49 protein-coding genes and 1 pseudogene (2 of these 50 running past the window's edge) are annotated in these 57,671 nt (G+C 52.0%); 6 read left to right on the top strand and 44 right to left on the bottom strand.

Features of this window, described 5'->3' with window-relative positions:
- The 4 genes from pknB to KI362_RS02505 form a co-directional block, all read right to left on the bottom strand.
- Window positions 1-1,290, bottom strand: partial view of a Stk1 family PASTA domain-containing Ser/Thr kinase gene (gene pknB, locus KI362_RS02520; protein WP_301624589.1) — the 5' portion only. Its footprint begins 774 nt before the window's first position; 1,290 of the gene's 2,064 nt are visible here — the first part of the coding sequence; it begins with the start codon at window positions 1,288-1,290; its stop codon lies off the left edge, out of view.
- Window positions 1,287-2,060 (bottom strand): Stp1/IreP family PP2C-type Ser/Thr phosphatase, encoded by a 774-nt coding sequence (locus KI362_RS02515; RefSeq protein ID WP_044479174.1) that lies wholly within the window; start codon window positions 2,058-2,060, stop codon window positions 1,287-1,289. Before KI362_RS02515 ends, pknB begins: the two co-directional genes overlap by 4 nt.
- Before the next feature lie 6 nt (window positions 2,061-2,066).
- Window positions 2,067-3,113 (bottom strand): 23S rRNA (adenine(2503)-C(2))-methyltransferase RlmN, encoded by a 1,047-nt coding sequence (gene rlmN, locus KI362_RS02510; RefSeq protein ID WP_044479175.1) that lies wholly within the window; start codon window positions 3,111-3,113, stop codon window positions 2,067-2,069.
- A gap of 114 nt (window positions 3,114-3,227) precedes the next feature.
- A complete protein-coding gene (locus KI362_RS02505; RefSeq protein WP_301624586.1) occupies window positions 3,228-4,211 on the bottom strand; it encodes an AraC family transcriptional regulator in 984 nt (327 codons plus the stop codon).
- 184 nt (window positions 4,212-4,395) lie between these two features.
- Between KI362_RS02505 and KI362_RS02500 the strand changes: the two genes are divergently transcribed.
- On the top strand, window positions 4,396-5,127 hold the full coding sequence (locus tag KI362_RS02500) for an SDR family oxidoreductase (RefSeq protein WP_301624584.1): 732 nt from the start codon (window positions 4,396-4,398) through the stop codon (window positions 5,125-5,127).
- A 140-nt stretch (window positions 5,128-5,267) separates the two neighbouring features.
- Here KI362_RS02500 and KI362_RS02495 read toward each other — a convergent pair whose 3' ends face one another.
- The 13 genes from KI362_RS02495 to KI362_RS02435 all read right to left on the bottom strand — a co-directional run bounded on the left by KI362_RS02495 (window position 5,268) and on the right by KI362_RS02435 (window position 23,333).
- Window positions 5,268-6,287 carry a carbohydrate kinase family protein gene (locus KI362_RS02495; protein ID WP_301624583.1) on the bottom strand — a complete coding sequence of 340 codons (1,020 nt, stop codon included), beginning with the start codon at window positions 6,285-6,287 and terminating at the stop codon, window positions 5,268-5,270.
- Entirely contained in the window at window positions 6,242-7,726 is a 1,485-nt protein-coding gene (locus KI362_RS02490) for a glycoside hydrolase family 32 protein (RefSeq protein ID WP_301624582.1), read from the bottom strand. Before KI362_RS02490 ends, KI362_RS02495 begins: the two co-directional genes overlap by 46 nt.
- A 36-nt stretch (window positions 7,727-7,762) precedes the next feature.
- Window positions 7,763-9,235 carry a glycoside hydrolase family 32 protein gene (locus tag KI362_RS02485; RefSeq protein ID WP_301624581.1) on the bottom strand — a complete coding sequence of 491 codons (1,473 nt, stop codon included), beginning with the start codon at window positions 9,233-9,235 and terminating at the stop codon, window positions 7,763-7,765.
- Window positions 9,236-9,258: 23 nt separating this feature from the next.
- Complete coding sequence (locus tag KI362_RS02480; protein ID WP_301624580.1) at window positions 9,259-10,818, bottom strand: glycoside hydrolase family 32 protein; 1,560 nt, start codon at window positions 10,816-10,818, stop codon at window positions 9,259-9,261.
- Between the two features lie 109 nt (window positions 10,819-10,927).
- Window positions 10,928-12,280 (bottom strand): ABC transporter substrate-binding protein, encoded by a 1,353-nt coding sequence (locus tag KI362_RS02475; protein ID WP_301624579.1) that lies wholly within the window; start codon window positions 12,278-12,280, stop codon window positions 10,928-10,930.
- Between the two features lie 129 nt (window positions 12,281-12,409).
- Entirely contained in the window at window positions 12,410-13,369 is a 960-nt protein-coding gene (locus tag KI362_RS02470; RefSeq protein ID WP_301624578.1) for a carbohydrate ABC transporter permease, read from the bottom strand.
- A gap of 21 nt (window positions 13,370-13,390) precedes the next feature.
- Window positions 13,391-14,293, bottom strand: a complete 903-nt coding sequence (locus tag KI362_RS02465; RefSeq protein WP_301624577.1) for a carbohydrate ABC transporter permease — start codon at window positions 14,291-14,293, stop codon at window positions 13,391-13,393.
- Window positions 14,290-16,557 (bottom strand): DUF5696 domain-containing protein, encoded by a 2,268-nt coding sequence (locus KI362_RS02460; RefSeq protein WP_301624575.1) that lies wholly within the window; start codon window positions 16,555-16,557, stop codon window positions 14,290-14,292. The genes KI362_RS02465 and KI362_RS02460 overlap by 4 nt, the downstream gene beginning before the upstream one ends.
- A 30-nt stretch (window positions 16,558-16,587) precedes the next feature.
- Window positions 16,588-17,217, bottom strand: a complete 630-nt coding sequence (locus KI362_RS02455; protein WP_301624573.1) for a Yip1 family protein — start codon at window positions 17,215-17,217, stop codon at window positions 16,588-16,590.
- Window positions 17,214-18,686, bottom strand: coding sequence for an NHL repeat-containing protein (locus KI362_RS02450; RefSeq protein WP_301624572.1), 1,473 nt, complete (start codon window positions 18,684-18,686; stop codon window positions 17,214-17,216). The genes KI362_RS02455 and KI362_RS02450 overlap by 4 nt, the downstream gene beginning before the upstream one ends.
- A gap of 11 nt (window positions 18,687-18,697) precedes the next feature.
- Entirely contained in the window at window positions 18,698-19,567 is an 870-nt protein-coding gene (locus tag KI362_RS02445) for a carbohydrate ABC transporter permease (protein WP_301624570.1), read from the bottom strand.
- A gap of 17 nt (window positions 19,568-19,584) precedes the next feature.
- Entirely contained in the window at window positions 19,585-20,484 is a 900-nt protein-coding gene (locus tag KI362_RS02440) for a carbohydrate ABC transporter permease (protein WP_301624569.1), read from the bottom strand.
- Window positions 20,481-23,333 carry an extracellular solute-binding protein gene (locus KI362_RS02435; protein ID WP_301624567.1) on the bottom strand — a complete coding sequence of 951 codons (2,853 nt, stop codon included), beginning with the start codon at window positions 23,331-23,333 and terminating at the stop codon, window positions 20,481-20,483. The genes KI362_RS02440 and KI362_RS02435 overlap by 4 nt, the downstream gene beginning before the upstream one ends.
- Before the next feature lie 438 nt (window positions 23,334-23,771).
- Between KI362_RS02435 and KI362_RS02430 the strand changes: the two genes are divergently transcribed.
- Window positions 23,772-24,788, top strand: a complete 1,017-nt coding sequence (locus KI362_RS02430; RefSeq protein WP_301624565.1) for a LacI family DNA-binding transcriptional regulator — start codon at window positions 23,772-23,774, stop codon at window positions 24,786-24,788.
- On the opposite strand, the pseudogene KI362_RS02425 reads toward KI362_RS02430, so the two are convergent.
- From KI362_RS02425 to KI362_RS02355, 15 genes and pseudogenes are all read right to left on the bottom strand, one after another.
- A pseudogene (locus KI362_RS02425) lies at window positions 24,784-25,007 on the bottom strand (16S rRNA (cytosine(967)-C(5))-methyltransferase RsmB); the annotation flags it as partial. The gene KI362_RS02430 and the pseudogene KI362_RS02425 overlap by 5 nt on opposite strands.
- Window positions 25,008-25,109: 102 nt before the next feature.
- Window positions 25,110-25,781 (bottom strand): DUF1048 domain-containing protein, encoded by a 672-nt coding sequence (locus KI362_RS02420; protein WP_301624564.1) that lies wholly within the window; start codon window positions 25,779-25,781, stop codon window positions 25,110-25,112.
- Window positions 25,768-26,085, bottom strand: a complete 318-nt coding sequence (locus KI362_RS02415; protein WP_212941142.1) for a PadR family transcriptional regulator — start codon at window positions 26,083-26,085, stop codon at window positions 25,768-25,770. Before KI362_RS02415 ends, KI362_RS02420 begins: the two co-directional genes overlap by 14 nt.
- 288 nt (window positions 26,086-26,373) lie before the next feature.
- A complete protein-coding gene (gene rsmB / locus KI362_RS02410) occupies window positions 26,374-27,768 on the bottom strand; it encodes a 16S rRNA (cytosine(967)-C(5))-methyltransferase RsmB (protein ID WP_301624654.1) in 1,395 nt (464 codons plus the stop codon).
- A complete protein-coding gene (gene fmt, locus KI362_RS02405; protein ID WP_301624653.1) occupies window positions 27,765-28,715 on the bottom strand; it encodes a methionyl-tRNA formyltransferase in 951 nt (316 codons plus the stop codon). The genes rsmB and fmt overlap by 4 nt, the downstream gene beginning before the upstream one ends.
- 32 nt (window positions 28,716-28,747) lie before the next feature.
- On the bottom strand, window positions 28,748-29,245 hold the full coding sequence (gene def / locus KI362_RS02400) for a peptide deformylase (RefSeq protein ID WP_301624561.1): 498 nt from the start codon (window positions 29,243-29,245) through the stop codon (window positions 28,748-28,750).
- A gap of 246 nt (window positions 29,246-29,491) precedes the next feature.
- Window positions 29,492-32,041: a primosomal protein N' gene (priA, locus tag KI362_RS02395; RefSeq protein WP_301624559.1), complete on the bottom strand. Its 2,550-nt coding sequence runs from the start codon at window positions 32,039-32,041 to the stop codon at window positions 29,492-29,494.
- A complete protein-coding gene (gene coaBC, locus KI362_RS02390; RefSeq protein ID WP_301624557.1) occupies window positions 32,038-33,258 on the bottom strand; it encodes a bifunctional phosphopantothenoylcysteine decarboxylase/phosphopantothenate--cysteine ligase CoaBC in 1,221 nt (406 codons plus the stop codon). The genes priA and coaBC overlap by 4 nt, the downstream gene beginning before the upstream one ends.
- A 122-nt stretch (window positions 33,259-33,380) precedes the next feature.
- A complete protein-coding gene (gene rpoZ, locus KI362_RS02385; protein ID WP_044479179.1) occupies window positions 33,381-33,602 on the bottom strand; it encodes a DNA-directed RNA polymerase subunit omega in 222 nt (73 codons plus the stop codon).
- Window positions 33,603-33,633: 31 nt separating this feature from the next.
- Window positions 33,634-34,230 carry a guanylate kinase gene (gmk, locus tag KI362_RS02380; protein ID WP_044479180.1) on the bottom strand — a complete coding sequence of 199 codons (597 nt, stop codon included), beginning with the start codon at window positions 34,228-34,230 and terminating at the stop codon, window positions 33,634-33,636.
- A gap of 13 nt (window positions 34,231-34,243) precedes the next feature.
- Window positions 34,244-34,504 carry an extracellular matrix/biofilm regulator RemA gene (gene remA / locus KI362_RS02375; protein ID WP_044479181.1) on the bottom strand — a complete coding sequence of 87 codons (261 nt, stop codon included), beginning with the start codon at window positions 34,502-34,504 and terminating at the stop codon, window positions 34,244-34,246.
- 50 nt (window positions 34,505-34,554) lie between these two features.
- The gene (locus KI362_RS02370) at window positions 34,555-35,442 is read right to left on the bottom strand and encodes a YicC/YloC family endoribonuclease (RefSeq protein WP_044479182.1); all 888 of its coding nucleotides are present in this window, start codon (window positions 35,440-35,442) and stop codon (window positions 34,555-34,557) included.
- 35 nt (window positions 35,443-35,477) lie between these two features.
- The gene (locus KI362_RS02365) at window positions 35,478-37,394 is read right to left on the bottom strand and encodes a bifunctional homocysteine S-methyltransferase/methylenetetrahydrofolate reductase (protein ID WP_301624556.1); all 1,917 of its coding nucleotides are present in this window, start codon (window positions 37,392-37,394) and stop codon (window positions 35,478-35,480) included.
- 593 nt (window positions 37,395-37,987) lie between these two features.
- The gene (dapF, locus tag KI362_RS02360; RefSeq protein WP_301624555.1) at window positions 37,988-38,821 is read right to left on the bottom strand and encodes a diaminopimelate epimerase; all 834 of its coding nucleotides are present in this window, start codon (window positions 38,819-38,821) and stop codon (window positions 37,988-37,990) included.
- 103 nt (window positions 38,822-38,924) lie between these two features.
- Window positions 38,925-41,723 (bottom strand): calcium-translocating P-type ATPase, SERCA-type, encoded by a 2,799-nt coding sequence (locus KI362_RS02355; RefSeq protein WP_301624553.1) that lies wholly within the window; start codon window positions 41,721-41,723, stop codon window positions 38,925-38,927.
- Window positions 41,724-43,233: 1,510 nt separating this feature from the next.
- Between KI362_RS02355 and KI362_RS02350 the strand changes: the two genes are divergently transcribed.
- On the top strand, window positions 43,234-45,003 hold the full coding sequence (locus tag KI362_RS02350) for an Rqc2 family fibronectin-binding protein (RefSeq protein WP_301624552.1): 1,770 nt from the start codon (window positions 43,234-43,236) through the stop codon (window positions 45,001-45,003).
- 31 nt (window positions 45,004-45,034) lie between these two features.
- Here the strand turns inward: KI362_RS02350 and KI362_RS02345 are convergent, their stop codons facing one another.
- The 8 genes from KI362_RS02345 to KI362_RS02310 all read right to left on the bottom strand — a co-directional run bounded on the left by KI362_RS02345 (window position 45,035) and on the right by KI362_RS02310 (window position 53,167).
- Window positions 45,035-45,898 carry a PHP domain-containing protein gene (locus KI362_RS02345; RefSeq protein WP_301624551.1) on the bottom strand — a complete coding sequence of 288 codons (864 nt, stop codon included), beginning with the start codon at window positions 45,896-45,898 and terminating at the stop codon, window positions 45,035-45,037.
- A 47-nt stretch (window positions 45,899-45,945) separates the two neighbouring features.
- Window positions 45,946-46,851, bottom strand: coding sequence for a selenium metabolism-associated LysR family transcriptional regulator (locus tag KI362_RS02340; RefSeq protein WP_301624550.1), 906 nt, complete (start codon window positions 46,849-46,851; stop codon window positions 45,946-45,948).
- A gap of 121 nt (window positions 46,852-46,972) precedes the next feature.
- Window positions 46,973-47,404, bottom strand: coding sequence for a hypothetical protein (locus KI362_RS02335; protein WP_044479190.1), 432 nt, complete (start codon window positions 47,402-47,404; stop codon window positions 46,973-46,975).
- Between the two features lie 179 nt (window positions 47,405-47,583).
- Window positions 47,584-47,847, bottom strand: coding sequence for a YlbG family protein (locus tag KI362_RS02330; RefSeq protein ID WP_044479191.1), 264 nt, complete (start codon window positions 47,845-47,847; stop codon window positions 47,584-47,586).
- A gap of 39 nt (window positions 47,848-47,886) precedes the next feature.
- A complete protein-coding gene (locus KI362_RS02325) occupies window positions 47,887-48,327 on the bottom strand; it encodes a YlbF family regulator (RefSeq protein WP_044479999.1) in 441 nt (146 codons plus the stop codon).
- A gap of 116 nt (window positions 48,328-48,443) precedes the next feature.
- The gene (locus KI362_RS02320; protein ID WP_301624547.1) at window positions 48,444-50,141 is read right to left on the bottom strand and encodes a helicase-associated domain-containing protein; all 1,698 of its coding nucleotides are present in this window, start codon (window positions 50,139-50,141) and stop codon (window positions 48,444-48,446) included.
- Window positions 50,092-51,834, bottom strand: coding sequence for a DNA repair helicase XPB (locus KI362_RS02315; RefSeq protein ID WP_301624545.1), 1,743 nt, complete (start codon window positions 51,832-51,834; stop codon window positions 50,092-50,094). Before KI362_RS02315 ends, KI362_RS02320 begins: the two co-directional genes overlap by 50 nt.
- A 160-nt stretch (window positions 51,835-51,994) precedes the next feature.
- On the bottom strand, window positions 51,995-53,167 hold the full coding sequence (locus KI362_RS02310) for an amidohydrolase (protein ID WP_301624544.1): 1,173 nt from the start codon (window positions 53,165-53,167) through the stop codon (window positions 51,995-51,997).
- A 209-nt stretch (window positions 53,168-53,376) separates the two neighbouring features.
- Between KI362_RS02310 and KI362_RS02305 the strand changes: the two genes are divergently transcribed.
- Both KI362_RS02305 and ftsW read left to right on the top strand, forming a co-directional pair.
- Window positions 53,377-53,718 (top strand): YugN family protein, encoded by a 342-nt coding sequence (locus tag KI362_RS02305; protein WP_044479194.1) that lies wholly within the window; start codon window positions 53,377-53,379, stop codon window positions 53,716-53,718.
- 10 nt (window positions 53,719-53,728) lie between these two features.
- Window positions 53,729-54,985: a putative lipid II flippase FtsW gene (gene ftsW / locus KI362_RS02300; protein WP_301624543.1), complete on the top strand. Its 1,257-nt coding sequence runs from the start codon at window positions 53,729-53,731 to the stop codon at window positions 54,983-54,985.
- An 85-nt stretch (window positions 54,986-55,070) separates the two neighbouring features.
- Here the strand turns inward: ftsW and KI362_RS02295 are convergent, their stop codons facing one another.
- The gene (locus KI362_RS02295; protein ID WP_044479196.1) at window positions 55,071-55,433 is read right to left on the bottom strand and encodes an Asp23/Gls24 family envelope stress response protein; all 363 of its coding nucleotides are present in this window, start codon (window positions 55,431-55,433) and stop codon (window positions 55,071-55,073) included.
- Window positions 55,434-55,589: 156 nt separating this feature from the next.
- On the opposite strand from KI362_RS02295, the gene cax reads away from it, so the two are divergent.
- Complete coding sequence (cax, locus tag KI362_RS02290; protein WP_044479197.1) at window positions 55,590-56,660, top strand: calcium/proton exchanger; 1,071 nt, start codon at window positions 55,590-55,592, stop codon at window positions 56,658-56,660.
- Window positions 56,661-56,722: 62 nt separating this feature from the next.
- Here cax and KI362_RS02285 read toward each other — a convergent pair whose 3' ends face one another.
- The 3 genes from KI362_RS02285 to KI362_RS02275 all read right to left on the bottom strand — a co-directional run.
- Window positions 56,723-57,010, bottom strand: coding sequence for a YlaN family protein (locus tag KI362_RS02285; RefSeq protein WP_044479198.1), 288 nt, complete (start codon window positions 57,008-57,010; stop codon window positions 56,723-56,725).
- A gap of 148 nt (window positions 57,011-57,158) precedes the next feature.
- Entirely contained in the window at window positions 57,159-57,404 is a 246-nt protein-coding gene (locus tag KI362_RS02280) for an HPr family phosphocarrier protein (RefSeq protein WP_044480002.1), read from the bottom strand.
- A 77-nt stretch (window positions 57,405-57,481) separates the two neighbouring features.
- Window positions 57,482-57,671, bottom strand: partial view of an aminopeptidase gene (locus tag KI362_RS02275; protein ID WP_301624541.1) — the 3' portion only. The gene runs 929 nt beyond the window's last position; the window shows 190 of its 1,119 coding nt (coding positions 930-1,119); its start codon lies off the right edge, out of view — the gene reads right to left on this strand; its stop codon occupies window positions 57,482-57,484.

The raw sequence follows: 57,671 nt of genomic DNA, 5'->3' as shown, positions 1-57,671 counted from the left end.
CTCCAGCGGCTTAGCTATACCCACCTTCAGATCGATCAATGAGCCCTTTTTCACCTTGATGCCTTCCGGCTTGCTCTGCTCGAATACGATGCCTTCCTCGACACCCTCTTTATACACTCTGTCAATCGTGCCGATCTCAATGCCGGCCTCCGACAGCTTCAACGTGGCTTCCTGTTCACTGAGATTCACCACATTAGGGACCGGCACCTCAGGTACAGTGACCATTTTATTGACGTAAAGCGCCACACCCAGCATGGCGAGCAGCACAACGACTGTCAAGCTGATCCACAGAACGGCTCTGCTTTTGCCCGAGGATTTCTTGGGAGATCTGTACTCATCCGCTGACTGGGAATCCCGCGACAGCTTGGAGGCTCCGCCCATAGCTTTGCCTGTCGGCTTAATGGCGGGAATAATTCGAGTGCTGTCGGCATCCTCTTCATCGGAGAAGTACAGCTTGGATTCCGTTCGCCGCTCCGGCAAGAGACTGGTCTCCAGGTCACGAAGCATTTCCTTGGCGGATTGGTAGCGCTCGGCCGGATTTTTGCGCATGGATTTCAGAATAATATTTTCCACGCTCTGCGGGATCATCGGATTGACCAGCCTCGGCTCCTCGAACTGCTCCTGCAGATGCTTCAAGGCTACGCTGATCGGACTTTCTCCGAGAAAAGGCAGCTGCCCGGTCAGCATTTGATAGAGAACAATGCCGAGCGAATACAGGTCGGACTTTTCACCGGTAGCTACCCCCTTGGCATGCTCCGGAGAGAAATAATGCACCGATCCGACCACAGAGCCTGTCTGTGTAATCGTGGCAGAGGTCACCGCTCTGGCAATGCCGAAGTCGGTCACCTTCACCCGGCCATTGCGGCCGATCAGAATATTATGCGGCTTAATGTCCCGGTGAATAATCTGGTTATGATGGGCATGATCCAGCGCATCTGCAATTTGGGAAGCAATTCGTACGGACTCTTCCACCTGCAGCGGTGCGCGTTCTTTTATAATTTCATTAAGATTTTGGCCTTCTACGTACTCCATCACGATATAATGGACGTCTTCCTCCTGCCCTACATCGTAGACACTGACAATGTTCGGATGTGACAATGATGCAGCTGACTGCGCTTCACGGCGGAAACGGCGGATAAACTCCTCGTCATTCACAAATTGCTGACGCAATACTTTTATGGCAACGTAACGGTTCAGCAGAATGTCCTGCGCCTTATAGACCAGGGCCATTCCGCCTCCGCCGATACGCTCGATAATTTGGTAGCGACCGCCCAACTCGTGTCCGATCATGAATTCCACTCCTCTCCGCTTGACAATTCCTCGGCACATTGCTCCAGAAGCGCAACGGTAATGTTGTCATCGCCCCCGGCATCCAAAGCAAACTGCAATAGTCTGCCTGCCCGCTCATCGAGGCTGAGATCGTCAGCCTGCAGCGTGAGAATCATCTGGTCAAGCGTTACATAGTTGCTGAGCCCGTCACTGCAGAGCAGCAGCATTTCCCCTTGCTCCAGGGAAACAAAGTGCAGATCAGCCTCCACCTTGGGATCTGTTCCGACCGCCCGGGTCACCACATTGCGGTGCGGATGGACGCTCGCCTGCTCCTCGCTGATCTGCTTCGTCTTGAGCAGCTCGTTAACCAGCGAATGATCCTCGGTCAGCTGTACCATTTTGCCGCTGCGGTACTTATATACCCGGCTGTCTCCAATATGTCCGATAATGCCGTCCTTCTCGTTCAGCAGCACCGCTACAACCGTCGTTCCCATGTTATGATACTCGTCGCTCTCCGATGCCTTCTGATAGACTACATCATTCGCATGCAGAATGGCTTGCTTCAGTTGCTCGGCCAGCTCTTCGACTTCCAGCCCTGGAGGGAGCGGCTGCAATTGGCTCACAATGGTCTCCACCGTCAGCTTGCTGGCCAGATCGCCAGCCTGGTGTCCTCCCATTCCATCTGCGACAATGGCCAGGGTGTAACCCTGCTCCAGAGAGGATACCCAGGAACTGTCCTCGTTGACCGAACGGACATGTCCCACATCGCTTACATACACAGTTCTAATCACACTTGATCACCTCGCACCAGACTCCATGTGCTTCGCCCGCAATTGACCGCAGGCTGCCGCAATATCATGGCCTTGCTCACGGCGGATCGTAACATTAATTCCTTTCTCCGCCAATATCCGCTGGAACTGAAAAATGTCATTTCTGGATGTTCTGACGTATTTGCGTTCAGGAACATGGTTGACCGGAATCAGATTGACATGGCAGAGCATGTTCTTCAGAACCTGCGCCAGCTCCTCCGCATGCTCGGGGCGATCATTCACACCGCCAATCAAAGCATACTCGAAGGACACTCTGCGTCCGGTCTTGGCTATATAGTAACGGAGAGATTCCATTACATCGTCAAAAGGAAATCTCCGATTGACCGGCATCAGCTTGGACCGCAGCGCATCGTTAGGCGCATGAATCGAAATCGCGAGATTGATCTGAGTGTCCTCGTCGGCAAACTTGTAAATGTTCGGGACAATCCCGCTCGTTGATACAGTAATATGCCGTTGTCCGATATTCAAGCCCTTTTCATGGATCATTATCCGCAAAAATTTCATAGTCTCTTCGTAATTTTCAAACGGCTCGCCGGTTCCCATGATTACGATACTGCTGACCCGCTCTCCACGGGGATCCAATATTTTCTGTGCCTGAACCACTTGGGCAACAATCTCTCCCGCGGTCAGATTCCGTTTAAGCCCTCCAAGTGTCGAGGCACAGAACGTACAGCCGACCTTGCAGCCGACCTGGGTCGTCACACAGATGCTATTGCCGTAATTATGCTTCATAATAACGGTCTCGATCGCATGATCATCATGCAGGCCGAACAAGAATTTGACCGTGCCGTCCTTCGACTCATATTTCGTAATCTCATTCAGCGTGACGAAGGCGAATTGCTCGTCCAGCTGCTCGCGCAGCCGCTTGGACAGGTTCGTCATCTCTTCGAACGAGTTCACCCGCTTCACATACAGCCAGTCAAAAATCTGCCCTCCGCGAAAGGCCGGCTCCCCTTGCTCTACGGCCCATTCCTGAAGTTCCTCCAGGCTGTAGTCATATATAAAAGGTTTCATTTATTCACACACCATTTCATAAAAATTGAGTTCAACTAGTACAAATAGCCACTCATTCTTTCTATTTTAACATAAATAGCTATACTACTAAAGCATGTCTGGGTCAAGGCAGTTCTAACTCCCGTTTCCCCCGCTTGCAGATGTTGAAGCTGATCCGCTCGCAGCCTGCAGCGACTCTCTCAATTGCTGGACGTCCAGCATAGGCGGCTTGCCGAACATGCGAGCGTACTCGCGGCTGAATTGCGACGGACTCTCGTAGCCCACCCGGAAGGCGGCATCCGCCACCTGGGTTCCCTCCGCCAGCATTAAACGTCTGGCTTCGTGCAAGCGAACCGATTTCTGATATTGCAGCGGACTAAATGCGGTAACCTGCTTAAAATGTTTGTGAAATGCAGATACGCTCATATTTACCGACTTAGCTAACTGTTCTACGGTCAACATGCGGTCGTATTGCCGGTTTATAATGCGGATTGCTTGAGCGATATTGTAAGCATGGCTGCCATGGATACCAAACTGTTCAAGGCTGCCTGATGGCTGATCCTGAACGATACGATACAGAATTTCACGTATAATCAACGGCTCCAGTACAGGAATATCGCCGGGTGTATCCAGCAGACCTACCAGCCGGACGACGGCATTCAGCAACGCCGAAGAGGTTTGTTGCACCGAGAGTCCCCGATGGCTTTCCACTCGGGAAGCCTCCTCGCGAGCGGAACGGAGCGAAGCCGCTTGCATGGCAATCTCCACAATCATCTCGGGCTTAAAGCACAGCTTCAACCCTAAATACGGAACCGAGGGCGACGCTTCAACAATACTGCTTGCTACAGGCAACTGTACAGAGGTAAGGAAGTACGCCGAGGAATCATACCGATAGATTTGACCCGCGAGTGTGGACAGCTTGGCTCCTTGCGCCACAATACAAACCGAGGGCTTGTAGACCGACTCAAAGGGGGCCGACGGCTGCACTGCGTGCATTAGTGACAAGGAAGAAATCGCCGTCTGATACGTTCCAGCAGCCGGAGCATGGCGGTACAACAGATGTGTTAACTGCTGTAACGCTTCCGTTCTGGATTGTGCTTCATCCGCTATCTGTTTCATCAAGGGGCTCCTTTGCTACCGTATTTATTCGTTGTTTTATTATAGAAGTGTGAAAGAGGATTAGGCAAGAACGGAAGATGAATGAGCTAACAGGCAGCCCTTCGCTCTGGATATAATCATCTCACAAGGGCCCGGAAGGCATATCTAAGCTTGGCCTTAATTATCGAAGCGGAGGAGAAGGACTATGCATGGAAAAGTAGCTATCATCACCGGGGCCTCACGGGGCATCGGGAGACAAACAGCCATTCAACTCGCCCAGGCGGGGGCGAAGGTCGTGATCAATTATTCAACCCGGCAGGAAGAGGCGGAAGAAGTGGTGAAAGGCATCGTAAAAAGCGGCGGCGAAGCCCTGGCCATTCAGGCTGACCTCAGTCAAGTTAATCAGGTGGAGGCATTATTCGCAGAGACCATAAGCCGGTTCGGCCGCGTGGACATTCTGGTTAATAACGGCGGGATCATGAACAACTACCCTCTTGAGGAGGTTACGGAAGAGCTTTTCGACCGCCATTTCTCTATTAATGTAAAAGGAACCTATTTTGCTTGCCAGCAAGCTATGAAGCATATGGCGCCGGGCGGAGCTATCGTGAATTTCTCCACCTCTGTATCCGGTGCGATGCTGCCAACTTACAGCGTCTACGCGGCCACCAAAGGAGCCGTCGAGCAACTGACACGGCAACTGGCGAAGGAGTTCGGACCGCGGAATATTACAATTAACTGTATCGCCCCAGGTCAAGTAGCTACGGAGCTGTTCCTGACCGGAAAATCTCCGGAGCAAATCGAAGCCTTTACGCGGATGAACGCCTTTGGCCGACTGGGTGAGCCCGAAGATATCGCCAGCGCTATCGAACTGCTTGTCAGCGACAAGGCCCGCTGGATCACAGGGCAGACCTTGAGAGTCAACGGCGGGTTCAATTAAGGGGAATTGTCACGGAGTAGAAGACTAGGCATGCCGGGTGGGCACTAACATAAACAGGGAGATCCAGCAGGTCAGTTCTCACAGACTGCTGGATCTCCCTTTTACATAACAGTATTTATTGAAATTTCTCTATCCGCCTTTTACAGAGGTTCATTGCGGGAGGACTTCAAGGCCAATACCTCTTCCAGCGAAGGCATCGCCGGAATTCCGCCCTTGCGGGTAGTAGCCAAAGCCCCAACCGCATTGGCAAAACGAAGCAATTCCTCAATCTCCTCTTGCTTGCAGGAACTGAGAGCGAGGCCCTTGCTCAGCACCGTATAGATAGCGCCGGCCATAAAGCCATCCCCTGCCCCGGTCGTGTCGACGACCTTCACCGGAAATCCGCTGACGGCTGCCGTAACGGAGCCGCAGCGGCAGTAACTGCCTTGCCCCCCGAGGGTGACCAGCAGCAAGGATACTCCATAACGTTCCGCCAGCATCCGGCTGCCCTGGTCCAAATCCTCGGTCCCCGTCAGAAACTCCAGCTCCTCTTTCGACACTTTGACGATGTCACTGTACTTCATGCCCTCAAGGATCCATTCTCTTGCTTCATCGGCGCTGTTCCAAAGTGCCGGCCGCAGGTTGGGATCATAAGAGACCACGATGCCTTGTTCTTTGGCATAACGCACCGCGCTTAGCGTCGCCGATCTGGAAGGTTCCGCACTCATGGACACCGATCCGAAATGGAACACCTTCGACCTGGCGATCATATCCAGCGGCACCTCATACGGCTCAAGCAATTGATCTGCTCCCGGGTTGCGATAAAAGCTGAAGGAGCGGTCTCCCTGGTGATCCAGATGCACGAAGGCAAGGGTAGTACGGGCTTTTTCCGTTCTTGCCAATCCCGAAATACCGATTCCGCCTCCATTCAGTATCTCTGCCAATTCCCTGCCGAATGCATCGTCGCCTACCTTGCCGATAAATTCGGTCGAACTCCCCAGCTTGGCCAGCGCTGCCAATACATTGGCCGGGGCCCCGCCGGGATTGCGCTCGTAGAGAGGCTGGTCGAATTCTGACATCCCGTAAGGCGTAAAGTCAATCAGTAATTCTCCAATCGAGACGATATCCGCCATAGCTATGCTTCCCCTTCCTTCCCGTTCCAGATCGAGGACAGGGTCCATACATCCAGAGATTCAAGCACCGCATCCCCGGCTCGGGAGAACAGCCTGATCCCGGTACTGCCGGCATCCGGGTATATCCGGTTGGTCATCGTCTTAATGCCGTCGTTAACAAACAGCTCCAATGACGTGCGATCTATATAGAGATGAAGTTTGATGCGTCCGTCTCCGAGCGGAGATATCTGCATATCGCTGATCCCCCCATCTCCCGCACCCGCATGATTGCGGTCCATAATCAGCTTTTCGCTGGAGGGCTGATAAGCAATTTCCGCATATTCCCGGCCATCCTCCGAGCATCTCACCTGGAACCCGAAGGACGCTTCCTCCGATGCACCCGGCGATACTCGAAAAACAGCTTCAATCTCAAGCGAATCCCCCTGAAGCCCAGGGTAGCTGACAGCCTCGCCGCTTCGGAGCACTGTTTCTCCAATATGACGATGGCCCGAGCGCAGCTGCCTCAATTCCTCCACCGGAAGAAAACGGAGAGTTCCATCCTCCGCAACCTTCAATTCGCGCGGCAGGGCAAAAGCTCCCATCCAGCCGTCTTCCTGCTCCGGCATCTTCGCTCCCCAGATATTCATCCAGGCGAACATAATTCTGCGGCCGCGATCGTCAACCATCGTCTGAGGCGCATAGAAATCAAAGCCATAATCAACCCGCTCCGCTACCCGGCGGGTAAACGCCGCCTGCTCGGGGTCAAAGCGGCCGGTCCAATACATCGTCTTCGTCTTGCCCATATTCATCGGCGAGAAGATCAGCACATGGTCCTCCGGATGATCTCCGAGCGGGAACAGATCCGGACATTCCCACATATCGCCCATCGTTCCGTCACTCTCTGCCGCCGGGCCGAGATAATCCCATTGCATGAGATCAGGCGAACGGAACAGCAGGGCCTTCCCGATCCCGTTTTCACCGGAGCCGATCACAGCGTGCCAATGTTCACCATGCTTCCACACTTTCGGATCGCGAAAGCCGAAGCAATCGGCGATCGGCGACGCTGCAATGACCGGATTAGCGCCTTCCTTCGTGAAACAAAGCCCGTCCGTGCTCCGGGCAATACACTGCACTTCGGCCGGTGTATTGCCGTCCACATGTCCGGTATACATCAGCACAAGGGCTCCGTCGTCCTCTACCGCGCTTCCCGACCAGCATCCCGAGGCTCCGCCGCCTTCCCAGCTGTCATAAGCTTCCGACGGTTCAAGCGCAATCGGCAAGTGTTCCCAATGGACAAGGTCCTTGGATTTCGCATGACCCCAGTGCATGGCTCCCTGAATCGGAGCGTAGGGGTAATGCTGGTAGAATACGTGATACTCTCCTTGATAATAGACTACGCCGTTCGGGTCATTCATCCATCCCGATGGCGGCATCAGATGGTAATTCAGTCTGTAACGCTGATCGCTCACGACAGCAGCAGATTCCTTCAGTTGTATATTATTGCTCACCAGTATGTCACCATCCTATGATTCCAATGAAATATATTAATCTTTATTCCAGATTGATTGAAGCGGAAAGATTTCCAGCCTTGAAAATACAGCCTTGCCGCCTGTTGCAAACAGCTCCACGCCTGTGCTTTCCGGGTCAGGATAGATCAAGCTTGTAAACACATGTTCTCCGTCCTCTATGAACCATTCCACAAGACATTGATCAACGAAGCCTCTCATCTTCAGCGTACGCTTCTCCATATTACAATGCGCTTCAAAGCGTTTGGCAAAGTTCGCCTTCCCGCCGGACCGGTCTGCAATGCCGCTGAAGCCCGAATTAGTCCGGTCCAGATACAGTATTGATTCCGAAGGTATGCAACCTATTTCCGTGTATTGTCTCTCCCGCGGAGAGGAACATAGGCGAAGACCGAAGCTTGCGGCTTCCTCCCAGGAGATCTCCAACGAAAATTCATAGGAATTGGAGACAGGCAGATCCAGATCCAGCTTCTGCACACCGTCTTCAAGAACAATCGGTTCAAACGTGCGCGGCGTTAATCGAAGCGACTTCAATTCCTCGATCGGGTCCTGCACAAGTACAAGCCTCCCTTGACGACCGCGGCGTAAGGAAATGCTGCGCGGAATGGACATCCCGCCTTTCCAAGGGGCGGTCGGCGAAGAGAAGGGATATTTCCAGTTGGAGGTCCATCCCAGCCAGACCTGTCTCCCCTGGGATTCGGGGAGATCTGAATAAGAAACGGCCGCATAATAATCCTGCCCATAGTCCGTCCATTGGCTCTGTCCCCGCTCTGCTTCATCCACCGTAAAGCGATGCCCATCGAACTCTCCGACAAAATATTGGGCGCTTGACCCATCCGTCACCTCATTGTCGCCGATACTGACATGAAGCACCCATTTGACGGCACCCTCTTCATCCTCTACCTGCAGTCTGAACAGGTCGGGACATTCCCATACCGCGGCATGGGAGCCCATCCCTTCGCCGAACTCGCTTTCAAACAGCCAGCTTTTCAAATCGGCCGAACTGTAGAAATAAATACGGCGGTCAACGGATACAGCCATAATCCAGCGTTTTGTTTCTTCGTGCCATAATACTTTGGGATCGCGAAAATCTTTCAGTCCGGGGTTCGGAATGACCGGATTCCCGACGTATTTGGTCCAGCTCCGTCCGCGGTCGGCACTATACGCAATGCTTTGCGACTGAAGCCCGTCTTTGAAGTGGGTAAATATCGCAACCAGTCCGGGTTCTCCGTCAAAAAATCCGCTGCTGTCCTGCCAATCGACCACGGCGCTTCCGGACCAGATGTCGCCCAGTTCGTCGGTATCGAGCGCAAGCGGCAGATGCTCCCAATGAACGAGATCCCTGCTGACCGCGTGCCCCCAACGGCCGGTGAATTGATAGAACTGGTGATATTCACCGTCAAAATAGACCATGCCATTCGGATCGCTCATCGGGCCTTCCGGAGGCGTTAAGTGAAACTGCGGGCGATACTTTTCTCGGTACAGTGGTGTCAATCCGATCCCTCCATTGTTCTTGTTCATGATTCCGGAAGGAACAATTTCAATTGTTCCAGAGTCGTTGTTCCTCCGCCGCTATACCAGCCCCAGGAATGTCCCGGCATCTTATAGATGCGTGCCGTCAATGACACACCGTTGATATAGAAGGAACAAGCATCATTTTCGATAATTATTGTAAAAGTGTACGGCTTTCCCGCCTCCAGGACTGCGGGGACTTGCAGATCGGGCTTCAGGGAGCGGAGTTCCTTGCCCGGCGCCGCATCATAACGGAGGCGCCGCTCGCTTGGCTCCAGCCGGATGCCGTAGGCACGTTCGGCCTCTTCGCCTACGCCGACAACGAAACCGGTATAGGATACATCACTGTCAAAGGTCACGGTGCCCGTGATTTTAGCGGTGGCCGGCAATTGATCGAATACGATGCCTGACATGCCGCCCTGAGCGTTGATCGTCATGTTCTCCGACTCGCCGCTTGCTTCGCCCAGGACAAGCTTTTGCCGGATCGCCGTTTCTTTGGAGAACAGGGTTTCAACTTCATCTGGGGCCTTTACGGACAACGTACCGTCAGGATGCTGAACAATTTGATGTACCGCCATATTGCCTGCCCAGTCCCATTTCATATAATCCTTCTCGTTCTGACGGGTCGGCACCCAGCCGAACAGATAGCGGCGGTCGCCGATCGCTCCTGTCTTGGCGGCATAAAAGCCTTTGCCGTCGAACATATCCTGTTCCGGCTTAATCCAGGGACCATCCAGCGATTTGCTCATTCGGTAATGGGTAGCGCCCATGTCGCTAAACTCTGAAAATACCATGTACCAGGTGTCACCCATCTTGAACAGATCCGCACACTCTAGCATGAAGTATTTGTCGGTATCCTCCACCTTCAGCGGCTCCCCGACCTCCCAATGGCTCAAATCCTTGGAAGTAAACAGAGCCAGTACACCGCCGGCCACCCCTTCTTTTCTCGCGCTGACGAGCATCCAGTACTCCTGCTTCTCTTCGTTGAAGATTACGAACGGATCGCGGAAGTCGTGACGCTCATAGCCTTCCGGCGCATAGAACGTATCCTCAGGAATTTTTGTCCAGCTCTTCAAGTCCTTGCTCACAGCATGCATGACCGCTTCCTTCGGTTTGTCTTCATCCGGGAACATCCAGTTATGACCGGTATAAAAGAAATGGTACATATCCCCAACCTGAATCGCACTGCCGGTACCGATCGCCAGGTCTTGCTTGCCGATCTCGGAGAACGGAATTACCTCTCCGTGATACGTGTAATCCGTCAGATTGCTCGTGGTCACGTGAAAGATGGGATGGAACCCCGGAGCTCCGTCCCGCCAATCCTGCAAATAGAACAACTCAATCCGATCACCGTTATTGAACGGCATTACGTCCCCAACCCATCCTTCGGGCGGTTTCCAGAACAGGCGGTCAGGGGTCCGGGTAACGGGCTGTTCCTGAACGATATCAGCTGTTGTCGGCGGTGTGTTATTCGCCTGATTCTCTTGCATGGAACTCTCCTCGCCGGAACTGCTGCATCCCGAAATGATCGTCATCATCAAACAGAGCGGAAACCACAGCTTCATGGCTTTGCGTGAGATAATTATGCCGCTCTCTCCTCTCCTAAATAACCCGATCCTGCATAAACCGCAGGATCGGGCCTGCTAATAAATAGAAATCAGTGCTGCGTCATAATTACTGGGTCAGCGTAATCTTGATGCCTTCCTCCATAATTCCCTTAGCCGTCGCCGCAAAAGTACCTACTGGAGTTCCTTCCTTGATACCGGTCAAGACCGCTGCGTTAGCGTCCCAATACTGCTCAACGCCGATCGGAGCAAACAGGATTTTACTGCCGAGGTAGTTCATCATGTCTACTTTCTCCTGCCCATAAAGCTTCACATTGTTCTCCATCGACTTGTTGAGCTCGTTTCGGGACATCATTTTAATCAATTCGGCACCGCCTTGCGGATTTTTGGAGACAACCGGAATAGACCAGCCGCCAAGTCCGCCCGGGCCCGCGTCCTTTTCTCCCTTAGGACCGGTAGGAACCGGAACGAAGTCGATTTCATAGTCGCTCTTGAATACGTTGTATCCGCCGAAGCCGTACTCTGCGCTCATCGCCAGCTTGCCGTTCTTGAACTCGGCATTGAAATAATCGCCTTCCTTGCTGCTGTCAATGAACTTATCCTTCAGCAGGGCATCCTGTGTGAACTGCATTGCTTCCTTCACATTCTCCGAATCATAGTTCGTCGTAATCGTACCATCTGGATTATAGGAGAGCAGCGTCCTTCCGTTCGAGCCCACCATCAAGGCATACCCGGCATCCCACCAGCCGAAGCCGTATTGATCGACTTGACCGTCGCTGTCCGTATCCTGAGTCAGTTCCATTGCAACTTCGCGGAACGTATCCCATGTCCAGTTGCCTTCCGCATAGTATTCCGAAGGCGTCTTGACCCCGTTATCGTCGAACATCGTCTTGTTATAGAAAATTACGATGGGGGTAGAAGTAGAACCGACCGCATAGGGCTTGCCGCCGAATGAAAATGCATTGGTTACGGCCTTGTTCCACATTTCATCGCTCAGGTCAATATATTGGTCGATTGGCTGCACAATATTTTTCAATGGATATACCGGGAAGTTCTGGTCGTTTGCTTGAGCGACATCTACCTGGTCTCCCGCGTTCACCATCGAGATCAAAGTCGACTTTTGGTCACCCCAGGGCACTGCAATCACATTCACCTTGCCGCCGAACTTGGCTTCGAACTCGGGAACAGTCTCCCAAAGCACATCATAGGCATCGGGATTTCCTGCTTTCGTCTCTTCATACTGCTCTTTGGACGTATGGTAGAGAATCGTAATGTTAGGGTTATCCAGCTTGGTTTCTTCCTGGACCGCCTCATTGGCGGACGCGTTGTTCCCGCTCTCATTTACAGCTTGATTTGCGGTGTTGCCTGCATTGCCGTTACCGCCGGAGCAGCCGGAGATCAGGGCGATCGTCGTCATCGCCGTGAGCAGCGTGGTCCAGAACGATTTTGTTCTCTTTTTCATGAATCATAGTCCTCCCTGGAATTTAATAGTTTCGGTCTTGCATAACTCCCTTTTATGCCCGATATGAAGCCCAAGCTCAACTGTTCCGGCATCACCACCTTTACGCTGCAGGTTTCGATATAGAAGCTGCTATTTGATCCCCACATGCTCGATCGACTCCGTGAAATAGCGCTGTGTCAGCAGATACAGGATCAGGAGCGGCAGGATCGACAACAGCGCTCCGGCCTGAATCCGTGTGACTACGGCCAATGGATCACTAATCGTCTGCACGTTGACCACGGCCTGCAAATCTACACGCAGCGAGGAAAGCGCAATGGCGAAATTCTTCTTCATGTTGCCCAGGAACAGGTTCGACATATAGTATTCGTTCCAATGCCACACGAAGGAGAACAGGAATACCGTGATGATCGAATTTTTGGCGTTCGGGAACATGACCCGAAAAAAGGTTTTGAACGGTCCTGCACCATCGATGTAAGCCGCATCCTCAAGCTCCGCAGGCATCCCCTTGAAAAATTGCCGGAAGATAAAGATATACAGGCCGGAACGCAGACCCAGCGCGAATAGCGAAGGCAGGTAAAAGGATGCATAGTTGCCCACCAGACTGATATGGTCTGGACCGCCGGTAATGGCAGAGACTACGTTCATCAGACCAAAGGCATCAAAGTACTTCATATCGGCGTACATCGGCAAAATAATCGTCTGCACGGGCACGACCAGCGTCAAAATGACGAGGACGAACAGCACATTTGAACCGAAAAATTTAAATCTTGCAAACCCGTAGGCGACAAAAGCACAGGATAATACGTCCAGAATGCCGCAGCCCAGGCCGATCAGCATGCTGTTCTTGAACGCCCCCCAGAAATCCATCACCCGGAGCGCATCAAGGAAATTATCAAGAGTAAAAGTCTTTGGAATCCAGATCACACTCGGATCAAGCGCATCGGCCGGTGCCCGTAAGGCCATGCTGAGCATGTATAGCAGCGGATAGAGCAGTTGATAGCCCAAGGTAGCAAATACGACAAACCGCAGAATCGAGATCAGCGTTGCCTTTGTCTTCTTGGAGAATTTGTTGCGAATGATTTCACTCATACTGTGTCTCCCCTTTCCGGATCAATCCTGCATGTAGACAATTCGCTTCTTCAGGAACAGGAATACGAGACCGAGCAAGACTGCGATTGCCAAGCAATACAGCCAGGCCATCGCACTGCTGTAGCCGAAGCGAACCTGGGAAAACGCTGCATTATAGATCATCAGAATGACGCTGTTTCCGTAGTCCGTAAACGAATCGATGATCGTGTAGACGATATTCAGCAGCATCATCGGCGTCAGCATTGGAAGCGTGATCTTCCAGAACTGCTCCCATTTACGCGCGCCTTCCAGCGAGGAGGCTTCATACAGGTAATCCGGTATGGCGTGGAGTCCGGCCAGGAACAGCAGGACCTGAACCCCCGAGCGCCAAGTCAAATCAAATATTCTGGCAATTACATTGTTAAAAATGTCTATCAACTGCTGGCCGAAGCCAAGCTCAGTCAAAATCCCGTTAAGGCCGCCGCCGGAGAATAAGTAGACGCTCTCTACGCCTCCGCGCATGCCTTGAGAGAACACATCCTCCTTCAAAATCTGCATCAATACGCCCGAGGCGATGATTACCGGAAGGAAGGAGATCGCCCGCATTAGCCCTCTGCCGCGAAATTTATTCTTGAGCAGTACGGCAACGAACAGGCTGTACACAAGAATTAGAGGCACGCTGTAAATCATGTTCACTAGCGAGTTTACGCCTTCCCGGATAAAGGACGGATCTTTAAATAGGGCATATTTGAAATTTTCGAGTCCGATATAAGTCCCTTTTAGTCCTTGTGGCGTCATCTCCAGATTTTGAAACGAATATATCATGGAAACGAGCATCGGCCTGGCAAAAAACAGAATGAAGCCCAATATCCAAGGAAGTACGAACAAAAAACCGTACAGCTGCTTCTTGCGTTCATATGGAATCGTCTTAAATCTTCGGATCATGACCGTTCCTCCTGTTCAACCAGCCAGCTCTTGGCCTGGACAAGCTTACCGCCGGCCTGGACAGGTTCATCGTTATAATTCACGATAATCTTCGTTCCCCCGTCATAAGTCGTACGGAACACCCCTTCGTCCAGCTTCTCATGCTCCATGATGGCTTTGCCGGCTACTTGGTCAAGCGCTTCGTTAATAACGCCGTATTGACGGGAAAGCTCCTCGGACCACAAGCCGAATTCGGCGCTGTACAACGAATCAAGCGGCGTCCCCTCAAGCAATTCCCCGTCGCTCGCGATGAGTCGGTAAGCCGGGTACGTTCCCGTCTCGATCAGCTTCAGCAAGTAGCTGCTGGGATCACCGGACAGGTTGATTGGCTCGCTGAATGCCGGGATCAATCCGCTGATCGCGATGCTGTAGAACGGAACGCTCTCATCCTCGACATCGAATCCGCTGGTATACAATGGAACATCACTGATCGCCTCGGCATAAGGGAAGGTATAGGCGCTGGCGTGATCGAACATCAAACCGCCGACATGGCTCTGTGCCTGCTCCAAGCTGTCTTCCCAGATTTGACCGGTTTCATTTTTGGACAGGGAGCCCTTTCGGAAATCCGAATAGACCATGCTGCCAATGCCCTGAACAGCGATTCCCTGCAAATCGTTCTCGGCGGCCATTTTCGTGAACCGGCCCAGTGCTTCAAGCACCGTTTCGGGCTTCAGAAGATACCAAGGCTTGCGTTCCGGGTTTTTCGCCCCGTCACTGAGGCGGTAATCATATTGAAGCACCGGCGCCCGGCTGATCCCCTTGGTCACATCAGAAAACTTATTGAACCCGTTTCCGCCCTTGAAGAAATGCACCGGATCCATGGCGGGATAGAATGCCACATCGGCATCCTTCAAATCCCGGATCATTTCCCGCCAGCCTCTGGTTCCGCCCAGATTGGACTCCGGCTTGACCTTTGTCGGAACCTTGCCGAGCAGACCGTCGGCCATCCAGCCTTCGTAGCGAATGAACAGGTTCGTCACGCCCTTCTCCTGCAGTTCTGAGGCAGCCTCCGTTACATCCTTGTACGAGGTTAGCGTCTCGACGCTGTTATAAGGAATTCCCAGGAAGGTCTTCCGTTTCTTGATCCCGCCTATAAAATCAATCAATAATGGGACATGCTCCGAAGATACCGCCTTTTCTAGCCCCATACCTTGCTCCTCCATGAGATATTGACGGTAACGATGAGCCATGCCGGCATAATCCGCATCCTCCCCATACAGGAAGTAGTACTTTACCTCGTAGGGAATATTGCCGATCAGCGTCTCCGAGGTTCTCAGCACCTGCTTTTCATTGAGCGTGCCTTCCATGATCAAGTTCGTCTCGGATTCCATCACATTCAGATAACTGTATATATTGTTGTACTGGTTGCTCTTTCCGCCGACCTCGGCTGCGATCCCGGCCTGATAAGCGCCTTGGTGAATCACGGCGAGAAAGGCATTGTCATTGCTTTTCAATCCGTAGACCGGCAGCTTGATATCCTGCTTCACGGCAGTCTGCCCTGTAACCGTCAGAGCCTGGTCTCCGCCGAATACCCTCTCGTTGTAAGACTTATAATGACTCTTGCGATTATTCAGATGAATCAGCGCGCCGCTCCCGTCGGGAATGAACATATATCCTTCATCCTCCGGACCGCCGGCACCGAAGAAAGGCAGCAGGCTGATATTCACCAACCGGAACTTATCTTCCTGGAGAATGCCCTCTGTCAGGATCGTTGCGGAAAAGGCATCCTCCTGAATCGAATAACGCACCGGAATCGTGATTCCCGCTTTCGGAAATTGAAAGGTGACATCTATTCCGTCTTTTCCCTTGCTCCATTCAAAGGTTTTGTCTTTGATGCTTCCGGTATAATTGTTCAATTGGAACGGTTTGGACTGAGGATCGACATAATCCAGCAGGAGCTGGGACTGCAGATCCATCTTTTTGCTCCCCTTGGCCACTGGGTCCTCCTCGCGGCCTTCCGGATTGCTCTGCCAGATCCCGCCGCTCTTCAGCTCCGTGACTATTATTTCTGCGGTTTCCGGATTGAAGTCGAGCGCAAGATATTCGTTTTCGGCAACGCGTTCAAATCCGGCCTTCACTTCTCCGCTTAATGTCTTGGCTCCGTCCTTGCTGTGATCAGGAGCCTCGCTCTCCAGCCCGGCTGCAGGTTCGCCATAGATCGGCGCGACCGAAGTCATTACGACGATCAAGGCCAAAATCGCTCCCACCCAAGCATATTTCTTCATGCATGTTCCTCCTTTCTCTGCGTGATCCGTCTACAAGCGGAACAACAATTCGTTATAAATGGTGTAAAAAAATACGTATAGTTGATGAAACAGCGTGTAGAACAAAATCACGAGAAAAACGACGATTCCCATGGCGATAAAGGTCATCAGCAGGGATTGAAGCGTCTTGACGAAGCCGTAATCATGGATAATCATCATGCCGATGATCATCAGCACCGCGCTCCATAAAATTCCGATCACGGCGAAGTAGTGCAGAAACGCCCCTTCCTCCTGAAGCAGCACATTGCTTAACATGGTTGAGATGATCGAAGCGAACACATAAGGAAGCAGCGAATAAGCGCTGATAATGACGATTTCAACCGCTTTTCCCTCTCCGTCCATCCAGGTAGCCACCGCCCAGTTGCAGGTCACCCACAGCACATACAGCACCAGCGTCTTGGTAGCAATGAGCCAGATGTTCAAAGCGGATAAATCGGCGTAATTGAAAATGAAGCCCGTATTTTGCCGTTGCAGCAGAGCCGAGAAGAAGAAGAGCAGAACGATCAGTGACGCGGCAATCATAGAGCCTTTGCGTTCGTCCTTGACCGAATAATAAGCCTCAAAAGGATGGAGCAGACAACGCAGCGGATTGATTTTCCCTTGCAGCATAGAAGCTATCACCCTCTCGCCCCCTTTCTCTTCTTCGCGGTTCTGATTCTGGCCCATTTAAGCGCGTAGTATATAACAGCTAGCAGAGCCAGCACCGTCATGAGGACAGGCAGGTATTCCCGCACCGTCTGAATCCGAACCTGCGCGAAGGCATCGGAGTAGCCAGCATGCTCTGCGCCAAGCATGTATCTCTTCATCGCGGAACCATACTGCTCTTCCTTCTCCAATGCCTTGGCAATGCCGACGTGGGCGACATTGCTGTTGCGGTTAGACTTGGATACCTGTTCCCACAGCCCGGCCGCTTCCTCATACAGCCCCTGGCTGTACAGCACCGTTGCTTCCCGCACCAGTTGCCCGTATTCGCTTAATGTAAAGCGGGTAACGTTCTTTTTACCGGTGTCCAGCACGAGAATATCACCATTCTGGTAGGCTACCGCCGCCGGCTGCAGGAAGGTTCCTGCCTGATTGCCCAGTGCGCCGAATACCGCCGTCTGGTTGCCTTCCTGATCATATTCGAAGACATGTCCTCTCGTACGGTCAAGCGCCGCAATAAAGCCGTCGCCATCAATGGCAACATCTACGAAGGAGGTATCGACCTTGACGTTCTGCTTCATGGTGTACTCCCGATCCCCGAACCGGACGGCTCCCTTCTGTCCCTTGAGGACATTGTTGCCGAGGGGGTTCAGCTTCTTGATCTGTTCCGCGGAGTTCTTCGATACAATCGTCGACGTGTAGACGAAATCATTCGTGCCGATATCGAGATTGGAGTATTCGATCGGCAGCAGCTTTACCATCGACTCCCGCTGTTCCTTGGACAAAATGCTTTTCCAGAACGCTTCGAGAACGACGGCCGGAGTCACTTCTACCTTGTTGCTGCCGTAATAGCTGGTGAACCCTCCGTTCATATCGAATTGCATCAAGCCGTAATATTGGCCTTCGGACAGCACGTAGATTCTGCCGGCGCTGTCTGCCGCCACCTTGACCGGCTTGAATACGAAGCTGTCGGGAATGAGCGGATGATCCAGCTCCTTGATGACCAGATCCACAGTATAATCACCCTGAATGCGGAGCACGCGTCCGTTCCCTTTGTCCGCCACGTACAGAACGCCGCTTGCATCCACATACAGGCCTGTCGGTTGATTCAAAGCGGTCTCTTGCCCGTTCAGCTTTAGCTTGTCGATTACCCGCAATAACTTCAGCTTCTCGTCCAGGACAATGATCCGGTTATTTCCCGTATCGGCCAGATATATCTGGTTGCCGGAAGTCACGAACAAATCCTGCGGCTCGACCAACTGACCGGCTCCCATATCGATGCCCGTATATACCTTGTCAGGCAAATAGCTGTTCGGAGCAGCCTTCGACTGGTCCCATTCGTTATATACATAAGCCCGGTACGGCGCTTCGGCATAGACGGTTGAAGCTGAGCCCAGAGAGAGCAGTGCCAGGAGAACGGCAGTCAAAGCAATAAGTCGGTTCTTCATAGCTCCTCCTGTCACTTGATTCCGGCAAAGGTCATCGTCTCGACGACCTTGCGCTGGAGCAAGACGAATATAATCATTGGCGGAATCATCAGAATGACGGAAGCGGCGGCACCGACGCCCATTCTGGCGATCGGGTCGCTGCTTACAATCTGATCGAGCGCCATTTTGAACACTTTCAGGGACTCGCTGTAGATCAGCTCCTTCGGGGCATAGTTCCACAGGTTGATAAATTGAAAAATGATGACCGTCATGACTGCAGGAAGCGCGTTCGGAAGCACCATTTTGAAGAAGGTCCGATATTCGCTTGCCCCGTCAATCCGGGCGGCCTCCAGAATGGCGTCAGGCAGCTGCTCGATAAACTGCTTCATTAGAAACAGGCCGAGGGAGGCTCCGATCCATGGAAGAATCAGCGCTCCGTAAGTATTCACCAGCTTCAAATTCGCCATCAAAATAAACTGGGGAATAAACGTAACCTGCGGCACAAACATTAGCGCCATTAAAATAACGGAAAAAATAATGCCCTTTCCTGGAAACTTGTGCTTGGCAAGCGGATAGGCCGCCATCGAAGCAAACAGCACATGAAACAGCGTCCCCAGCACAGCGATCATCAGTGTATTAAACACATACCGGGATAGCGGTACCCACATATTTGAAGCGAGCTGGAACAACCCTTCGAAGTTATCCAGCGTAGGTCTCTGAACGATCAGCTTTGGCGGAAACTGCAGCAGCTCATCAAGCGGTTTGAGCGAAGTCACAATTGCAAAGATGAAAGGAAATGCAGAGAAGATACCAAGCAGGGCGATAAACCCGAAGATGACAATATTGCCGCCGAGCGATCTTCTTGCTTTCGCTCCGGATTTCTTTTTCTGTATTTTGAACATAGTTTTCCCCCCTCCGGTCATAATCCGACTTTGTTCAGGAGCTTATTGACGATCCGGTTTGTCGCGACCATCATGATGAAGAGCACCACGGCCATCGTAGAGGCGTATCCCATCTCGTAACGAATAGTTCCGTAGTCCATAATGTGCGTCACCATCGTCTCCCCTGCGTATTCCGTACTCGGAAAACCGGCTAACTCAATCGATACTTCGGCTACACTGAATGAAGTGACAATCTGCATCACTGCGCCGAACACCAGCTGCGGCACCATCGAAGGCAAGGTAATGTACCAGAGCTCCTGGAATCGGTTTTTAATCCCGTCCATGACGCCCGCTTCATACAAGCTTCTGTCGATCGTCTGCAGACCCGCCACAAACGCCAGGAAGCTGATCCCGAGACTCATCCATAGCTGGACCAGAATCAGAATGATCAGAACATATTTCTTGTCGACCAGCCAGGCGATGGGATCGGAAATGATCCCCAGCTTCATCAGAAAGCCGTTCAAATATCCGTAAGCATCAGAGCTGAAAATAAGCCGCCACATCGGATACACAGAAGCGCCGACGATAGCTGGAATATAAAAGACGACTGTAGCGATCGAGCGAAGTGTCCTGGACAAGTCATTGATCATCCAGGCCACCAGGAAGCTGAGTGCATAGCTGATCGGGCCGGTGATAAAGGCAAAGAGCATCGTATTTTTCAACGCCGTAATAAAGATGTCGTCATCCAAGAACAGCCGGATATAGTTATACCAGCCGATGAATCGCGGTGGCTCGATCATGTTGTAATAAGTGAAGCTGAACACGAATGAGAGAATGACCGGCAGGATCGTGAACAAGATGAAGAAGATCAGATACGGCATCATCAGCAAATAGCTTTCCTTATGTTTTTTCAGTTTTCCCGTCCATCCCGTGTTCATGGTTTCACCCCGAATTCATACCGCTTGCGGGTAATTTCTTCATTAATTTGCTTGTTCCAATAGTAGAGCGCTTCGCGCGGATTTTCCCACTGGAACACAACGCCGCGGAAGGCGTTGTCAATATTCCGCGAGGTATAGTAGCCACCCGGCAGCTCCGGAACCTCCTGCACCTGCTTCCACTGGTTCATGAGCACCTCTTGCTCCGACCGGCTCCAGACGGTGGTTGCGAAGGCTTCAATATTGGCAGGAGTACGGCGTCCGAGAACCCCCAGCTCGTTCTCCAGCTCCTTCACGAACTGGCTCTGGATCTCCGGAGCGTTCCACCACTCCATAAAAGTCCAGGCATCGTCCTTGTGTTCGGCGCTCTTCAATATAATGCCTGCGGTTCCGTTCGCCGCGCTGGCATGATTGATCTCGCCGTCCCGCTGCAATACGCCAGGAATCGGCCGCATGGTCCAGGTGCCGTCGATTTCCGGCGCCGCGGAGGTCAGCGTGTTATACATTTTGTAGCTAGTAATGACAATCGGCATTTCACCCGACCAAAAACGGTTAAGATCGTTCTTGTAGAGCGGATAGTCATATAAGTTGTAAAAGTCCGTCCATTGCTTGAACGCCTGATAAGCCGATTGCTCATGGAACCGCGTCGCGGTATGCTCCTCGTTATACACGCCGCTGTCGTACTGCATCAGCAAGGTCGGGTACAGATTCAGGAGCCCCATGCCCTGATTCAGCAGCCCGTAGGCATCCAGGCTTTCATACGGCAAGCCGATCTGAAGATTGTTGTTCTGCAGCACCGGCGCGATCTTCATCAGATCATCCCAGGTGCTCGGAGCGCTCAATCCGAGATCCGAGAGCACATCATCCCGGGTAAACATCATAAAGAAGACTTGTTCATCGGGAATCGCAAACGTATGGCCCCGGTATTGATAAGGCACAAATGCGGAATCCATATACTGCGGAACGAGCTCATCGAAGCCTTCGTATTCGTCGAGCGGTTCCAGGGCGCCGCGGATCGCCAGGTTCATCGTATCTCCCCGGTTAGTAAACAGGTTGATGTCCGGTCCTACGCCGGCCATCACCGCTTTGACGAGCGCGTCCTTCACAATGTTCAGATTGACGCGAATTCCCGTCTCCGGCGTGAATGATTCCTCGATCATCCGGTTCAACACATAAGCCTGGTCACGGCCGAGACCGACCCAGATGTCCAGGGGCTCTTTGCCGTTCGTTTCTCCTTGATCCGCGCTGATGGAATCATAGTTCTGCAAAAATGAGCCCGTGAAGGTCCGGAGCTCATGAAGCGCCGTTTGAAACACATTGGCATCGCCCTGCGGCTTCTTTACTTCCGAAGAAGCAAGATACAGATAGTCCAGCTCAAGCGGCTGATTTTTTATTGTCATGACCCAATCGGCCAGACCCGTAATATTGGACTTGAAGGCGTCCAGCCGCTTCGGCAGCGTATCGGGACGCTCGATGAAGCTGTCCAACTGATACGCGACCATCCGGAAGGTGGATGAACCGGGATTTTGCTGCCCGGCCAATTGATCAAGCTGCTGTGCCGTATCCTTCAACTGTAGCGACAGGCGTTCAAATTCAGGAATTAGCTCGGGAACGCTCTTGTCGAGGTCATAGTCCCGGTAAGCATCCGGCGTAACACCGGTAATCATCACAATCTTCCGGTACATCTGATTGAGATCGAACACGATGTCCTGTACCGATTGAAGCGGCAAAGCCATGTCACCCAAAGTGACTTCCATTTTCAAATCGTGAAGCCCCTTCGTCAGATAGAACAGATAAGGCTCCTCACCGCTATTTCCCAGTTCGCTCACGCTCCAGGAGGTATTATAGAGAAAGCGCACCTTTTCCATCTCGGCAAAAGGAACAGCATCGTCGATCATGATTTTCCTGGATACGAATGCACCCTTCACTTCATTTTGCTTGTATCTCATGCCGATCTTGTACCAGCCGTCCTCCGGAACCTCCAGCTGCCAGCTGATCCATTGTCCTGCGACCTCCCAATTGCTGCCGCCGATCGTGTTGATCCGGATATGGACCGGATTGTACGGCTCCGATAACGGACTGGATCGATCCACAGTTGGAAAAATGCCTGCCGCAGATTTGAGATAAGCGTTCTCGGCTTGAACTTTATAGACGAAGCCCTCCGGCGAGGCCTTCTTACCAAGCTCTTGTTTATTTGCAGCATAGGACTTGTAATCGGCCGGCTTTCGGTAAAGGTCAAGCCTCAGATAATCGAGCATGGCGGCTTCCCTTGAATTTTTAAGCTCAAACCGGTGCTTTCCCGAAGACAGGCTTAGTTTCAAAGTGCCGCTACTCAGTTCGCCTGGCTCCTGCAGCTTGGTCTCCATCCACATTCCCTGCTCAATCTGTCTCGGACGAAGATCATTTCCGTCCGTCTTTCTCATGGGCGTGGAAGCATCTCTCCAGGCCCGGTTGAGGGTAAACGGCACCAAATCATTCAGCGGCTGTCCATCGACCTGAAGCGAAAATTCGATGTCCATGCCGTTGCCTTCGAGCGGGTAATATCCAAGCGATACTTCGTATTCCCCTTCGGCAGGGACTTCGATCTCCCAAGCTGCCGTATCTCCTTCCCCCCATTTCAAAACATCGCTTCGCCCTTTCCATTCCCCGATCAGGGAAGAAGGCTGTTCCTTCTGCGTTGTGCTTAGGCTCGCCGAAACTGCGATTCCATCTTCCAATTGTCTTTCCACATCGGAATACGCTGCCGCCGATGGTGGCGGAAGCTCCTCCTCCTTAAAAGACAGTACGCTGAGAAGAGCCAGCAATAACGCCAACACAGCGCATCCCGTAATGCCCAATATCCATTTCTTCATTCGGTCAACCCCCGCACTGCAAGTTCTTCTTAATTGTGCAAATTTGTGTATAAATCAATTATTTTGTTTACATATTAGATTACAAATACAAACAAAATAATTAACATAAGTGCAGTATAGCGCTTTCATTATAGGGTGTCAATTACCTGGCTACTTAAATTTTTTATATTTCGGCCTATATCTTCCTTTTTAAAATGAGCGTTTGTTTGAGTGTCATAACTATTTAATTTAGTTATTCTCCCGCCATGGCCAAGGTCTTTCCATACACTGGAATACCATTTATAATATGTATCAGAGCATTACAACCTACCTCTTCAAAACTATCGTTATCACATGAATGAATTTCGCTTTTTTGTTTACACTTAATTTTACAAATGCACAATTTTGAGTTATTATGAATGTTAGAACAATGGGCAAAGGCCAAGAAGGAGTTTACGAATGGCAGAGAAGATTACCATCCAACATATCGCCGACGCGCTGGGATTGTCCAGGAATACGGTATCCAAGGCGCTGAACAACCACCCGCAGATCCCGGAACAGACTCGGGAGAAGGTGCTGCAAAAAGCGGCGGAACTGAAATATAAAAATTTTTCGCAAATATCCCCTATAAAAATAGGCAACATCGCCCTGTTAACGAGGGGGGACATCAATGCTATCAGCTTCTACTCCGAGACGATCAAGGGAATGGAGACCCGTTTAAGCACACAGGGATACAATCTGATCCTCACCCTGGTCAAGCCTGAGGATATTCGCTCAAATACGCTCCCGGCCAATATCAATCAATTTAATGTGGATGGCATCGTCTGTATCGAAATCTTTGACCGGGATTATATCCAGACGATTCTGGACACGGAAATCCCGACGGTTTTTATCGATTTCATCCCGAATACTGTCTACGCGGACTATCACTACGATGTCATTTTGATGGAGAGTGAATATGCCGTCTATTCATTGACCTGTTCCTTATTGGAAAAAGGACACACAGAGCTCGGTTTTATCGGAGACTATAACCACTGCAGAAGCTTCCATGAAAGATGGGTCGGATTCAATCGCGCCATTTGGGATTATCGCTTGGAACCACGCTCCGATTACAACATTACCTTGGAGGATAACAATCCCTATCTATCGGTGGAATGGATGAAGAAGCAGCTGCAAAGCTTGAAGGCTCTGCCAACTGCCTTTGTGTGCACCAATGACGACATCGGAATTACCGTAATCCGGGCACTCAAGGAGCTTGGCCGCACGGTGCCTGAGCAGATCGAGGTAACCGGATTTGACGACGTTGCAAATGCAGAGATTTTTTCCCCTCCGCTTACAACGGTTCATACCTATCCATATGAGCTCGGGACGAGAGTCGTCGAATGCCTGCTGACGCGGATTGAGCAGCCTGCCAGACATAATGAGACAATTTATCTGGAATCCAGAGTCGTCCGCCGAGGCTCGACGAAATCATGATCATAGTTTTCCCGCCGGGAGCGGCACAGCAATCAAGCACCTTCATTCCCGGCTCAGGCGTTACCGCTCCACCAACTAGCATCGAGCTCTCATCCTGCACGGATAATAGCCCGTCCTTATACCAGGAGGATAGAGCCATATCCCCCCTACCCGCACAACATTCCCTGCAGGAGACAGCGAGGAAGCCGCAGCTGTTATCCCTTCCTTGAGCATGCTATCAGAAAATAGAGCGAGCCAGAAGTCTGTAAGAACTGACTTTCTGGCTCGCTCTATTTTACATAGCAGCATAATTATATTGTCCCTATCCACAATCCACAGATGTCAATTACGGGAGAGCTTCAAATCGGCTTTGTTGGAGAGCCTCTTGAACCACTGGTGCAGGAGGAACATAACTATCGTGACGGCAAGGCAGGACCAGAAATTAATTGGAACAGTCCAGATGCCCTTGAACAAAATGGTTGAATAGACATACCCGCCAATCGCTATGAGATAGACTCCTATGCCAAGAATAAACCAGGTTTTGGTGCCAAATATGGAAGCTTTAAGGGCGTATAGAACAACAAGGATGGTAATCCCTGATAGGCCAATAATGACCACAAAGGGCAGCAAGCTAATGCTTTCCGTTTTGAGCGAAGGAATGAAATAAGAGAGCAGTTGAACAACTGTATAGACCGCAAAAAGAGTTGAAAACAAAAGGGTTGTGTATCTCAATATATCCAGCAGCCAGGACTGCTTGCTTTGCCGGGGAATGTCGGCAATTAAGGCATCGCAATAGGCATGCAGATCGTCGCCGAAAACATCCTGTGCGGATTTTCCATGCTGCTGAGCTTCAATCAGATGTTCCAATAGCTCCAGCAAGATGCTTTCCGTTGCATACTCAGAGCGGGCATTTAATCGAATGTATATCATGGCGTCTTCATACACCTTCAGGTTTTCTTTATTCAGAAGTTCACGTCGTTCATTGTTGCGTTTAATCATTTCAGTTGTGTTCATCGCGTTTCCTCCTTAAATAAGTGATGGCCTGGGACAACTGGGCCCAGCTTTCGTCAAACAGTTGCAAGGCCTGTTCTCCTTGCTTAGTAAGATGATAGTACTTGCGGTCTGGTCCACTTGCCGAAGGCTTCATGGTGCCCTCGATCAGCCCATTTTTCTGCATACGCAGCAGCAACGGATAAATACTGCCTTCCTTGACCATGACCAATCCTGCTTCATGCAGCTTCTCACTTAATTCATACCCGTATACTTCCTTTTCTGAAATAATAGCAAGCATGCAGCCCTCAAGCAGCCCTTTCAGCATCTGGCTCTGACTATCCAACTTCCGATTCCCCTTTCTCTATATTGCAATGCAAGATACCTTGGCGCAAAAGCACACTATATTGCATTACAAGTTAGATAATAAGTGAAGTGTAACACATACTACTTTGCAATGCAAGTTAGCGGTGGGATAATTTAAGGGTAGTGCAGCCTCATTATTTTCACCGAATACCGGCCACAAGAAAAAGCCAGGCCTCCCTAAAACGGCAGAGGCCTGGCCCTGTTTTCCTTGCTTTAGAATTGTGGCGGCTTATTCGCTACTCTGTTATCGTCACGCTTGATCATGCTTCTTGCGTAACCGTGCGATATAGAAACCGTCGGAATGAGCATCCTGAGGCAGGATTTGCAAGCCGATGCTCCCACGCGCCGATGCCGCAGCCATTGGCTCAGTCTCCCAGGCTGACGGCTTGTCTGCAGCCAATTCGAACTCTGGATGGCGGCTTAAAAAGTTACTCACCATCTCCACATTTTCACGCGGCTCAATCGTACAGGTGCTGTAGACCAGCAGGCCGCCCGGTTTAAGCAAGTCTCCAGCCGTGTCGAGCAACGTACGTTGAATGCCGGCAATTTCCGCAATATCGCCAGCCGTCTTGGCCCATTTCAAGTCCGGCTTGCGGCGAATCACACCGAGTCCGGAGCAAGGGGCATCCAATAAGATGCGGTCAAAGGAATTCTGCTCCAAGCGCTCACCCAGCTTCGAAGCGTCTCCCGTCGAAATATCGATATTGGTCAGACCCAGACGGTTCGCTTGATCCTCGACTAGCTTCGCCTTATGCGGATGGATGTCGTTGGCCAGCACCAGGCCGCTGCCCTGCATGATCTCGGCGATATGACAGGTTTTCCCTCCAGGAGCTGCGCAGCAATCCAGCACGGACATGCCTGGCTCCGGATCTAGCGCTTCGGCTACCAGCATAGAGCTTTCGTCCTGTACAGAAATCAAACCCTCCCGATACCAGGGAGTAAGGGCCATGTTGCCCCCTCCGCCCTCCACTACGATTCCGTCTTGGGAAAGCTTGGATGGAGCGGCCGACAGCCCTTGTTCCTTTAGCAATCGCAGCATGTCTTCCCGGCTTGTCTTCGCCCGGTTCACGCGAATACTGATCGAAGGCGGCTCGTTATTGGCCCGGCAAATCGCCTCCGCCGTTTGTTCGCCATACTGCTCCAGTAAGCGTGCCACCAGCCATTCCGGGTGAGAATGCTCCAGGGCGATGCGCTGAACAGGGCGAAGTCCCTCCGGCAGCTTCAACTCCTCCTTACGGCGGAGTACGTTGCGGAGCACTCCGTTAACCATACCCGAGATACCTTGATGGCCTCGCTTCTTCGCCAGGTTCACCGCCTCGTTGACTACGGCGTGCGGGGGAATACGATCAAGATAATAAAGCTGATAGAAGCTCATCCGCAGCAAATTGCGGACCCAGGGGGCCAACTTCCCCATCCCCTTGGTCACAAACGGCTCCAGCAAGAAATCAATCGTGTTAAGCCGCTGAATTGTCCCATATACCAGTTCTGTAGCTAGCCCCGCATCAGGCCCGGAAAGGCCGGATTTCTGCAACGCCCCATTGAGCAGCAAGTTGCTGTATGCCCCTTCCTGTTCTACGGCGGTCAGCACCTGCAGCGCTACACTTCGGGACGTGGATTTGGCCGGACTGCGCCCGCCGCTGCTCATGATAGAACCGTCCCTGGCTTCATAACCCCGCCGCGGATGAACTCTTCCGCTTCCATCGCCTTCTTGCCGGCAGGCTGAACCCGTGTCAGCCATACCGAGCCGTCCCCTGTTTTCACTTCAATGCCTTGCGGTGAGAGGCTTAGCACGGTACCCGGAGCTTGCCCGCCACCATTACCGGCAACTGTCCCTTCCGCGTTCCCGTATTCTGCATCAGGCTTGGCAACCGCCCAGATCTTGAACACCTCGCCGTTCCAGGTCGTAAATCCACCGGCAAAGGGAACCAACCCCCGTACGCGATCATAAATGGCACGCGAACTGGCTGACCAGTCAATTCGCTCATCCTCACGCGTCAAGTTGGACGCATAGGTTGATTCCTCGTCATTTTGCGGAATGCGGTCAGACGTTCCTGCCAAAATGGATGGCAGCTGCTCCACCAACAGCTTAGCCCCGGCTTCGCTCAGCTTCTCAAACAGCATGCCCGAGGTATCCTCGTCTTCGATCGGGACAACAGCTCTTGCGATCATATCGCCCGTGTCCAGGCCCTCCGCCATATACATCAGCGTAATGCCCGTTTCCTTCTCGCCGTTGATAATAGCGCGCTGGATCGGCGCCCCTCCGCGATATTTGGGCAGCAGCGAGCCGTGTACGTTCAGACAGCCGAATCGCGGCAAATCCAGCACCGACTTGGGCAAAATCTGACCATAAGCCGCTGTCACGATCAAATCCGGCGCCAGTGCAGCCACCTCCGCTACCGCTTCCGGAGCGCGAAGCCGCTGCGGCTGCAATACCGGGAGGCCATGACGCAGAGCCGCTTCCTTGACCGGAGTCGGCGTAAGCACCTTCTTCCGCCCTTGCGGGCGGTCAGGCTGGGTGACTACCCCGACGATCTTGTAGCCGGTGGAGATGAGCGCCTCCAGAGACGGAACTGCGAAGGCAGGGGTTCCCATAAATAAAATGCTTATTGATGAAGGTGTCTGGCTCACGCTTCCGCCTCCTCTTCGTTCTCTTCCTCCTGGTCCGTAATTTCGTAGACACGTTCAGCAAGCGAGGTATACAATACCCCGTTCAAATGGTCAATCTCGTGTAAAAATGCTCTGGCAAGCAGATCCGTACCCGTGTAGGTCACTCTTTTGCCATTGCGGTCCAGGCCTTTGACGGTCACCGTCTGTGCACGTCGGACATCCCCGCGAAAGCCCGGGATGCTGAGACAGCCTTCCGGTCCGAATTGCTCGCCCTCTGCGGAGACCACTTCCGGATTAATCAACTCAATCAGCCCATGATCGTCCCCCACATCAACCACAATCAGCCGTTTCAATACACCGATTTGCGGGGCGGCCAGCCCGACTCCATCCGCCTCATACATGGTATCGGCCATATCGGTAAGCAGCTTCTTCACCCTTGGTGTAACCCGGTCTACCTTTTCCGCTACCTGGTGCAGCACTTCATTCGGCTCAAGCACTATTTTTCTGACTGCCATTTAGGTCACCATCTTTCTCGATAAGTTATAAGTTGAATAATGGTTATACGTGCTGGGGCAACGTGTGAAGTGTACTTACGATCGCTGTTGTTCGCGGATTTCTTGAATGAATCAAACCATTTCAGGGTAGAATTCCACTCACAAAGGCGAACGCTCTGCTTCTTCAGTACACTTCACACTTATGCTCTAATACGTTTTAATTAGTTCAACTTATATAAATCGCTCATGTTATATATATATTTATGATTACATCAGCATTTGCGGATCCACATCGATACTGATTTGCAGCGAAGCATCCTTCAGCTGGCCCAGCATCGCCTCCGCCATCTCCTTCACCAACGCAACTGCATCCAGGTCACCGCGGTATTTCACCATGCATTGGAAGCGGTAGCGGTTCTTGATGCGCGGAATCGGCGAAGCAACCGGCCCCAGAATATCCAGCGCCTCCGCAGAAAGGCGATCGAGGCTGCCGAACCAGCCAAGCCTCTGCGCCTTCAAGCGCAAGTCCCCGGCGAAATTCTCCGCCATTCGCAGCAGCAGCGGCAGCTTCTCATGAGACATCGTCACCAGAATAAGCCGGCTGTACGGCGGATAATGCAGCGTCCTGCGATGCTTAAGCTCCTCGCGCACATACGAAGCATAATCATGTCCGCTTGCATGGACAATCGAATAATGCTCCGGCATATAGGTCTGGATGAATACTTCGCCCGGAAGCTGATGGCGGCCAGCGCGTCCGGCTACTTGGGTCAGGAGCTGGAACGTCTTTTCTGCCGAGCGGAAATCAGGAAAATTAAGAGCTGTATCGGCTGCGATTACACCCACGAGAGTCACGTCAGGAAAATCAAGCCCCTTGGCGACCATCTGCGTGCCGAGCAGCACATCTCCCTTTTTCTCCCGAAACGTCTGGAGCAGGCGTTCATGCGAGCCCTTCTCGGTTGTGGTGTCCACATCCATTCGAATCACCCGTATCCCGGGGAATAGCTTGGCAAGCTCCGCCTCAACCCGTTGGGTACCCGTTCCGAAATACCGGATATGCTCGCTTCCGCACTCCGGACATACGGCCGGCGCAGGTGCTGCGTACCCGCAATAATGACAACGCAAATTGTTCGACTTCTGATGATAGGTCAGCGAAATATCGCATTCCGGGCATCCGGCGACATAGCCGCAGGTACGGCACATCACAAAGGTAGAATGCCCTCTCCGGTTCAGAAACAGTACGGTCTGCTCGCCCTTTTCAAGCCTGGAGGCAATCCCTGCATGCAGCGCCCGGCTGAACATCGAGCGATTGCCATCCTTCAATTCTTCACGCATATCGACAACCCGAACCTCCGGCAGTCTGCTTCCGGATGGCCGCTGCTTCATCTCCAGCAGCAACGGGGCGAACAGATCGTCGGATTGTGAGCGCGCTGCATAATAGCTCTCAAGCGACGGCGTAGCGGAGCCAAGAATAACGGCGGCACCATGCTGTCTGGCACGGCGAACCGCCACATCACGGGCATGATACTTCGGCGTCTCCTCCTGTTTATAGGAGGTCTCATGCTCCTCATCAATCACAATCAGTCCAAGCTCGGAAAAAGGAGCAAAGATCGCGGACCGCGCTCCGATCGCGACCTGTACTCTCCCTTCCCTGATTTTACGCCATTCATCATAGCGTTCACCTGTAGACAAGCGGCTGTGCATTACAGCCACCTTGCCGCCAAAGCGTCCCTTAAAGCGCTCCACCATTTGCGGTGTGAGCGATATTTCCGGAACAAGCACGATAGCTTGTCTATCCTGAGCAATACAACGTTCGATCGTCTGCAGGTACACCTCGGTCTTGCCGCTTCCGGTTACACCGTGCAACAGGAATACGCCATACTCCCTGGCATCCAGCGCCTCGCTCACCTTATGGTACACCTGCTCTTGCTCCGGCGTTCGTTCCAGCGCTTCTGTTCCCTTGAATTTACGGCCTGCGTAAGGATCGCGGAATACCTCCCTGTCCTCAATAACGACATAGCCTTTCTCAGCAAGCTTGTTTACAGTTCCCGCGGTAACGCGCAGCTCGGACAGTACCTCCTGCAAGGACAGAGTAATCCCTGCCTCCACCAGGAACTGCAGCACTTCCTTTTGCCTGCGGGCCTGCGTACTGAAGGACGCCAAGGCAGCTACTGACGCTTCTCCGGTCACAGCTGCTGTTACAGTCTTCACGGTCTTCTTCCGGATCTTGTCTTTGATCATCTGGCTTTCGGTAAGCAGGCCGCGTCCGATCAAGCCTTTGATCTCGGCCGCTCGCTCAGGATAACGCTTGCTTAGATGCTCCAGCGTTGTCTGTCCTGCCGAAGCAACGTAATCCATGATTTCCCGTTCCTCGCCGCTTAACAGAGAGAGCAGTGCCTGTCTGGCGTTAACACCGGACTCCGCTTTAACAGTCTCGGCTTCGGAAGCAGCGGTCTCTGCCACCGATACCATTACTTCCGCCCGGCCCTTTAATGCTGTAGGAATCATCGCTTGAAGCACCGCGATCTTGCTGCATGCATATTTTCCGCTCATCCAATAGGCAAGCTCCACCAGATCCTGCGGCAGCGGCGGCGTCAGGTCCAGCAGTTCCTGGATCGCTTTCATCCGCTTCGGATCCATTTCCGATTCCGTGTGAAGGGAGACGACAAACCCTTGCACCGTCCTCCGCCCAAATGGAACGCCAACTCTGCTTCCTACCTCGATCCAGTGGCTCATGCTTTCCGGAATTAAATAATCAAAAGGCCGATCGGTCTCCCGGCTCGGCACGTCAACAATTACTTTAGCCACGGTATAAGTCATGACTTATACTCCTCCAGCCGCTTGGCGGCCAGTTCAAGAATGTACAATCCAAGCTGATCCTTGGACATCATCGGCATTGCCTCAACAAGCCCGTTCCGGTCATAAATATGAACGATATTCGTATCTGTACCGAAGCCGGCCCCCTCACGGGTTACATCGTTGGCAATAAGAAGATCGCAATTTTTACGCTTCAACTTATCCATCGCATACTGCTCCAGATCGTCCGTCTCGGCTGCAAAGCCGATCATAAACTGGGACGATTTCTGTTGCCCCATGGTTTCCAGAATATCGATATTCTTGACCAGCTCCAATGTCAGCGTATCTCCGGCCTTCTTGATCTTTCGATCAGCAGCCTTCTTCGGCCGATAATCCGCCACGGCTGCAGCCATGATCAGAATGCCGGTATTGCTCCAGTGCTCCTGGACTGCCTCGTACATTTCCTGTGCCGATTCCAGGCGAATCATCTGAACGCCAGCCGGGGAAGGCAAGGCCGTATTGGCTGCGATCAGCACTACCTCCGCCCCCAACTGCTGCGCGGCCTTTGCAAGGGCAAAGCCCATTTTGCCGGTGGAGTCATTGGAAATATAACGCACCGGATCAATCCGCTCCAGCGTGCCTCCGGCAGTAATCACTACCTTGTGCCCGCGCAAGGGAGCTTGTGCCTGAGCACTGCGGCGTTCAAAGAAATTCTTTACCACGCTCACAATTTGCTCCGGCTCCTCCAGCCTTCCCTTTCCGACATAGCCGCAAGCAAGCAGCCCCTCACCCGGCTCCACGAACATAACCCCCCTGGAAGCCAGTTCATTCATATTCCGCAGAACCGCCGGATGAGAATACATATGGACATTCATCGCCGGAGCAACCATGATCGGTGACTGCGTCGCAAGCAGAGTCGTGGACAGCATGTCATCCGCAATCCCCGCCGCCATTTTGCCGATAATATTCGCGGTTGCAGGAGCGATTAGCACCAAGTCGGCCCAGTCGGCCAATTGGATATGGGATATCTCGGCTGGATGCTTTTCATCAAAAGTATCGGTATAAACCGGGTTTTTGGACAGCGCCTGCATCGTCAGCTCGGTGATCAATTTGGTAGCCGATTCGGTCATTATAACCCGTACCTCCGCTCCCTGCTGCACCAGCTTGCTGCACAATGCAGCCGCTTTGAAGGCGGCAATACCACCTGATACGCCCAGCAAAATCTTCTTCCCGTTAAGCAACGTAAATCCCCCGCTTTCTATCTGAACGAGCCTGAATGCCCGCTGCAGAAAAAAATAACAACCTCGCGGCTGTCATAGAGAGGTTGTTGAAGATATCTTGCGACCACGAGGTCCGATTGGTATTATTTATTTTCGTCAGGCTCAACCTGGGAGCCTTGCTTCAGCACCACGAGATCACCATAGATTTCTTCAAGCGCAACGCCGACCTGTTTGTGGGACTTAGGCGTTTGCAGCTCGGTCTTCTCGCCTTCACGCAGTTGTCTGGCTCTACGGGAAGCAGCCACCACCAGCGAATACTTACTACCAACCTTCTCCAGCATCTTATCAATCGATGGATACAGCATGAACTCAGCACCTCTTCTTTTAGACTCTATATTACCGGGCAGCAATCTCTTCGCACTTAGGCCTGATTTTGCAGTGTTCGGCTACGATAATCGACTGGATTCTGTGACAGGCCTGATCGATCTCGTCATTAACGACTGCATAATCGTAATTTTCCATCAATCCAATCTCGTCAGCAGCAACGGACATCCGGTGATCAATCGTCGCCTGATTCTCCGTTCCCCGTCCTACAATCCGGCCCTTCAGCTCATCGAGCGACGGCGGCAGCAGGAACACAAAGATGCCCTCCGGAAATTTACTCTTAACCTTCAGCGCCCCCTGCACCTCAATCTCCAGAATAATATCCTTGCCGCTCTGGAGCGTTGCCTCGACGAAATCGCGGGGGGTTCCGTAATAGTTGCCGACATATTCGGCAAATTCCAGAAGCTGATCGTTAGCGATCATTTCTTCAAATTGCTCCCGGCTCTTAAAAAAATAGTTCACTCCATTCTCTTCGCCAAGACGGGGGTTCCGCGTAGTGGCCGAGACGGAGTAGACAAGATCGGGCAGGCGTCTGCGAAGCTCGTTGCAGACTGTTCCTTTTCCCACTCCCGAAGGACCTGATAGTACGATAAGTAATCCTTTACCCATATTTCTCTCCATTTTATTCGTCGTTGTCATCATCTTTGGCTGACAGGCGGTGAGCAACCGTCTCCGGCTGCACGGCCGACAAGATGACATGGTCGCTATCCGTAATAATTACTGCACGGGTGCGGCGTCCGTAGGTAGCATCAATCAGCATGTGGCGATCTCTCGCCTCCTGGATGATTCGCTTGATCGGTGCAGACTCCGGGCTCACAATCGAAATGATTCGATTGGCGGAAACGATATTTCCAAAGCCAATGTTAATAAGTTTAATCGCCATATGAAGGTGTTCCCCCTATTTTAATTGACTCTACTGTGTCCAATGTAACGTTATTCGAGATTTGCCGCTTGCTCGCGGATTTTCTCCAGTTCCGCTTTCATTTCTACGACACGGTTGACCAGAGCCAAATGGTTGGCTTTCGATCCAATCGTATTCGTCTCCCGGTTCATTTCCTGAATCAAGAAATCCAGCTTTCTGCCGACAGGCTCTGTGGAACCCAACAATTCACGGCACTGGGCAAAATGGCTGGCAAGCCGGATCAGTTCCTCATCAATGTTGGATCGGTCCGCAAAAACTGCGACCTCCATGGCGAAGCGATGCTCATCCACGGCGCCATCCAGCAGCTCGTTCAACCGTCCGCGAAGCTTGGCCCGATATTCCAATGCAACCTCCGGAGCCAGAGCCGTCAGTTCCGCATGCATTTCCTCCAGACGGTTAAAACGTTCCTCCAAGTCCTTCCGGAGATGCTCCCCCTCCTGCTTGCGCATCGTAACCAGATTGATCATGGCCTCTTCCAGGCCATCCAGCAGCGTTGCCTCCCAGGGCTCTTCATCCCTTGCCTCCTGGCTTGACCAGTCCGGAGCGATCAATATGTCCGGCAGAGACAACAACTCGCTCGCACTAAGGGAGCTCTCCAGACCATACCGTTCCCGAAGCTCTTCAGCAGCCCGCAAGTACGACTCCGCCAGTCCGGTATTCAGAACAAAGGGCAGGGTGCCAGCTTGCTCCTGCTCCTTGTTAATATATACATCTATCCGCCCTCGCTTAATATAACGCTGCACCAGGCGTTTCAGACCATCCTCGTAACATGTCCATTCTCTGGGCATGCGCACTACCACTTCGCAATAGCGGTGGTTCACGGATTTGGCTTCGATCTGAATCAGATAGCCCCCGCAGCGTCTGGCGGAATGGCCGTATCCTGTCATACTGTGCGACATAGGCATCACATCCGTTACCCTATTGTAATTGATAATTACAGACGAGACAAGGGGGAGGGCGTCTCTTTCGTGCGCTCCTGCACATATTTCGTTAATGCCACATTCATCTCATAGAACATGAACGGTGTCATCAGGTAGATCCCATTAAAATGGTCCATAGCCGTATCCAGCAGTTCCTTGGCAATCTCCACTCCCATCGCCCGGCCCTCTTCGCCTTGCAGTCCTCGCATCCGGTCCAGCACTTCCTCGGACAATTGAATGCCCGGCACTTCATTGTGCAAATACTCGGCGTTCTTGCCGCTGGCAAGCGGCATAATCCCGATAAAGATCGGGATATCCAGGTGAGCCGTCGCCTCCTTGATGCGAACGATCAATTCGCGGTCATAGACCGGCTGGGTCATAATATAATCCGCTCCGGAAGCAATCTTCTTCTCCAGCCGCTCAACGGCTTTATGAAGATGCTTCACATTCGGATTGAACGCCGCACCGACCACGAAGCGGGCTTTCTGCTTCAGCGGCTTGCCGGAGAAGGCAATCCCTTCATTTAATTGCTTGATCATACGAATGATCTCAAAGGAGGTAGTATCGTAAACCGAGCTTGCACCAGGCAAATCGCCGAATCTTGCTGGATCTCCCGTAACGGCAAGGACATGGTCGATGCCCAGTGCGTCGAAGCCCATCATATGGGATTGCGTACCGATCAGGTTCCGGTCGCGGCAGGCAATATGAATCAACGGCCGCAGTCCAATCTGGGTTTTGATCAAATGTCCAAGCGCCATATTGCTCATCCGGGTTACCGCAAGCGAATTATCCGCCAAGGTAAGTGCGTCTACCCCAGCCTCTTTAAGAGCGGCTGCTCCCTCCATGAATTTGCTGATGTCCAGATCCCGCGGCGGGTCCAGCTCTACAATAATAGTGTGTCGCTCGCTAACCAGCTCGGTAATGCTGCGTTCTGTATGCTCCTCCCCACAGCTGCATGCGGGAGCAGCATTTGTGGTCTCACCACGGCTGGAGACAGCGCGTTCTCTTATCTCCAGACGCTCCTTCACCTTTGGAAGCGGCTTGCCCTCTGTCAGCGGCGTTGCTTTATAATCCCGTAAGGCTCGAGCCGTCGCCGCAATGTGCTCCGGCGTTGTACCGCAGCATCCGCCGATCAGTCTGGCGCCCAGATCCGCAAAGGAAACTGCACAATCCCCGAAATAATCGGGAGATGCTCCATATATATATTCTCCATCGACATAGTCGGCCAAACCCGCATTCGGAAACACCGAGAGCGGGAACGTCAGCGGACCGTCCAGCCGTGACATAACCGACATAATACCGTTAGGCCCGGAATGACAATTGAAGCCCAGCACATCCGCGCCTTCTTGATTCAGAATATGGAACGCTTCCTCAATGGTATATCCGTCCAATGTGCGTCCAAGCTGATCCACACCAAACTGGCAAATAACCGGGCGCTCTGTAAGCTTGCGGGCAAGGCGAAGAGCAAGCCGCATTTCCTCCAGCTCGTAAAAGGTCTCCAGCAGCAAGGCATCCGTTCCCTCGGTAAGCAGAGCTGACATCTGCTGCTCATAATACCTTGCCAGTTCCCCATCGGTCACATTCAACCGTTTTCCGCCCAAAATCGAGCCGACAGCTCCGGCCACGTACACCTGCTCTCCCGCAGCCTCACGCGCGATGCGAACCGCTGCACGGTTAATCTCTTCCACCTGGGACTCCAGGCCGAGCTTGGACAGTTTATAGTAATTGGCAGAGAAGCTGTTCGTCTCGATCAAACCTGCTCCAGCCGCAATATATTCACGATGAACACTGCCTATGATCTCAGGCTGCAGGAGATTAAGCTCCTCGAAGGATATCCCGACGGGAAATCCGAATTTATATAAATAGGTGCCCATTGCACCATCGCCTATGATAACGCCTGTCTCCCAAGCTGTACGCAAGTCCGGTTTCATAGCAGTACCTCCGTCGATAATTTCATTCTAATGTAACATAAAACTACCTGAATGATAAGAATTATCGACACAAAAAAAGTTTGCCTGCCTCTCCTTATCAGACTCCTCTTTGGGGGCAACCGATTCTCTGATTAGCCATCTGCCGCTCGCTGTCGGATATTTCAACTCGCTAACGGACATTCTAGCCTCTTAGCAGACTTGTTCTCATGATTCGAAGGGTTAACGGACATTTCGGGCGCTTAGGACGCTCAAACGACTCTGATTCACTCCATTCTACTCTCTAAGAAGCCAAAATGTCCGTTACAATTCTGGCTCATCCAAAGGCGGACCGTAAGGAGATATAATGCCCGTTAGACCAAGTATGTAAAAAGAAACCGTCTCCTTGGTTTATGGTTGGATGGTACCTCCATTTTCCAGAGAACGGTTTCTTTTTATTTGACAAAATGAGAGAGGGTGCCCCCAATCATTATGCTGTCATCTTATGATCACTTCTGGGACACCCTCTTAACACTTCACACTTATGCCATTTCTACTTAGCTTCTTATGTCCAACTAATATACATCACAGTCTCAAGCAAACATCAATTCAGTTCCTTAACCGATGCGGCCCTGATACACTGCCTCTGCCGGTCCGGTCATATAGACATGATTATTTTGTTCATTCCATTCAATATACAGGTCTCCGCCCTTAAGTCCAATCCAGGCGGCACGATCCGTGTGCCCGTTCAGTACAGAGGATACCAGGGTAGCGCATGCGCCCGTGCCGCAAGCCAAGGTTGATCCTGCCCCGCGTTCCCATACCCGCATTTCTACCCGGTCGCGTGCAGTCACACTAGCGAATTCCACATTCACTTTGCGCGGAAAATAAGGATGAGTCTCCAGACGCGGCCCCCATTCCAGCACCTCAAAGCTCGGAGCATCATCCACATAGATGACACAGTGCGGATTTCCCATAGATACCGCAGTAAACCTGAATTCGCGTCCTGCCGCTTCGATCGGTTGGTCCAGCACCGGCTTGCCGGACAGGGTTGTCGGCACAGCATGGCCATCCAGGATCGGCTCGCCCATGTCAACCGTAACCGTGCTGACCGCTCCCTCCACGACGTTCAGCGTAACTTGCTGCACGCCGGCACCCAATGTTTCTATCGTAATCTGCGATCGATCTGTATACCCGTGATCATAGACGTATTTGGATACACAGCGAATGGCGTTCCCGCACTGCTCCGCCTCGGTTCCGTCCGAATTAATAATTCTCATCTTAAAATCAGCCCGTTCGGAAGGCAGAATAAACACCAGGCCATCCCCACCAGCCCCAAAGAACCGGTTGCACCACTGAATAGCCAGCTCTGACACATTGGCAGGAAGCTCATTCAGGCCATAAAATACAAGAAAGTCGTTACCAAGTCCGTGCATTTTCGTGAATTCCATCAGATGTCCACCCCTTTAAGTGCGAGTTCAAAAAGTCAGCTTTTTATGAACTTCCTCTTTATGGGGTAAGTCTATATTTTGCAGGGGTGGATTGGTATTGATTCTATGCACGAATGTTTGTACTTTTCGCGGTCATCATCGGCCCTGGACCGGTATACTTCCGGCGACGCCGGCCGGACCATACACTGCCGGCACCGAGCAGGAAGGTCGGAATGCCTGCCGCCACCAGGGTGATTGCCCATTCCCGGGTTCCTAGCGGCACTGTCTTGAAGATCGGCTGAAGCGCCTCAATGTACATAACTCCGAGAAGCAGCAGTATGGATGACAAGACGGCAACCACCAAATATTTATTCTGCAGAATGTTGCGATGGAAGATGGATCTGGAGCTGCGGCAGTCAAACACGTGAATGAGTTGAGCCATTACCAGCGTTGCAAATGCTACAGACTGTGCGGTTGCAAGCTGCTGTGCGCTGCTCGGGTCCGCACTGTACGTAATCCAGAATGCAGCCAGGGTGCACACACCGATCAGCAAGCCCCGGCTAAGAATCTTCCAGCCCAGTCTTCTGGCAAATATATTCTCGTTTGCGCCACGGGGCTTATGCTCCATCAGGTCCTTCTCCGGCTGATCGACGCCAAGCGCCATCGCCGGCAGACCGTCCGTCACCAGATTAACCCAGAGGATCTGGATCGGGAGCAGCGGCAACGGCAAGCCTGCAAGCATTGCGAAGAGCATGGTCAGAATCTCACCGACATTGGATGCGAGCAAATAACGGATAAATTTGCGGATATTTTCGTAAATATTCCGTCCCTCTTCAATCGCTGCGACGATTGAGGTGAAATTATCATCGCTCAGGATGAGAGATGAGGCTTCCTTGGAAACGTCCGTTCCGGTGATCCCCATGGCAATCCCAATGTCCGCTGCTTTGATGGCCGGAGCATCATTTACTCCATCCCCGGTCATGGCTACCACATGGCCCTTCCGCTGGAGCGCCTTGACGATGCGAAGCTTGTGCTCCGGCGCAACCCGGGAATACACACAGACCAGATCAACCTGGCGTTCCAGCTCCTCATCGCTCATTCCGGCCAGTTGATGTCCTGCCAAGGAAGAGCCGCCCCGCTGCAAAATCCCCAGCTCTGCCGCAATGGCCTCCGCCGTCAGCTTGTGATCGCCCGTGATCATGATTGTCTTGATTCCGGCCCGCCGACACACCGAGATTGCCTCCTTCGCTTCCTTACGGGGAGGATCAATCATGCCAGCCAGGCCTACAAAGACCAGATGAGATTCCACAATATCCTGGTTCTCCATATTTTCATTCGGCTTAAGATCACGATAGGCCATACCGAGCACACGAAGCGCACCCCGGGCAAGCTCTTCATTCTCGCATTGCACCCGGTGGCGAAGGGTCCCGGTAAATGGAACGACCTTCCCATCCCACAGTATATAGGAGCACTTATCAAGCAGCATATCCGGCGCTCCCTTGACAAGCGCCATATGCCCGCCTTGGTGGGCCACAACCACGGACATCATCTTGCGTTGGGAGTCAAACGGAAACTCCTGCTCTCTTTTGTAGACAGTGCTCAGTGCATGGGAGGTCAAGCCCAGCTTGGCGGATAGAACTACCAGCGCTCCCTCGGTCGGGTCGCCCTTTAGCTTCCATTGCAGCTCGGCGGGCTCTTCCCGCGCTTTCTTTTTTCCCCGCAGACTGGCCTCTTCCTCATAAATTTCCGCATTGGAGCAAAGCGCGCTTGCCTGCAGCAGCCGGCGTAGGCTCTGATCCTTCTTGAGGTCAACCGGCTTGCCGTTCTCCAAAATATGACCGACCGGCTCATATCCTTCTCCGGTTACCTCTAGTGTACGTCCCTCCAGCCATAGACGTGTAACGGTCATCTTGTTCTGCGTCAAGGTTCCCGTCTTGTCGGAGCAGATGACAGAGGCACAGCCCAGCGTCTCTACGGAAGGCAGCTTGCGCACAATCGCCTTGCGCTTGATCATCCGCTGGACACCAAGCGCCAGGGCAATCGTAACGATGGCGGGCAAGCCCTCCGGAATCGCGGCTACCGCCAGACTTACACCCGCGAAGAACATAGCCCCGGCAGGCTGCCCATGCATAATACCCACAAGGACCACAAGCACAGTCAGGCCGAGTGCCAAATAAATCAAAATTTTCCCAAGTTGCTCAAGCCGCCGTTGAAGCGGGGTCTCTTGTACATCTGTACTTTGAATCAGATCCGCGATCTTACCCATTTCGGTATCCATGCCGCTGCGGATGACAACGCCCCTTCCACTGCCACGGGTGACCATCGTTCCCATAAAGCCAAGATTCTTCTGGTCTCCAAGCGGCACCTCCGCCTCGATCAATTTGCCTGCGTGCTTGGCTACCGGATGTGACTCACCGGTCAATGCCGACTCCTCTACATCCAGACTATGCGCAGACAACCAGCGGATATCAGCCGGAATACGGTCTCCGCTCTCTACAGCGATAATATCGCCAGGAACCAGCTCTTTAGCCGGAATATTCCGGACTACTCCCTCCCGGAGAACATTGGCATGGGGCGCTGACAATTGCTTCAACGCGCGGAGGGAACGCTCTGCCCGAAATTCTTGCACAAACCCGAGCACACTGTTCAAAATAATGATCGCTATTATCGTTATGGCGTCGAGATATTCACCCAGAATTCCCGAGATCAAGGTGGCCCCCATCAATACCAGCATCATAAAATCCTTGAACTGGTTCAAGAACAACAGAAGCGGGGAAATGCGTTCTCCCTCTGACAGTTCATTCCAGCCGTACTGCTCTCTCCGCTTCTCGGCCTCACTCGGAGTCAGACCTAGATCACGCTCAACCCCGAGATGGGCCAAAACTTCCTCTCCACTCCACTGGTGCCAGTTTTTTTGCTCCATCCTCCCGATTCCCCTCCCGTATTTTGCGGTAAACAGTGCTAAGGCTTTTCCACCTACTGGTAAACTGTATTCCAGCCAGTCCAAAAATATCACAGCCCGTACACTTAAGTTTGGGGCAGATTGTCAGCCAGCGGCATGCAAGCGGGAGGGGGCAGCTAAACAAAAGGAGGCGCGTTAGAGGGGCAACGTGTGAGGTGTGCCTACGATCGCTGTTGCTCGCGGATTTCTCTTATTGGACTAAGTTCAAACAAGGGAGAAATCCACTCACAAAGGCGAACGCTGACGCTTGATGCTTCCGAAGTAGCTTTCTTACAGAAAGCTTGTAACACTTCACACTTATGCCCTTGCTACTTCGCCTTTGCAGTTTAACTGAAATGCAGTTTGCACATGGCTGCGCCACATGTTGCATTACAGTAAGCTTGCCGCCTCCGGCACGCAAGCAGAATACTTCACGCAAGCCTTCTTCAAACTTCACCTTGCTGCCAGGCTCGCCTTAGTCGCCTTAGGCTAGGCATCGCAAATGGAAGCCTGCGCAATTCACTGTACGCACAGCCCATGGAACACTGGCGCCTGGAGTTGCGCCCAGTCGCACGTTGCTTCAGCCTTATGCGGAACACGGAACTTTGTTATCCTACTTGGTATTCCAGTCTTGATCCGAGCTTTACTCATCCCATTTACTCAGTCTCATTCCGGTCATGCTCCAGTGAAATTTCTTACCTTAAATTCTTCATTCGGGGCTCAAATCCGATTTTAGTGAAAAAAATTACCTTAGATCTCCAGTATCTAGTTAAACCCACGGTATAGCCCACTTTAAGCGAAAAAAATTCACTATATCCGTATTTCTATCATTTCCACTGAATTTAGGGTAACTTTCTTCACTGCATCCGCAAGATTCATATTTCATGCGGACGACCGATCGTCATACTGCGAAACACCGCGCGCTGGAAGCTGTGCTCGGTGCGAGGTTACTCATAACGTACTTGGCCGGTATTATGCAGAATCTACTGGAATAGCCCTTGCTCTGTCTGCTTGTTGAAATTGGGACCTAATGATGATGCGGTGTGTCTATTTACTGTTTGTAATGCATCAGGCATCAAGATGCTATGCTGAATGAACGAGCCTGTAGGCTAGGCAAGTGATTCTGGAGCATTCTGCCGTGCATCCGACGTGCGGAGGGGTACTACTATAGTCCATCCGGCACTATAAAGCCGAATTAAGTAGCCTGCGTAGAAAGGGCATAAGTGTGAAGAGTGCTGAAGAAACGGAGTGTTCGCCTTTGCGAGTGGATTGCTACAATTTCAGATTTTATTTAATCAAAGGAATCCGCGAGCAACAGCGATCGTAAGCACACTTCACACGTTGCCCCCGTACGCAGCATCACTAGCCAGCTTTTTATTGCTGCGCTCTCGCACGACACCGCGTCAAAAGTTGAAGGTACCTTTTGAATATCCGGAGGAAGTATGGCATCATAATTGGGTAAGACAGATTGATAGACAGGAGAACTTATGTCATGGCATTAGACGGAATCGTAACCCGCGCTATCGTCCGGGAGCTGCAAAGCATCGTCGGCGGGCGCATCAACAAAATACATCAGCCTTCCCAGAGCGATATCGTAATCCAGCTGCGGGGAGCCGGCAGCGGACGCCGCTTGCTGTTATCGGCCAATCCTACGTATCCGAGGGTCCAGTTCACCGAAGAGAGCTTCCCGAATCCCCAGGAGGCGCCGATGTTCTGTATGCTGTTACGGAAGTACTGTGAGGGAGGAACCATTGAGTCGGTTACCCAAGCGGGATTAGAGCGGATTATTCACATTGAGGTTCGCCAACGCGATGAGATGGGAGATGTTTCGCTAAAGCGTCTCGTTATCGAATTGATGGGACGGCACAGCAACATTATTTTGCTCGACCCGGCAACACAGGTGCAGTTGGACGGTATACATCATGTGACCCCGGCCATTAGCAGCTATCGGGTCGTTATGCCGGGATTCACCTACACAGAGCCCCCTGCGCAGGATAAGATCGATCCGCTGGATAGCAGCAAAGAACAGTTCCTCGCTGCATTCAAAAATGCAGTGGAAGAAGGAAATGCCGCCCATTCCGGATGGCTCGTCGCTGCATACAGCGGATTCAGTCCCCTCATCGCAGAGGAAATCTATTGGCGTGCCTTTGGCATCAGCAAGCCGGGAGCCGCTGGAGCGGAACAGACTGTAGACGCAGATAAGCTCTGGAACGCCTTTTCGGAACTGACTGGAGAGGCAAGAGAGCATCAGTATGCACCCATGATCGGGGATAATGCCAAGGGAAAAAGTGTATTTTCTGCTGTCCGGCTTAGTCTAATTCAGGAAAATCGTAAGGAATTCGACTCGATCAGCGCCTGTATGGAGGAGTATTTCGGGGAAAAAGCGCTCCGGGATACCGTTAAGCAGAAGACCAGCGATCTGCTGCGCTTCCTGCAAAATGAACGCAATAAAAACGTGAAGAAAATCTCCAATTTGGAAAAGGATCTGGCCGAAGCGGAGGATGCCGAGCAGTACCGGATTCGGGGCGAGCTGCTTCTGTCCTCGCTGCATAGCATTAAGAAGGGCGATCCATCCGTTGAGCTCGTTAACTATTATGATGAGAACCAGGCAGTGGAGACCATTCCTCTGGACCCGCTGCTGACTCCATCGGAAAATGCCCAACGTTACTTCAAGAAGTACAATAAATTCAAAAACAGCCTCGCCGTAATCGACGAGCAGATGAACAAGACCCGCTCGGAAATTCGATATCTGGACGAACTGCTGCAGCAGCTATCCTATGCGACGATGAATGATGTGGATGAAATTCGCGAGGAGTTGATCCAGCAAGGATACCTGCGGGACCGGAGCAAGAAGGGAAAGAAGAAAAAGAAGCAGGATAAGCCTACCCTGCATGTATACACCTCTTCCGAGGGAATTGAGATCTATGTCGGAAAAAACAACCTGCAAAATGAATATGTAACGAACCGGCTCGGCAGTCCGAACGATACCTGGCTGCATACCAAGGATATTCCAGGCTCCCATGTGCTGATCCGCAGTCAGACCTTTGGCGACGCCACGCTCAATGAGGCCGCTCAATTGGCCGCTTATTTCAGCCAGGCCAAGTCGTCCAGCAGCGTACCTGTCGATTGCACGCTGATCCGCTATGTCCGCAAGCCAAACGGTGCAAAGCCCGGATTTGTTATTTACGATCATCAGCGTACTTTGTTCATCACTCCGGATGAACAGTTAATCAAGAATTTGCCAAGCACGGTTAAGAAATAAAATAGTCACGTGCAGCTCCAGCCGCGTCCCCCTAAGAACGGGAAGCGGCTTTTTCCTGCAGGTGTTGGACGATATCAGCCGTTACGTATTTGCTGCCCAGCTCTCCGTGAAACACCTCGCCCTGCCGGACCCCGTGATAGTCGGAGCCGCCCGTTGGAATCAGGGCGTGTCTCATTGCCAATGCCATGTAACGTTTCTCTTCATCCGGGCCATGATCGGAATGGTATACTTCAATTCCATCCGGCCGTCCTTGCAGAATGATCTCCTCCACCAGCCGGTCATCGCCATATAATCCCGGATGAGCGATAACAGCCACCCCGCCTGCCTCCCGGATCCAGTCCATCGCCTCAAGCGGCGCGATACGGGGTAAAGAAACATAGCCCGGCTTGCCTTCCGCAAGATAACGGTCAAACGCGTCTCTAAGATCTCTCGCGTAGCCCTTATGGACGAGCGCGTCGGCAATATGCGGTCTTCCAAGGCTCTCCCCGCTTCGTAGCGGTCTGCCCATAGCAGCAATAACCTCGTCGAGGGTAATCTCAAGGCCGAGCTCCTGCAGCCTGGCAATCATCAGGTCATTCCGTGAGTCGCGGGTTGCACGCAGACTAGCCAGACGCTGCTGCAGCTGCTCATTATCGATATCAGGATAATACCCCAGAATATGAATGTCCTTCTCCTCGGCACGGGTGCTGATCTCCACACCGGGAACGATGGCGATGCCAAGCCGGCTCCCTTCCTCAAGCGCCTCCTTCACTCCGGCCAGAGTATCATGATCTGTGATCGCTATGCCCGCCAGACCTCGTTCTCCAGCCAAGCGAACCTGCTCCGAAGGGGAATTCATACCGTCAGACGCACGGGTATGAGTGTGCATATCATATCGCTTTGTCTCTGTCTCCATCATTTCTACTCCTTTACCTGCAGCTACTGTGCTCTGCAATAGCCTGCCTATACAGTCAATGTTTGTTCGCGCAAATAATTCAAGAAGGTAACCGCCGAGCCCGGCAGAAGCATGGACTTCAAGTGGACGGAGTAAAATTGCCGTTTGAAGCGTGCATCTTCGATATCAAGCACCTCGACCAGTCCCAGCTCGCGTTCATGCTTAACCGAGGAGGGCGAGATGATGGTGATGCCAAGCCCCGCTTCTACCGCTGATTTTACGGCACCCGTACTGCCCAGCTCCATCGTCGCATCCAGCCGGTCAGGCAGAAACCCGAGCCTTATCAGCTCGGTCTCCATCACTTGGCGTGTACCTGATCCCTTTTCCCGCAGGACAAATGGATAAGTCACGACCTCGTCCAAGGTAATCCGCCCTCGTGCTGTTAACGGATGGCCCGAAGGAACAATCAGCTTCAGTTCATCCGCCATAACCGGCTCGGATATCATATCCGGATGATGGACCGGCGCCTCCACTAGTCCGAAATTCAACTGATGTCCTGCAATCTCGTCCATAATTTGCGCCGTATTCATGACTTTTAATGCAATGGAAATATCCGGGTACTGCTTTCCGAAGGGGCCAAGCAGACGGGGCAGCACATACTCTCCGATCGTCAAGCTCGCTCCGAGCTGCAGTCTGCCCTGAAGCTTGGTGGCAAAGGCCGCCATCGCTTCCTCAGTGCTGCGCATCAGCCCGATGGCATCCTTGGCATAAGGCAGCAGCGCTCTCCCTGCTTCGGTTAGCTCCAGCTTTTTGGTCGATCTGATCAGCAGCTTGCTCCCGAAATAGTCCTCAAGCGATTGAATCTGCATTGTCACCGCTGGCTGGGTCATATGCAGCGCCTGGGCGGCTGCGGAGAAGCTTCCCTGTTCGGCCACCAGATAGAAAATATGCAGTTGATGATAGTTTAAAGGCATGTCACCGATCTCTCCTTTACTGCCTATACAATATCATTTCTATCCCCGAAACGACAAACGGCATAAACACACAGCATAAACACAAAAAAGCGCGCCTGCAGGCACGCTATTCATCAAGTCTCTATCTCCGTTTGCGCGTATTCTTCATCAAGGTCATTCGTCTGGAATGACGGAGCCAGGAATAATAGGATTTCAGATCACGAAGCTCGATCGTCTCCGACATTCGCCCCAAAAAGGTGACGACAATCATCCGATGAAGCGGACGTCCCGCCTCATCAAACTGATCCGGTAAGTCCGCAAATTCAGCCACCATCACCAGATCATCATCGACAAGATATACATCCTGCTCATTTCGGTAATAAGGGGTGATCCTGCCTTCCCTCAACCAAGTCCATGCCCATTTGGCTATCTCATGAACCCCGCTGTCACCCTGACCGATTCGATCCGCATAACGTCTTTCGGCATGATGTGTAATGACAATGTCTGCCACCCGTTTGTCACCCAGTGGAATATGTATAGCGCCGCTCTTCAGTGCCGTGCCTTTTTCCCTCATGCCGCACCTCGCAATGTTAGGTCTTAAAGACTAAGTATAATTACCTATTATATTACAGCACTGGCTATCTTTCGACAAGACTTCATCGTATTTTTTGTGCAAACTTATCTAAATATATAGAAAAAGCGGCCTGAAGGGCCGCTTTGCATTGGCGTTGCCTATAAAAGCTGTAAAACTCATCACAATCCGTAATACTGAGTTTTATCCTGAACATCCTTGGAATATTCCGTCTTAATCTCATTCCGATAGGAGCGTTCAATTTTGCGGACATAAGGAAGCTTGCGCACATTCTTCATCGTCTCCTCCGCACGGTCCGCGTTCACATACATCACAACATAGTGCATTCGGCGGGATAAGTAATGTACGCTCCCGTATTTATCCAAATTTCTTGCCGCTTTCAAATCACTTACCCAAATGATATAACCTGTACGTTCTGGAAACATGCTGTCCCCTCTCCAATCCACGGAAGTTCTAAGACGGCCTTAGCCGCATCCGCAGCTTCCGCCGCCTCCACAGCCGCCCGTCTTCACATTAGGATCATTGCTCGGCACCTTGATACTCTCGGAGACCGCGTAGGCAATCGTCTCCGACATCTGGTGCAATATGTCGTCCAGTTCCTTCTCGGCTGCTTTGAATCTTCTGACCGCTTCAAATTGCTCCAGTTCCACCTCTACCTCTGTCACCTTATCCTTGGCTTCATGGTAGTTAGGATGGAAATGGCCGAAACGCTGTGTCTCTTCAAATAATACCTTCTGAGCATCCAGCTTCCGGACCAGGGCCTGAATATCCCGATCGGCTTCCACCCGTTGCTTCCAATATAAATAATCGGAGACGGCGGTGGAATTGTTTATCATATCGCCTAATTCATAGGCGTTAATCAACAGCTCGGCCATGTCGACCGTGTGGGATTCCATTACGCTCATGAATTTCATCTCGATTCTTTGTAAAATGGTTATCTGCAATGATGCAGACTTCATCATCATACCATACTCTGTCTATGTGCGGAAGAAGGCAGCAAGCTCCCGCATCCATCCTGCTGCTAATTGATCAGCGGCAGGAGCAAGCCTATCTCCTCCCACTGATCCGGTGTAAGCAGGATGCCCTCTTCAACATGCCGATCTTGCGACTCTCCCCTTACAAGGTTCCCCCGAACCATCCAGCTGTGCTCTCCGGAAATTTGAACAGGGAGGAACACCGCGCATTCTCCGCTTTTCAAATTCATTTCTACCCCTGTCCGCCAGAGCATGGCTTGATCCATCAGGCTGCGAGCCGTCGAGTCATGATACTGCCTCCGCTCTCTAATCCACATGGAAGGAACGCGGCTTCTTCCTGGAAATAGCTCCTCCGCCCCCGGGATCTCGGTGGCAGGTTCATAAAGATATGGCCTGAAGCCTTGATTGATCCATGCCGCGTCGTGTCTTGTCGCAAATGTGCAACTGCCGTGTATACCCGGCTTAATCCGAGGATAGAGCAAAACGGGTTGTTTTCGCTCATTCAGGGCCAATGATTGTCCGGCCTCGCCTGTGAGCCGATGCTGCTCAGTACCCCCGAATTCGCGTTCCCAATCCGTAAGGACCTGCGCAATGTTGCCGGGAACTCCATGGGAGTATGACGTCAAAAGCTCCAGCAAATCAAGTGGCGTTCGTCCCCGCTGATAAGCATGGACCGCCCGGCTCCGGGTCAGTCTGTAGACGGTCATTCTATCGTTAACCAGGCATTCGCAGCAGCACTCCAGCTCCCAGCGAATATGAAGGGAGACGTCGGGAGGAACCAGAATCTCGAAATCAGGCTGAACGTAGCAGCGTCCCCCCGGCTCTCCGGCAGGATTGCTGTGTTGTTCCCTTGCTGCAAGGAATTCACCCTTTAGCCTTGGTCTGCTGCACCAGCGAAATATTAAATCCTCCTCAGGATCCTTCCCAAGCTCCAGCCAACCGAATGCGCTCAAGGCAAAGAGCCAGCCATACAGCCAGTTCTGCTCGCGATCGGCAACCCTCGCGATAAGACCGCTCTCAAGCAGCGACTGGAGCAGACTATCGGCTGAATACCAGTGCGCCATTTCCAGATCAGGCTGTACCAGCCGATAAGCGATATGCCATACCCCCGGCTCGTCCGGAAGATAGCGATCCAGCAGCTCCTGAAGAAGAATTGTATCCCGTTCAGATGCATCCAGGGCGAGCCAGGCAGACAGCTGTTCCGGTGCAACCGTTAGACAGGAGCTGTCTTGGTCTTGAGACAACAGGCCAAGGGACAGCAGCATGTCCAGAACAACTGCAAGCCCTAGCGGACACCAAGCCTGGTGAGAATACTGCAACCCCAGTGCTGACAAATCTTCCTCATGCAGACTTATGACTTCATGAAGCTTATCGATGGTTCTCCGATGAATCGTTCCCTTCGAGGTGAACGGAAGAAAGCCCTGCTGCCCTATCCAGGACAATGTGCGGAACAGATCAGCAGCCAGCCCGTTTCCAGGCTCTTTGATCCTCCTTGCCATTGATCCGTCCATCGCTTTTGGTGCTGCGGGCTTTAGCCCTTCCCAAATGCTCGGAATGGCGGAGCGGGAGATACAGTAGATTCTTTCATCCCGACTCCTCTTCATAGCGATAAGCTGTCCGCTTCGGAGCATTCCCGGAATCGATGCGCGCAGCTCAGCCCCGCTCACTCTGCCTGCTGCCGCTCCATTCACATGATCAAGCGTGAACGGAAGTCCTGCGAAACGGCGATACAGATACTCTATCATCCCCTGTTCCCTCCTGTTCCAGAACTATTCCGTATTGATATCCCTGCTCAATAAGAAATAATTGCCGTTTCCGGGCAAAATCCTGCTCGCTCGTCGCTTCCGAGACGATTGTATAAAAATGCGCCGTTCGCCCGTCCGCCTTGGGACGAAGGATACGCCCGAGGCGCTGTGCCTCCTCCTGACGGGATCCAAAGCTCCCTGATATCTGGATCGCAACCGAGGCATCAGGCAGATCCACAGCGAAATTGGCAACCTTCGATACAACAAGCACAGGAATCTCCCCCTGTCTGAACTGGTCAAAAAGCTGAACCCGCTCTTCCTGAGGCGTATTTCCGGCGATTAAAGGAACCCCCAGCTCTTCGGCAATCAGCCGCAGCTGCTCCAAATATTGTCCGATAATTAATATGCCGCTGCCCTCGTGGCGCGCCAGCAGCCTCCGGATGACTTCCAGCTTTCTTGGATTCTCAGCTGCTATCCGGTGCTTTTCCCGGCTCGCCGCCTCCAGATATGAATCCTTAAGGCTGTCCGGGAGCGGTATGCGTACCTCGCTGCATTCAACTTCTGCAATAAAGCCTTGCTCCTCCAGAGCCTTCCACGGCAGCTCATACCGCTTCGGTCCAATCAATGAGAACACATCCTGCTCACAGCCATCCTCACGGACAAGCGTTGCGGTCAGTCCAAGCCTTCTGGTCGCCTGGATTTCTGCCGTGGCGCGAAAAACAGGGGCCGGCAAGAGATGAACCTCATCATAAATAATCAGACCCCAGTCCCGCTCCCCAAACAATCGCATATGCTTGAAGTCGTTGCCGGCCCGATCGCGGTGGGTCAAAATTTGATACGTGGACACGGTAACCGGAGTGATCTGCTTGTGGAGACCGGTATACTCGCCGACGGATTCTCGCGGCAATGTCGTCTTTGCTCCGATCTCATGTATCCATTGGCGGACAGATGTGACGTTAGAGGTTAAAATCAGCGTCTCGCATTGCAGCCTCTCCATGGCCGCCAGTCCAACGATCGTCTTTCCTGCTCCACAAGGAAGAACAATGACCCCGCTTCCGCCTCCGCCTTCTCCCTCTGACCCCGTGAAAGCCTCCACAGCCGCTTGTTGATACGGGCGCAGCATAAATCCGCCCGCTCCAGAGGAGAAGGCAAGTTGAAGCGGCAAGGCTTGGCCCGGATGATATCCCGCTTGATCCAGAACAGGATATCCCATGCGAATAAGCTCCTGCTTCATGGCTCCCCGCCATTTCGCAGGGAACGTTAAGGAGTCGGAGCTATCCTCTGTAAAACGCAATTGGAAAGCCCTCTTCTTGTCGCCCAGCAGCTTGAGGAGAAGTCCTGGCCGCGCAGAGCTGCTGCTGAGAAGGAGCCTGTCATGTTCTTCCGGGGCTCTGCCCAGCCTGAGCAGCCCATATCTGGACATGTGTTCTCCGATTTCAAGCTCAAGGCTTTGAGGCAGCTCCCAACGAGACATATTGCGAAGCATTCCTAAAATATCCTCAGGACGGCTGCCTCCCGCAGCAGCGTTCCAAAGCGACAAAGGGGTAATGCGGTATGTATGGAAGCCCGCCGGGCTCTTGACGAGCTCCGCAAATCTTCCCAGACAATCCCTCGCATACTCAAATCCCGGATGATCCGTCTCCAGCAAGACAGTGAAGTCCCGCTGCACGATACAGGCACCATTCTGGTTCACGGGTCAGAATACCTCCTTAAGGTTCGAGGCGTATAGCCAGTTTAAAAAAAGAAGCTCGCCGGCTGCAAACCGCGAACTTCTCTCCTTGAGGTATATCATTCCGGCAAAGCAGGAATTTTATGCGTCCGGTACTCATGCAAGGTGTGCCTGCATTCATTTCTTAAGCTTTATTCTCCAGACAATACGCTTCTCTCATGGCAACCAGAAGGGTCGCGGCATGGAGCATGCTCTCTTCATCGATATCAAATTTCGGGTGATGATGGGGATAGATGATCCCCTTGTCCTTATTGCCCGCTCCAACCAGTACAAAGCATCCGGGCACTTCCTTCAAGTAATAAGCAAAATCCTCGGCTGGCATGATAGGTGCAGCCAGTACAGGCTTCAGGCCTGCTTCCGGTCCTGCAATGGAATAAAAGCGATCGTACTCCTGCTTATGATTGATCAGGCTAGGATATCCGGTGGTATAAGCAATCTCTGCTTCGGCTCCGTAAGCTGCAGCAGTCCCCTCAACCACCTGGCGAACCAGACGGGCGATCATGGTCCGCGTCTCCTCGTTGAAGCAGCGAACCGTCCCCGAGAGCCGGCAGCGGTCTGCAATCACATTCTGCGCCATGCCTCCCTGAATCGAGCCGATCGTTAATACTGCGGGCTGAAGCGGATCGACCGAACGGCTGACAATAGATTGCAGCTGGAGCACCAGAGCCGAGGCAGCCACCACGCTGTCGATCGCCATATGCGGCATTCCCCCATGCCCCCCTTTGCCGCGCAGCTCAATCACAAAATCATCGTTGGAGGCCATCAGCGCCCCCGGTGCACTGCCTGCCGTTCCGATTGGAATGGGTGTCCACAGATGCACTCCATAAATGACGTCTACATCGTTAAGGGCTCCTGCCTCAATCATAGAGCGGGCGCCCCCCGGACAAACCTCTTCAGCAGGCTGAAAGATCAATACGATATTTCCTTCAACCTCTTCCCGCCGCGACGAATAGTATTCCGCAAGGGCAAGCAGCGTGGCCGTGTGTCCATCATGTCCGCAGGCATGCATGACACCGGGGACCTGCGAAGCGTAGTCACACTGCTTCTCATCCTGGATCGGCAAGGCATCCATATCCGCGCGAAAAGCCACGGTCTTCCCGGGTTTACCGCCTCGAATTCTCCCGATGATTCCGGTTCCTCCGATCCCGGTAATAAGTTCAATGCCCATACGCTTCAAGTGCCCGGCAACATAGCCCGAGGTTTCCTTTTCCTTGAAGGACAGCTCCGGATGACGATGCAGATAGCGGCGGTGCCCTACCATGACAGGGTATAACTGTACGAGCGTTTCCTTGTCCACACAGTCCACTTCCTCTTTACAGATATGTATGTAGTTTATTGTAGCAGAAAAACTTCAGGGCTTCCTGCAAGCTCCGCACTCGTTCCATAGCGAAAAATTCACGATCTGCAAGGCTTTCCCATGCTTGCACAAGCGTTGGAAACATAATATCATGGGAGAAGAACTTTTGGTGTCTTTTTTACGAACTTTTAAAGGGGGCCTTCAGGAAGATGATTGTGGAAAACTCAGGATTAGACGGGCTTAAGAGCGATCTGGCCTATTTGGATGAATCCGCCGAAAAGGTTGGCTTTATCCGTTGGCAATGGGAGTACTACCGCGCTACATATGACTATAAAATTGAGTTTGAGCAAGATGAATACTTCCTGCGGATTAATACCCGCGCAATTGAGGGTAAGCTGGAACGTCCGGATACCGTTCTGGCCATTGAAGCGGTCTATATGGGGCGGGCCACTTTCCCTCACGGACTTGAATATGAATCAGAAGTTCCCGCTCAGGTCATGAAGACCGCCAGCGCGAGACTCGCTGAGCTCAAGCAGCTACTGGAGGCTTAAGCCGGCCATCATGAGGGACAACAAAGAAGAGGAGAGACGCGGCGCTCCCGATTTCCAGCTGCTGATTTTAACTTTGCTGCTCGTTGGATTCGGGATCGTCATGGTGTTCAGCTCCAGCTCCAGCATCGCACAGGTAAGTCAGACCTTTAATAACGACCCGATGTACTTTACCAAGCGGCAAATCGCATTTGGTGTTGCAGGAATGCTTGGAATGTTAATCACGATGAACATCCCCTACGAGAAGTTCAAGAAGTTATTTGTTCCGGTGTTTATACTGGCGATTATCCTTTTGATGATCGTTCCCTTCGCCGACAGCATTAACGGTGCCAGCAGCTGGCTCAAGGTCGGAACCTTCGGCATTCAGCCTACTGAGCTTGCGAAAATTACGACGATTATGTATCTGTCCGCCCTGATCTCCAAGAAAGGGGAACGGTTTCGGGATTTGCGTACCGGCTATATTCCGGTCATGGTGATCGTCGGCTTTGTTGCCGGTCTGATCATGCTGCAGCCTGACCTCGGCTCGTGCTTCATCCTGGTAGCGACGGCTGGTCTGTTAATTTTTGCAGGCGGGGCAAATCTGAAGCATATTTTGGGCTCGATTGGCTTGCTCATACTTGGCGCCAGCATCGTCTTAGGAGCTAGCACGCTATGGGACAAGATCAACCCGAGTGAGACAACAAGTGCCAAAAGCAGTTATAAATTGAATCGGATTCAAGCTTTTCTTGATCCCTGGAAAGATACTCAGGATTCCGGCTACAACCTGATCCAGTCGATGACTGCGATCGGTCACGGCGGATTGACCGGCACCGGCTTTGGACAAGGGATCCAGAAGCTGCACTATCTCCCGAATGCCTACAATGACTTTATTTTCTCCGTTATCGGTGAAGAATTCGGATTTATCGGCAACATCCTGTTTCTGTTGGTCTATATCTACTTTATCTGGCGAGGGATTCTTGTATCCCTGCGGTCGCATACTACCTATGGTACGCTGATGGGTGTAGGAGTCATGGGCCTTATTGCCATCCAGGCATTTATTAATATTGGCGGCGTGACAAGAACCATTCCGATCACCGGCGTAACCCTGCCGTTCATCAGTTATGGAGGTTCTTCCCTGCTTGTTATGATGGTATCCATGGGAATCGTGCTTAGTATTTCCAGGGATTCGTCAATTCCTGTCAAACAGGAGCGTACTAAATCTGTTGTCGTCAAGACGGCCGGAGCTGTGCCCTTTGAGCCTGACCGCCGCAGACGCCACCATCTGAGTTAAAATGATCCATAGTCGCATCCGCAAAAAAAGACTTCCGGAGAACGCTGCATGCAGCTCTCCTGAAGTCTTTTTGCTACTGTCGAATTTAAATTTCGTCATCCTTGAAGGCAACGCCCTCAACCTTGACATTGACTTCTACAATCTTCAGTCCGCTCATATTCTCAACCGCTTCCCGCACGTTTTGCTGAAGCATGCGGCACACTTCATGAATCGGGGTTTCGTACAGTACGATGATTCTGAGATCAACTGCGGCTTCCAATTGACCGACTTCAACGGTGACGCCTTTTTGTACATTTTTACCGCTGAGACGCTTGGCCCATCCTTCCGACAAGCCTCCGGACATGGCGGCAATGCCTGGCGTTTCAAGAGCCGCCATTCCGGCGATCTTGGCAACCACGTCATCTGAAATTCGAATATGTCCCATATCTAATTGTAATTGCTCGGTCATGGTCATTCCTCCTTTAACCTCATTAATTTCATTGTAAATCCTAACCTCTTTTTTCGCAAATTATAGACCGATTCCGACCCATCGTTTATAATCTTCACGTTATTGGTGAATATTGAATTAGATTCCTATTTCTTAAGGAGGCAGAGGTGTTGATTCGTGAAAAAGTACATATCTCCCGGCTTGCTGGTCTTCTTCTTTCTACTCAGCGCCATCGGGCACTACGCCCACTTTCCGGCAACTCTTGAGTTCATCGTGTCAGCGGTTGCCGTTATCTTCGTGGCAGGCTTTCTGGGAAAGGCTACGGAAAGCGTGGCCCACTATGCAGGACAGCGTCTGGGCGGCTTCCTGAATGCAACCTTCGGCAATGCAGCCGAGCTGATTATCGGCGTGCTGCTGATCCGTGAGGGACTCTTCGATATGGTTAAAGCCAGCATCACCGGCTCGATTATCGGGAATCTGCTGCTCGTGCTTGGACTAAGCCTGTTTGCAGGAGGGCTAAAGCATAAAGTGCAGAGATATAATGTTACCCTGGCCGGAATGAACGGTTCGCTCATGATCGTAGCGATCATCGCCCTGTTTGTGCCCGCAATCTTCCTTAATACGCATGTGCTGCACGAAGAAGATCGCAATTCCGTTAGTCTTGTCGTAGCCGGCATCTTAATTGTGGCCTATCTGTTGTGGCTCGTCTTCTCGATGATCACCCATAAAAATGTTCTAGCCGATGTTGCGGACAATGCACAGGAAGAATTGCCCCATGAGCATGCTCCTGCCTGGTCCAAACAACGCTCCATCATCTATTTGGTCCTTGCAACCGTCATGGTAGCCTTTGTCAGTGAATGGCTGGTTCATACGCTGGATACGTTCACCGCCAAGTTCGGACTGAGCGAAATTTTCGTTGGTGCCTTCGTCGTTGCGATCGTCGGAAATGCTGCCGAACACAGTGCGGCAATCATGCTGGCGATGAAAAACAAGATTGGTGCCGCCGTCGAGATTGCAGTAGGAAGCAGTCTGCAGATCGCCTTGTTTGTCGCTCCGGTCATGATCTTCATCAGCCACTTGATCGGCAGGCCGATGGATATTGTCTTTACCGTTGTTGAGCTTGCGGCGATCGGCGTCTCTGTCTTTATCGCGAAATCCATCACCCAGGACGGCCAGACCAACTGGTATGAGGGACTGCTGCTCATCGCCGTCTATTGTATACTGGGGTACTCGTTCTATCTCGTCTAAAAGGAACAAAAGAAGCGCACGATCCTCTGAGATCGTGCGCTTTGTTCCTGAATTAGGATGGATTATTCTTTATTATTCAGCGCCTCATACAGCGTTGCCAAGTTTCTTTCCAGCTTGCTGAGGATTTGCTTGCCTACGGCCTCCTGTACAAGCCCGACACGCACAGCATAATCGACTTGCCGGGAGAAGCCGTACATCTGAGTATCCAATACTTCCTCATAGAGAGGACAATATCGAGTAGCCAGATTCTCCATCTGCACTTCAATCAGCTTTTCTATTTTATCGGCATCTTCCTTCAGAAGATGTAATGCCCTGAGATTCAGTTGCTCCTGCAAATCAGATGAAGTCATGTATATCCCCCCCTATATCCTCCGCATAAACCACAAATCTATTCTATTCTTAATATTAGACGAAATTGCAGACCAATACAAGAAGCAGCATCCGATTACAGCCTGAAAAAAAACACCCCCGCTTATTAGCAGGGGTGTCTCGCACTTCTTACTCGGCTACAACTTTTACATCCAGACCGTGTTTGGCAAAAACAGCGGATACGGCAGCCTTGGCTTCATCAGCATCCGGCCCGTGAACATGAAGTTCATAGCTTTTCGTATTAACCAAAGTAGTGAAGAGGCCAAGAATACTCTTTACGTCGATATACTTATTGTCTGCTTGAAGCACGATCGAAGAAGTGTACTTACCAGCGGTTTGCGCAATTTCTACTACAGCCTGATTGTTATTCGACATCGTAATCCCTCCGTGAGCAACATTAAAAACATACCTCAATGATACATTGAATCCGCTTTCCAAGCAAGGGATTTCTCCTATTTCAGATTCTCCGGATTCAATCCTTCCAATTCAGGAAGGACAAAAATTCCATCCTTGCGAATGAGCACATCATCAAAGTAAATTTCCCCGCCGCCGTAATCCGGACGTTGGATCAGAACCAGGTCCCAATGGATGGAGGAGCGGTTGCCGTTATCCGTTACACCCTCATAGGCCTGACCGGGAGTA

Source organism: Paenibacillus apis (assembly GCF_018333295.1).
Lineage (GTDB): Bacteria > Bacillota > Bacilli > Paenibacillales > Paenibacillaceae > Fontibacillus > Fontibacillus antibioticophila.
The sequence above is the reverse complement of the archived record's forward strand: the minus strand, read 5'-3'. Positions and strand labels throughout refer to the sequence as shown.

Coding starts and splice junctions, on each gene's coding strand:
- rlmN (WP_044479175.1), bottom strand. CDS start 3,113: ATGAAACCTTTTATATATGACTACAGCCTGGAGGAACTTCAGGAATGG.
- KI362_RS02505 (WP_301624586.1), bottom strand. CDS start 4,211: ATGAAACAGATAGCGGATGAAGCACAATCCAGAACGGAAGCGTTACAG.
- KI362_RS02500 (WP_301624584.1), top strand. CDS start 4,396: ATGCATGGAAAAGTAGCTATCATCACCGGGGCCTCACGGGGCATCGGG.
- KI362_RS02495 (WP_301624583.1), bottom strand. CDS start 6,287: ATGGACCCTGTCCTCGATCTGGAACGGGAAGGAAGGGGAAGCATAGCT.
- KI362_RS02480 (WP_301624580.1), bottom strand. CDS start 10,818: ATGAAGCTGTGGTTTCCGCTCTGTTTGATGATGACGATCATTTCGGGA.
- KI362_RS02475 (WP_301624579.1), bottom strand. CDS start 12,280: ATGAAAAAGAGAACAAAATCGTTCTGGACCACGCTGCTCACGGCGATG.
- KI362_RS02470 (WP_301624578.1), bottom strand. CDS start 13,369: ATGAGTGAAATCATTCGCAACAAATTCTCCAAGAAGACAAAGGCAACG.
- KI362_RS02465 (WP_301624577.1), bottom strand. CDS start 14,293: ATGATCCGAAGATTTAAGACGATTCCATATGAACGCAAGAAGCAGCTG.
- KI362_RS02460 (WP_301624575.1), bottom strand. CDS start 16,557: ATGAAGAAATATGCTTGGGTGGGAGCGATTTTGGCCTTGATCGTCGTA.
- KI362_RS02450 (WP_301624572.1), bottom strand. CDS start 18,686: ATGAAGAACCGACTTATTGCTTTGACTGCCGTTCTCCTGGCACTGCTC.
- KI362_RS02445 (WP_301624570.1), bottom strand. CDS start 19,567: ATGTTCAAAATACAGAAAAAGAAATCCGGAGCGAAAGCAAGAAGATCG.
- KI362_RS02440 (WP_301624569.1), bottom strand. CDS start 20,484: ATGAACACGGGATGGACGGGAAAACTGAAAAAACATAAGGAAAGCTAT.
- KI362_RS02435 (WP_301624567.1), bottom strand. CDS start 23,333: ATGAAGAAATGGATATTGGGCATTACGGGATGCGCTGTGTTGGCGTTA.
- KI362_RS02430 (WP_301624565.1), top strand. CDS start 23,772: ATGGCAGAGAAGATTACCATCCAACATATCGCCGACGCGCTGGGATTG.
- KI362_RS02420 (WP_301624564.1), bottom strand. CDS start 25,781: ATGAACACAACTGAAATGATTAAACGCAACAATGAACGACGTGAACTT.
- KI362_RS02415 (WP_212941142.1), bottom strand. CDS start 26,085: ATGCTGAAAGGGCTGCTTGAGGGCTGCATGCTTGCTATTATTTCAGAA.
- rsmB (WP_301624654.1), bottom strand. CDS start 27,768: ATGAGCAGCGGCGGGCGCAGTCCGGCCAAATCCACGTCCCGAAGTGTA.
- fmt (WP_301624653.1), bottom strand. CDS start 28,715: ATGGGAACCCCTGCCTTCGCAGTTCCGTCTCTGGAGGCGCTCATCTCC.
- def (WP_301624561.1), bottom strand. CDS start 29,245: ATGGCAGTCAGAAAAATAGTGCTTGAGCCGAATGAAGTGCTGCACCAG.
- priA (WP_301624559.1), bottom strand. CDS start 32,041: ATGACTTATACCGTGGCTAAAGTAATTGTTGACGTGCCGAGCCGGGAG.
- rpoZ (WP_044479179.1), bottom strand. CDS start 33,602: ATGCTGTATCCATCGATTGATAAGATGCTGGAGAAGGTTGGTAGTAAG.
- gmk (WP_044479180.1), bottom strand. CDS start 34,230: ATGGGTAAAGGATTACTTATCGTACTATCAGGTCCTTCGGGAGTGGGA.
- remA (WP_044479181.1), bottom strand. CDS start 34,504: ATGGCGATTAAACTTATTAACATTGGCTTTGGAAATATCGTTTCCGCC.
- KI362_RS02370 (WP_044479182.1), bottom strand. CDS start 35,442: ATGTCGCACAGTATGACAGGATACGGCCATTCCGCCAGACGCTGCGGG.
- KI362_RS02365 (WP_301624556.1), bottom strand. CDS start 37,394: ATGAAACCGGACTTGCGTACAGCTTGGGAGACAGGCGTTATCATAGGC.
- dapF (WP_301624555.1), bottom strand. CDS start 38,821: ATGGAATTCACGAAAATGCACGGACTTGGTAACGACTTTCTTGTATTT.
- KI362_RS02355 (WP_301624553.1), bottom strand. CDS start 41,723: ATGGAGCAAAAAAACTGGCACCAGTGGAGTGGAGAGGAAGTTTTGGCC.
- KI362_RS02350 (WP_301624552.1), top strand. CDS start 43,234: ATGGCATTAGACGGAATCGTAACCCGCGCTATCGTCCGGGAGCTGCAA.
- KI362_RS02345 (WP_301624551.1), bottom strand. CDS start 45,898: ATGGAGACAGAGACAAAGCGATATGATATGCACACTCATACCCGTGCG.
- KI362_RS02340 (WP_301624550.1), bottom strand. CDS start 46,851: ATGCCTTTAAACTATCATCAACTGCATATTTTCTATCTGGTGGCCGAA.
- KI362_RS02335 (WP_044479190.1), bottom strand. CDS start 47,404: ATGAGGGAAAAAGGCACGGCACTGAAGAGCGGCGCTATACATATTCCA.
- KI362_RS02330 (WP_044479191.1), bottom strand. CDS start 47,847: ATGTTTCCAGAACGTACAGGTTATATCATTTGGGTAAGTGATTTGAAA.
- KI362_RS02325 (WP_044479999.1), bottom strand. CDS start 48,327: ATGAGCGTAATGGAATCCCACACGGTCGACATGGCCGAGCTGTTGATT.
- KI362_RS02320 (WP_301624547.1), bottom strand. CDS start 50,141: ATGATAGAGTATCTGTATCGCCGTTTCGCAGGACTTCCGTTCACGCTT.
- KI362_RS02305 (WP_044479194.1), top strand. CDS start 53,377: ATGATTGTGGAAAACTCAGGATTAGACGGGCTTAAGAGCGATCTGGCC.
- ftsW (WP_301624543.1), top strand. CDS start 53,729: ATGAGGGACAACAAAGAAGAGGAGAGACGCGGCGCTCCCGATTTCCAG.
- KI362_RS02295 (WP_044479196.1), bottom strand. CDS start 55,433: ATGACCGAGCAATTACAATTAGATATGGGACATATTCGAATTTCAGAT.
- KI362_RS02285 (WP_044479198.1), bottom strand. CDS start 57,010: ATGACTTCATCTGATTTGCAGGAGCAACTGAATCTCAGGGCATTACAT.
- KI362_RS02280 (WP_044480002.1), bottom strand. CDS start 57,404: ATGTCGAATAACAATCAGGCTGTAGTAGAAATTGCGCAAACCGCTGGT.